This is a genomic window from Streptomyces sp. NPDC087420, from assembly GCF_044744165.1.
Lineage (GTDB): Bacteria > Actinomycetota > Actinomycetes > Streptomycetales > Streptomycetaceae > Streptomyces.
This window is the reverse complement of sequence record NZ_JBIUXU010000004.1, coordinates 354,785-411,812: the sequence shown is the minus strand read 5'-3', so window position 1 is coordinate 411,812 and position 57,028 is coordinate 354,785. Positions and strand designations below refer to the sequence as shown.

Genomic DNA, 57,028 nt, shown 5'->3' with positions numbered 1-57,028 from the left:
TGTACGGCGGTGGCGATGCCGGCCTGGTGCGTGCCGTGGAAGGGGACCGCCGCGCCGCTCTCCGCGGCGGGCTCGGTCGAGTCCCCGCCCCGCACCGCCGCGACGGTGCCGCCGGCCGCGACGGCACCGAGCGCGAGCCCGGCGCCGCCCCAGCCGAGGAGGGAACGGCGGGAGGGCGCGGCGCCCTTGCCGGCCTCGGGGGAGCTTTCGGTGGTCTGGTCGTCCACGGTGTACCCGTTCCCTACCTGACTGCTTGGCTACGTGACTACTTGACGACGGCGGCGGCGAGCCGGGAGAGCGGCTCGGCGAGCGCGTTCACCGCGTCCGAGAGCTCCTTGCGCTGCGGCTCACGCACCTTGTCGTACGAGACGAACTCGTACGAATCCGCCCCGCCCGTGCGGTACTTGTCGAGCAGCGTGTTCAGCGCGGTGAACTGCTTGCCCAACTCGGTGACCAGAGCCGCGTCGTTCTTCCCCGCGACCGGCTTGAGCAGCTCGTACGACTGCTGCGCGCCCTCGACGTTGGCCTTGAAGTCGACCAGGTCGGTGTGACTGTAGCGGTCCTCCTCGCCGGTGATCTTGCCGGAGGCGACCTCGTCGAGCAGCTCCTTGGCGCCGTTGGCCATGGAGGTCGGCGTGATGACGGCCTTGCCGACGCGCTTCTGCCAGTCGGCCAGGTCCTTGTCCAGCTCGTCGGCGAGGGCCGTGGCGTCCGGGCTCAGCTTCTTGTCCTGCCAGAGTTCCTTCTCCAGCCGGTGCCAGCCGGTCCACTTCTGGCCCTTCTCCAGGCCGTCCGCGCGCGTGTCGACCAACGGGTCGATGTCACCGAAGGATTCGGCGACGGGCTCGGTGCGCTCCCAGCCGATGCGGGAGGGCGCGTACGCCTTCTTCGCGCCCTCGATGTCACCGGCGCGCACGGCGTCGGTGAAGACCTTCACCTTCGGCAGGGTGGCATCGGCCTGCTCCTGGGCGTACTTGCGGTACGCGGCGACCGCGGCGTCCTTCTCCGGGCTGCGCGTGACGGCCGTACCGCCGGTGGCGGTGACCTTCTGGCGGATGCCGTCGCCCTTCATGCCGGGCTTGCAGGCGATTTCGTACGAACCGGACTTCACCTCGGCGGTCAGCGTGACCTTGGTGCCGGGGCCGATGTTCTCGCGCTCGGTCACGATGCGGTCGTCCGGGAAGAGGAGGTAGACCTCGGTGACCTTCGAGCCCTTGTTCTCCACGGCCAACTCGACGTGACCCGAGGGGAACTCCTTCTTCGACACGTCGCAGGAGGTGTCCTTCGCCGTGACCTGGACGGCGTCGCCGCCGGCCTTGGCGTCGCTCTTGTCGGCACATCCCGTGACGGCGGTCAGGGCGGCCACCGCGGCGATCGCGGAGACGACGGAGAGGCGGGCAGGGCGCATGCGGGACTCCACAAGGGCGGTGACAGGGAACGGGGACGTTGGTGAGGCAGGCCTAACTTAACGAAGGCTTACCTGACTTTGCCCCCTTCGTCCAGTGATTCGGATCTCACTCTTCGCGCCCGGACACGGCGGGATCACGGGTGCTCCATGGTCCGGCCATGGGTGGGTCAAGGGGCAGTCAAGGTGTCCGGTTCGCCGGTTTCGGGACGGCGTTCACCCGGGCCGGTCACGAGGGCCGATGTCCTGTTCGAAAGTGCGGCGCCCCGGGTGTTTGAATGCGCGGGTGAATGACATCGACGTACTCAGCGTCTTCTGCGGGGCCGACGGCCGGCACGGCAACACCCTCGGCGTCGTGCGCGAGGGCCGGGAGCACCCCGACCGCGCCGACCGGCAGGCGATCGCCGCCGAACTCGGCTACAGCGAGACCGTGTTCGTCGACGACCCCGAGCGCGGTGTGGTCGACATCTACACCCCGGGCCTGCGGCTGCCGTTCGCCGGCCATCCCCTCGTGGGGACGGCCTGGCTGCTCGACCTGGAATCCGTGAACCCGCCCGCGGGCGAGGTGTGGGTGCGCCAGGACGGCGAGTTCACCTGGATCACCGCCCGCCCCGAATGGGCGCCGCCCCGGCAGCTCCGGCAGTACGGCTCCGTGGCCGAGGTCGATGCCCTGCCCGCCCCGCCGCCCGGCGAAGGCTGGCTCTACGCCTGGGCGTGGCAGGACGAGGCGGCGGGGCGCGTCAGGGCCCGCGGCTTCCCCCGCCGCGACGACGGCATCGCGGAGGACGAGGCGACGGGCGCGGCGGCGCTGCTGCTCACCGAACAGCTGGGCCGCGCGCTGAACATCACGCAGGGCCGGGGCTCCCAGATCCTCACCGCGCCGGCGCCCCGGGGCGAGATCGAGATCGGTGGCAGGGTGCGCCTGCACCAGACGCACTGAGGGACGGGGTGCGCCCGCGTCAGACGCACTGAGGGGCGGCCGGGCGGGCGTCCTGCCCGCCCGGCGTCACCGGTGACGCGTCACGCGCTGCGCGGGAACTCTTGCCCCAGCTCGCGGAAGACCGCCCCGTTGAAGTCGAACGCCCGCTTGCACTCGTCGACGATCCGCTGCTTCTCCAGGTCGTCGACCGCCACCGCGTCCAGCAGCTCGCGGTAGTCGCGCTTGAACGCGGCCGGGTTCGGGATCCCCTCGAAGACGTAGAAGCGGACCCCGTCCCCCTTGCGCGCGAAGCCCCACGCCTTCTCCGCGCGGTCGCGGATGATCTGGCCGCCGGACAGGTCGCCGAGGTAGCGGGTGTAGTGGTGCGCCACGTATCCGCCGGGCCACACGCGGGCGCACTCCTCCACCCGCGCCGCGTACGCGGCGGTCGCGGGGAGCGGCTCCAGGCCCGTACGCCACTCCGTACCGCACAGGTGCGCCAGATCGCGCTCCAGCTCCGGCGTACGCGCCAGCTCACGCCGGATGAAGGGCCCGGCGACCGGATCGTCCGCCAGCGCCTCGGAGGCGCCTTCCAGTGCCCGGTACACGAACCACAGCTGTTGGGTGTAGCGGGTGTACGCGTCCACCCCGAGCCGCCCGCCCAGCAGGTCGCCCATGAAGGGTGAGGTCTCGGCCTGGGTGTGCTGCTCGTGCGACGCGACACGGATCAGGGTGGAGAACGGTGTGCCGACGGTGACGGTGCGTGCGTCCAAGGCGGGCCTCCGGGGACCGAGGGGGACGGGAGCACCGGAAGTGCCCACGGTGGCAGCGCGGGGGCTCGCCACCACGGATCCTCCTACTTAGGCTTACCTAAGTCAACTGGTTCCCGACGTCCTGTCGGTAAAACGCTACTCGCCCCTCACCTGGGGCGCGCGCTCGCGGAAGCCCGCGGGGACGCTCAGGGAAGCGTGAGGATCTCCGCTCCGGTGTCCGTCACCACCAGGGTGTGCTCGAACTGCGCCGTCCGCTTGCGGTCCTTGGTCACGATGGTCCAGCCGTCTTCCCACATGTCGTGCTCGTACGTACCGAGCGTGAGCATCGGCTCGATGGTGAAGGTCATGCCGGGCCTGATGACGGTCGTGGCGTGCGGGCTGTCGTAGTGCGGGACGATCAGCCCGGAGTGGAAGGACGTGTTGATCCCGTGGCCGGTGAAGTCCCTGACGACGCCGTAGCCGAAGCGCTTGGCGTACGACTCGATGACCCGCCCGATCACGTTGAGCTGCCGCCCCGGCCGTACGGCCTTGATCGCGCGGTTCAGCGCCTCGCGGGTCCGCTCGACGAGCAGTGTCGATTCTTCGTCGACGTCACCGCAGAAGTAGGTGGCGTTGTTGTCGCCGTGCACACCGCCGATGTACGCGGTGACGTCCAGGTTCACGATGTCGCCGTCGCGGAGCACCGTGGAGTCCGGGATCCCGTGGCAGATCACCTCGTTGACCGAGGTGCAGAGGGACTTGGGGAAGCCCCGGTAGCCGAGGGTCGAGGGGTAGGCGCCGTGGTCGCACATGTAGGCGTGGGCGACCCGGTCCAGCTCGTCGGTCGTCACCCCCGGCGCGATGTGCTTCGCGGCCTCCTCCATCGCCTGTGCGGCGATGCGCCCCGCGATCCGCATCAGCTCAATCGTTTCGGCGGATTGGATCTCCGGCCCGGTGTACGGGGTAGGAGCGGGTTTCCCGACGTATTCGGGGCGCCGGATGTTTCCGGGAACGGAACGTGCGGGAGAGAGCTCCCCTGGTACGAGCAGCGACTGGCCAGACATGCGAGCGAGTCTAACCAGCGTCGCGGCGGCGGCCGGGGGGCAGCATGGCGTCAGGGACGTCATGGACAACGTCATGTACGACGTCATGTACGACGGAGAAGAAAGGGAGCCGGGCATGGCCCTGTTCAAGAAGCGCACGGTGGGCAAGCCGGGCGAGTGGTACTACTGCCTGGAGCACGGCAAGGTCGAGGAGGGCCCCGAGTGCCCGGCCAAGGACCGCTTCGGCCCGTACGCGTCCCGCCAGGAGGCGGAGCACGCGATGGACACGGCGAAGGAGCGGAACACGGAGTGGGAGAACGACCCCAAGTGGCACGACAGGCCGGGTGGCGGCAGCTAGGGCCTGTCCCGCCTGTCCGGCCCCGGACCGGCGGCACGGTCTGAGGGGCGGACGAGGCGGGCGGGGTGGACGAGGCGGGCGGGGTGGCGGGCGCCGGGAGAGTGCGTACGGCCCTCCCGGCCCCTCACCCCGTAGGCAGCGACGTCGTCGGCGGTGTCGGCGTGATCGCCTCCTGGTGCGCGCGGCGGCGCAACGCGTCCTCGTCCGTGCTCGCGTCGTACGTCACCAGCCTCGGCAGGACCGCCGACAGCAGGCCCACCGACGCCAGGCAGGCCAGCCCGCCGCCCCAGACCGCCGGGCGGGTGCCGGTCCAGCCTGCCATGGCACCCGCCCTGACCTGCCCGAGCTGGGGTCCGACGCTGTACGACAGCACCTCGATGCCCGCCAGCCGGCCGCGCAGCTCCTCCGGGATCGTCTGGTTCCAGATCGTCGAGCGGCCCAGGCCGCTCAGCATGTCGCCCGCCCCCGCGAAGGCCAGGCAGACCAGCACCACCCACACGTTGGAGAACCACCCCGCCGCCGTGATCGCCAGCCCCCACCCCGCCGCGCCGAACACCACGAACAGCCCGTGGCGCCGCACCCGGGAGGTCCAGCCGCTGGTCAGGCTGAGGAGCACCGAGCCGACCGAGCCCGCCGCGTACATCAGCCCCAGCGACCACTCCGCGCCGAGGTCGTCCGCGAGGAACGGGAAGATCGAGTTCGGGAAGGCGAAGAGCATCGCCGCCAGATCGATCGCGTACGTCCCGAGCAGCACCGGTCTGCTCCACGCGTACCGCGCGCCCTCCGCGATGCCCCGCAGGGACGGCTTCTGCGCGTCGTGCGCGGCCGGCGCGGGCGACAGGCGCAGGCACATCAGTACGGAGACGGCGAAGCCCAGGATCGTGATGCCGTACGCCGGGGCGTGACCGGCGAACGCCACGACCACCCCCGCCAGCGAGGGCCCCGCGATCGCGCCCAACTGCCAGCGCACGGCGTTCAGCGCGGCGGCGGCCGTGAGCTGGTCGTGCGGGACGATCCTGGCCAGCAGCGAGTCCAGCGCGGGACGCTGGAGCCCGGCGAGCGCGGAGACCCCCGCCGCCACCACGTACAGCGGCCACAACAGCGGCTCCGGCAGCAGCGCGTTCACGAGCAGCACCCCGGCCAGCACGCCGAGCCCGGCCTCGGTGAGCAGGATGACCTTGCGCCGGTCGGCGGCGTCGGCGAGCGCCCCGCCGTACAGGCCGAAGACGACCAGCGGCACGAGCTCGACCGCGCCCATCGCGCCCACCGCGAGGGGTGAGTCGGTCAGATCCTTGATCTGGAGCGGCAGGGCGATCATCGCCATGAAGCTCGCGAAGTTCGTCACCAGCCCCTGGACCCAGAGGAGCCGGAAGTCCCGGGAGGAGCGGAGGGGGGAGAGATCCGGCAGGAGCGCGGCGAACATCTTGGTCACAGGAGGCCATGCTGCGGCCAGAAGCCTGTAAGGAGCAACCGGATTTCAGCGGGCCGCGCCATTTCCCCGCTCGGCCGCGCCATTTCCCTGCTTGACGGATCTCACCAACGGGAGGGCGGTGGCGCCGTCAGCTGGTCGGCCAGCCGGGACAGCCGGTCCCGGAACCGCCGTTTCCCCCGCTGGGCCGGCAGGCTGTTCTCCCCGGCCGCCGCGCTCACCAGATGCTGCACGGTGTCCAGGTCCACGCCGTGCGCCGCGTCCGCCGCGGCCACCGTCAGCGCCTCGTGCGCCAGGCCCCGCACCTCCACGTCACCGCCGTCGAGCGACAGCACGGTCGCCCCCGCCCGCCGCGCGTCGTGCACCCGTTCCAGCAGCGCGCCGTCCGGCCGCTCCGGCGCCACCACCAGCAGCGTCTCCCCGCGCCCCGCCGCCTCCAGCCGCCCCAGACCGACGGCCAGATGGGCCGGGTCGCCGTCCCGCACCCGGTGCCGTACGAGCGTCGGATTCAGCTCCGGCTGCCCGGACCACGCGGCCTCGTCCACGAGATGCGCGGCCAGGTGCCACGGCTCGTACTCCTCGGTCCCGACCAGCAGCAGCCCCCCGCCGTGCGGCACCACGGAGGCCCGCAGCGCCCCCGCGAACCGCCGGGTCGCCGACAACCACTCCGTACCGGCCAGGACTTCACGCAACAGCGCGACACGTACGGCATCCATGGGGCGCATCCTGCCCGACCCCCCGCCTCCGCCGCCCCCACTCCGCCGCACCTCACCCGAACGGGACGCGGACCCGCCGGAGCTGGCGTGGGGGGTGCGACAAGTAGGCTCCGCCGTATGACTTCTAGTGACAGTGGCAGCGCGCCCAAGCCCCCCGCCAAGGACCCCTGGGACCTTCCCGACGTGTCGGGTCTGGTGGTCGGTGTGCTCGGGGGTACGGGGGACCAGGGGCGCGGGCTCGCCTACCGGCTGGGGCGGGCCGGGCAGAAGGTGATCATCGGGTCCCGCGCGGCGGACCGGGCGGCGGCCTCGGCGGCGGAACTGGGTCACGGTGTCGAGGGCGCCGACAACGCGGAGTGCGCCCGGCGCAGTGACGTGGTGATCGTCGCCGTCCCGTGGGACGGGCACGCCACGATCCTCGCGTCCCTCCGCGAGGAACTGGCGGGCAAGCTTGTCATCGACTGCGTGAACCCGCTGGGCTTCGACAAGAAGGGCGCGTACGCCCTGACCCCGGAAGAGGGCAGCGCGGCCGAGCAGGCCGCGGCCCTGCTGCCGGACTCCCGGGTGACCGCCGCCTTCCACCACCTGTCCGCGCCGCTGCTCCGGGACCCGGCGGTCGAGGAGATCGAGACGGACGTGATGGTGCTGGGCGAGGTCCGCGCGGACACGGACATCGTGCAGGCGCTGGCGGCGCGTATCCCGGGGATGAGGGGGGTCTTCGCGGGGCGGCTGCGCAACGCGCACCAGGTGGAGTCGCTGGTGGCGAACCTGATCTCGGTCAACCGCCGGTACAAGGCGCACGCGGGCCTGCGGGTGACGGACGTCTGACGGTCCCCGGAGCCGGGTACGGGCCCGGGGTGGGGGAGACTGGGCCTGTACGACCTGTGCGACCCGTACGACCGCAGTGCCGCTGAGCAAAGCAAGCGGTACCGCCCGAGAGCGGCACCGCCGGAAAGCGGTATCGCCCAGAAAGCCCCCGACAGGAGCCGCCCGCCATGCCCCGCCTCGCTCTGTACGCCCTCGCCGTCTGCGCCCTCGCCGTGATCGCGGCCGTGGTCTCCTTCGTCCAGGGCAGCTTTCTCGGCGTCGTGTGGCTCCTGCTGGCCGGGCTCTCGTCCAATATGGCCTGGTACTACCTGCGCCGGGCGAAGGCGCGGCGCGCGGCGGAGGGGATGTCGGCCGCGGGCTGACTGAGCGCGGAGGCGCCTCGCCGTCCCTCCTTGCTGATGCCCCTCCTCGCCGCTGTCCCCTCCTCGCCCGCTGTCCCTACTGCGGCTGGCAGTAGGGGCTCTGGTCGGTCCAGAAGCGGTAGAGGTTCTGGCCGCAGGCGGTGATGTTCGTGTCCGACGGGATCCCGAGACCGCTCAGGACCGTGTCGACCAGGTCGAAGAAGCCCGCGTTCACCGACGGGATGAAGAGGATGCCGAAGACGGCGAGCAGGCCGAACTGCGCGTACGGCTCCACCTGCCTGCGGATCTTGTACGACAGCCAGGGCTCGATGACGCCGTAGCCGTCGAGGCCCGGGACCGGCAGGAAGTTCAGGATCGCCGCGGTGATCTGGAGCATCGCCAGGAAGCCGAGCGCGTAGACGAAGGTGGCCGGCACGCCGTCCAGCGCGTGCAGCCAGAACGGCGCGGTGCACACGAGCGCGAACAGGACGTTCGTCAGGGGGCCCGCCGCCGAGATCAGGCTGTGCTTCCAGCGGCCCTGGATGCGGTTGCGCTCGATGAAGACGGCGCCGCCGGGCAGGCCGATCCCGCCCATGATCACGAAGAGCACCGGCAGCACGATGCTGAGCAGGGCGTGGGTGTATTTGAGCGGGTTGAGGGTGAGGTACCCCTTGCCGCCGATGGAGATGTCACCGCTGTGCAGGGCGGTGCGGGCGTGCGCGTACTCGTGCAGACAGAGGGAGACGACCCAGGCGGCGGTGACGAAGAGAAAGACGGCGACCCCGGCGTTCGCGGAGAAGTCCGTCCACACGGCCCATCCCGATACCGCCATGACGGCGGCGATCCCGAGGAAGACCGGGGAGATCCGCCGATCGCTGCTGCGGGTGGCTGCGGTGGTCATGGGTGGGTCTCCTGGGAAGTGGGAGCCGGCGCTTGCCGGTGCGGAACGACCGTACTCGTGACGGCCGGGAAACGTCCCGCCGGGCGTGCCGGTTCCCGCCGGGGGCGGGGGATGCGCGGTGAGGTGGGCGGGGTGCGCGGGCGATGCGCGCCGAGGGGGGCCGCGGGTCGCCCGCGTGCGGGCGGCGGGCTGGTCGGCGCCAGGGTGTCTGGGGACACCAGGGATGCGGTGACAAGGGCCCGGCGGGGCGAGCCGCAGGCCGACTGACTTGGTCGGGCGTCGCCTCGCGGGGCCGAGGTGCTTCGGAGGCGGGCCACGGATCGGCCGGCCGGGCGCCCGCCCCGCCCTGCCCGGGCCCGCCCCGCCCTGCCCGGGCCGCGCAGGTGCCGGGGCTGGGGTCTATCGGGCGGATCCACGTGGATCGGCCTGCGGCGTCCGGTGCCGTGCCTCGCACGGCGGAGGTGGACGTACGTGGTCGGTCCGACGACGAGGCGAGGTGCGGCACCGGACATCGCAGGCCCACGAAGGTCCGGCGGGCAGGGCCTGAGGCTTGGGCGTGTCCGCGACGTGGAGTCGTTCGCGCGCGGGGGCGGGCGCGTGCGATCGCAAGGCGGGCGGGGGGCCGGACTCGTACTGCATGTATGGGGCAGGCCCGACAATGCGGCGCATGCGAACGACTCCTCGTTGCCGACCCGCCCGAGGGCCTATGGCCAAGCTGCCGTCGTGGCCCGGAGAGCCGCCGCACGGCGATCGGTGCCTGCGATCGCGAGGCGCCGGGAGGTCCTCGCAGCGGAGCTAGTGGGGCATGTCGGCAAGCGACGCCGCGAGCGTGCCTGCCGCCGTGCGGCAGACAGCAGTGCGACCACAGGCCCTCGGCCCCGGGCGGGCCATGGGCCGCCCGGGGCTTAGCCCTGGGGCGTGTCCGCAAGGTGGAGTCGTTCGCCCGCAGGGCGGGGCTTGCGGCGGCTGGTGCGCGCGCGATCGCGAGGCGGAGAAGTTGCCCCCGTACTGGATGTACCAGGGCGGTTCGACGGCGCGGCGCCTGCGCGTGCCAGGCATCGCGGGGTCGGAAGCCACTTTGCTGGTGCGCCCCAGGGCCTGTCGTCAGACTGGCATGGGGCAGACGGCAGTCTGAGACAGCCCCTGGGGATCCGGGTCGGGCCGGCTCTTCCCGGGCGGGTGGGGCAGGGGCCGACCGGGCGGGCCTTCGCTTTTGTACGGGGCCGGAGGCGCCGCGCGACAGCGGTTGCCGGGCCTACTGCCCGGCCCCGCCGACTTCGTGGATTCCGTGGGGCGGGGACAATGGGCGGATGCGCTACCGACTCCTCGGCACCGCCCAGGCTTTTCACGACGACGGGACCCCCGTCGCGCTCGGTGGTGCCCGGTTGCGTGCGTTGCTGACCGTGCTCGCGCTCCGGGCCGGGCGCAGCGTTCCCGTCGGGGTGCTGGTCGGCGAGGTGTGGGACGGGGATCCGCCCGCGGATGCCGTCGCGGCGCTCCAGGCGCTGGTCGGGCGCCTGCGGCGGGCGCTCGGGCACGACGCGGTGATGTCCTCGGAGGGCGGATACCGGCTGTCCGCCGACGAGGACGACGTGGACCTCCACCGCTTCGGCCGCCTCGCGGCGGAGGGCGCGCGGGCGCTGGAGGACGGCGACGCGGCCAAGGCCGCCGTACTCCTCGACGAAGCGCTCGCCCTTTGGCACGGGCCCGCGCTCGCCGATCTGCCCGACCGCGCTTCGGAGGCCTTGCGCTGGGACACCCGTCGGCTGGAGGCCCGCCGGGCCCGGCTCACCGCCGCCCTCGCGCTGGGCCGCGCGGAGGACGCCCTGCCCGAACTGGCCGCGCTCTGCGAGGAGTTCCCCCTCGACGAACCGCTCCAGGCGCTCCGTATCCGCGCCTTGCGCGACTCGTCCCGTACGGCGGAGGCGCTGGCCGTGTACGACGAGGTCCGCCGCGACCTGGCGGACCGCCTGGGCGCCGACCCGGGCCCGGAACTGCGCGCGCTGCACGAGGAGTTGCTGCACGAGAGCCGCGCGCCGGGCCCGGCGCCAGGCCGGCGCGGCACGGCCGGGGACACGCGCCGGGGGACGCCCCGCGAGGGGAGCCCGCCGGCCCCGCCTGGTACGGCGCCGGCTCCGGAGCCCGGCCCGGACACGACCCCAGAGGCCCGCACGGCGCGGGCGCGGCAAACGAACGAGGGCCGAAGGCAGCCGCAAGGGTTGCCGCCGTCGGAACCCAGCCTCCCTCAGGACCGTCCGACCGAGCGACGGCCGGACGGAGCCCGGTCGGACGACGCTCGGTGGGGCGGAGCCCCCTCGGACGGGACTCCGCCGGACCGGCGGCGACCCGACAGGAACCGGTCGGACGAGGCGGCGTGGGGCGGATACGAGTCGGACGGATCGGGGTCGAGCGAAGCCCGGCCGGACGGAGCCCGGCCGGACGGAGCCCGGTGGGACGGAGTTTCGTCGGACGGGGTCCGGCCGGATGGGGCCGGGTCGGATGGTTCCTGGTCGGGCGAAGACCCGTCGGGCGAAGCCCTGTCGGACCAGGGCCGGTGGGACGAGGGTCGGTCGTCAGGGGACCCGCTGGTCGGGGACAGCCCGTACGAGAGCAGGCGGCGTGGCGCCCCGGACGGCGGACAGGTCGCCGATCACGGGCAGTTGCGGGGCCACCAGGCCCCCGCCTGGCAGCGCGAGGGCCTGGGCGGCCACCCGGGCCACGGGCAGGAGCCCGGCCGGGGGCAGCGGCACGGCGGCCCGCGCGGCGGCCCCGACGGCGGACACGCCGATGGCTCGGACCACGGGCACGCGCCCCGCCAGGGCCAGTCGCGGGGCGGATCGTCGCGCGCCCCGAGAGCCCCAGCGCCGGGCGGCACCGCGCCGGGCGCCAGCGCCCCAGGCGCCAGCGCGTCGAGTGGCACCGCCCCGAGCGCCACCGCCCCCAGCGCCGCCCCCGGCAACCTCCGTGCCCGGCTCACCAGCTTCGTCGGGCGGGAGGGTGACATCGACGCCATCCGGGCCGACCTCTCCGGCGCCCGGCTCGTCACGCTCCTCGGGCCCGGTGGGGCCGGGAAGACGCGGCTGTCGCAGGAGGCCGCCGAACGGGCCTCCGAGGCCTGGCCCGACGGGGTCTGGCTGGCCGAACTCGCCCCCGTGGACGACCCGGAGACCGTCGCCGAAGCCGTCCTGACCTCGCTCGGGGCGCGGGAGACCGTGCTGCGCGGGGCGGGCGCCGAGGAGTTCAGGGCCGTCGACCGGCAGGCCGGTGAGCCGCTCGTACGGTTGGCCGAGCACTGCGCCCGCCGCCGCATGCTGCTCCTCCTCGACAACTGCGAGCACGTGATCGGCGCCGCCGCCACCCTCGCCGAGGAACTGCTCGCCCGCTGCCCGAACCTGACCGTCCTGGCCACGAGCCGGGAGCCGCTCGGGGTGCCGGGTGAAGTCGTACGCCCCGTCGAGCCGTTGCCGCCCCGGTCCGCGCACCGGCTGTTCGCCGAGCGGGCCCGGGCCGTGCGGCCCGACTTCGACCCCGAGGCCGACCCGGCGGCCGTCGCCGAGATCTGTCGTCGCCTCGACGGGCTGCCGCTGGCCATCGAACTGGCCGCCGCCCGGCTCCGGTTGCTGTCCCCGCGGCAGATCGCCGACCGCCTGGACGACCGCTTCAGACTGCTGACGAGCGGCAGTAGGACGGTACTGCCCCGCCAGCAGACCCTCCGCGCGGTCGTCGACTGGTCCTGGGACCTGCTGGACGAGGCCGAACGCGCCGTCCTGCGCCGCCTCTCCGTCTTCGCGGGCGGCTGCGGCCTGGCGGCGGTGGAGGAGGTCTGCGCCGGTACGACGCCGGGCGACCCCGTACGCTCCCTCGACGTCCCCGCCCTCCTCGGCTCCCTCATCGACAAGTCCCTCGTCGTCGCCGCCCCCTCGCCGGACGGCGACATGCGCTACCGGCTCCTGGAGACCGTCGCCGAGTACGCCGCCGAGCGGCTCGACCAGGCGGGTGAGGAGGTAGGTGACCAGGGCGGTGACCAGAGCGGTGGCCAGGGCGGTGACCAGGCCGGCGGCCATGCCGGTGACCGGGCCGCCACCGAGCGGCGCCACCTCGTGCACTACCGCGAGCTGGCCCGTACCACCGACCCTCTCCTGCGCGGCTCCGGCCAGCTCGCCGCGATCGCCCTGCTCCAGCTGGAGCACGAGAACCTCCGCACCGCCCTGCGCCGCGCCGTCGCCGCCCGCGACGAGCACGAGGTGCTCTGCATGGTCCTGTCGCTGGCCTGGTTCTGGTCGATGCGTGACATGCGCGCCGAGGGCCGCCAGTGGGCCGCCGCCGCCGCGTCCCTCGGCCCCGACCCCTTCGCACCGCCCGCCGAACCCGCCCCGCCCCTGCACCTCAGATGCACGGACCTCCCGCCGCCCATGGCGGACGACCAGCTGATCGAGGCCCGGCGCCAGGTGCGGGTGGTCGAGATGATCACACTGGAGCATGCCGAGGACGAGTGGGAAACCCCCGAGCGGCAGGAGTGGCTGCGGAGCGTCGCCACCGTCTACCGGGCCGGGCTGCCCCAGACCTGCCGGTTCCCCGCCTCGCTCTGGTTCTTCGCGACCCTGATGAACGGGGGCGACGAACGGCTCAGGGATGTGCTGGACGAGACCGTGGAGGCCTGCGAACGGTTCGGCTACGACTGGGAGTTGGCCGGCGCGCTCCAGATGCGGGCCAACATCCTCGCCAACCGCGGCGCGTGGGCCGACGACGCGGACAGGGACGCCGACCGCGCCCTGGAGATCTACGACACCCTCGGCGACGCCTGGGGCAGGGCAGAGGCGCTGTCCGCGCGCGGCGAGGCGCGGGAGAGGCGCGGGGAGTACGAACTCGCCGTCGCCGATTTCGCCGCCGCGATCGGGCACGTCGAAAGCCTGGGCGCGCGGAGCCAGATCGCCGTGCTGCGCGCCCGGATGGCGAGCAGCATGTTCGAGACCGACCGCGCGGCGGAGGGCGAGGCCGTGCTGCGCGCGGTGCTGGACGACAGCCACGACGTCTCGCACGAGTCGTTGATCGCGGCCCGGCTCTTCCTCGCGCTGCGGCTGGGCCGCACGGGGCGCCGGGAGGAGGCCAGGCGGCATCTGGGCGTGATCTCGGAGGCCTTCCGGCACGAGACACTCGCCGTGTTCCAGGGTTTCATCCAGGGGGCGTACGCCTGGCTGGACTGCGAGGACGGCCGGTACGCGGAGGCGCTCGAAGAGATACGGAGCGCGCTGCGGCAGTCCCACTCGGTCCTGTCCCAGATGGTCGCCCCGCACATGGCGGCGGGCTATCTGGCGACGGCCGCGTGGGCGCTGGCGGGCCTGGCGGGGGACAACGCGGGGGACAACAAGGAGCGGGCCCGCGAGGCGGCCCGGCTGCTCGGCGCGTCCGAGGCGCTGACCCCCGCCGGTCACTTCCGGCCCCCGACGGAACGGGAGCTGCTCGCCGCCTCCCGACGGGCCGTGCTGGCCGCGATGGCCGCGCTCGGCGACGAGGACGCGTTCGGGACGGCGTACGCGGAAGGCGGCCACCTCTCGCTGGAGGAGGCCGTCGCCCGCGTGTGAGCCGTGAGGCGTGGGACGTGGTGCGTGAGGCGTGGGACGTGGTGCGTGGGACGTAAGACATGAGAGGGACCGGCCCGGTCCGTACGACGGGTCCGCCTCACCCCGTACGACCTGGCCGCGCCTCCCTCAGGACTTCTTGCGGAACTTGGCCACCGCCAGCGGCATCGAGACCAGCGTGATCCCCGCCGACCACGCCAGCGTCATCCACACCGAGTGTCCGACCGGCTGGTCGTTGATCAGGCTCCGGGCCGCGTCGGCCAGGTTGGACAGCGGGTTGTAGTCCGTGAAGGCCTGGAGCCAGCCGGGCATCGTGGACGGCGGGGCGAAGATCGAGGAGCCGAACTGCAACGGCATCAGGACGAGCATCGCCGTCCCCTGGACCGCCTGCGCCGTCTTCATCGTCAGCCCCAGCAGGATGAAGATCCACATCAGCGAGGCACCGAACACCGTCGACAGCCCGATCGCCGCGAAGAGGTCGAGCACCGAGGACTTGATCTCAAGACCGAGCAGGAAGCCCATGCCGAGCAGGATGGCCGTGGCGACCAGCATCCGGCCCATCTCCACGACGATCTTCGCGATGAGGACCGACGAGCGCGCTATCGGCATCGTACGGAACCGGTCCATGACCCCCTTGCGGAAGTCGTCGTTCACACCGGTGCCGACGGCCATGGCGATGTTCATGCCCATCATCGCCATCAGGCCGGGGATCACGTAGTTGACGTACTCGCCACGACTTCCGCCGAGGCTCGCGCCCACGGAGCCGCCGAAGACGTACACGAACAGCAGCGTGAAGATGATCGGCATCAGCAGGACGTCGAACATCGACTCCGGGTCCTGCTTGATCTGGAGCGCGTTACGGCGCACGAGCGCGCCGATGTGCCGCAGATTCGCGCGCAGTCCGATCCGTCCGTCGTCCACGGCACCGGCCGAGGCGGCGCGCGGCAACCGGTCGCCCGGCCCGGCGGCCGGCGTCTCGGGGGTGGATGTGGGCAGCGTGGTGGTGCTCATGCGGCGACCTCCTCGGGTGTGGTGTCGGTGTCGGTGTCAGTGGTGATGTTGTCGGAGGGGGAGGTCTTTTGGCCGGTGATGGCCAGGAACACCTCGTCCAGGCTGGGCAGATGGGTCCCGATGTTGGCGATGCCGAAACCGCGCTCGCCCAGCAGGCCTATGACCGCGGTCAGTTGCTCGTCGCTGAGGATGGCCACGTGCACCAGGCCCTCGGCCGGGTCGGTCTGGGCGCCGGCCAGGCCGACCAGTCCGCTGTCGGTGAGCGCCTGTGCCATGGGGGCGAGTTGGGCCGGATCGGCCGGGCGGATCTGGAGCGTACGGCCCCCGACCCGCGCCTTCAGCTCGTCGACACCGCCGCTGGCGATGATGCGGCCCCGGTCGATGACGGTCAGCTCGTTCGCCAGCTGCTCGGCCTCTTCCATGTACTGGGTGGTGAGCAGGACCGTGGCCCCCTCGGCGACCATCCGCCGCACCTCCTCCCAGACCTCGTTACGGGTCCTGGGGTCGAGCCCCGTCGTCGGCTCGTCCAGATACAGCACGGCCGGGCGGCCGATCATCGAGGCGGCCAGGTCGAGCCGGCGGCGCATGCCGCCGCTGTACTGCATCGCCGGCTTTTTCGCGGCCTCGGTGAGCGAGAAGCGCTCCAGCAGCTCGTCGGAGCGGCGGCGGGCGTCCGCGCGGGACAGGTCGAGGAGCCGGCCGATCATGTACAGGTTCTCCCAGCCGGAGAGCTTCTCGTCGACCGAGGCGTACTGACCGGTGAGCCCGATGGTGCGGCGCAGCTGGCGCGGCTGACGGAGTACGTCGTACCCCGCGACCATGGCGGTGCCCGCGTCCGGCTGGACGAGGGTGGAGAGGATGCGGACGAGCGTCGTCTTGCCGGCGCCGTTGGGCCCGAGCACACCGAGGACGGTGCCCTCGCGGACATCGAGGTCGATGCCGTCCAGAGCCTTGGTGTCGCCGTAGTGCTTGACCAGCCCCCGCACCTCGACGGCGTTGCCGGTGCGGCCGCCGTTGGGGTTCTTGTCGATTCGCGTCATGCCCCTATGGGACCAGGTGCCACCGACAACGCGCCGACAGATGTCCGACAGGCGCCCGGCGCGCGGCCGACATTTCACCGACAAGCCTCTTCGGTGTACGGCGGAGGCGGGCGCGTCCGGGCATGCAACAGCCCGCCGACGGGGGAAGATCGGCGGGCCGTCGCTCGTGCGGCAGTGGCTAGTGGAAGGTGTGCTCCTCCTGCGGGAACGTCCCCCCGACGACCTCGTCGGCGAACGCCTTCGCCGCGTCCCCGAGGGTCTGGCGGAGGTTCACGTACTGCTTGGTGAAGCGCGGCACCTTGCCGCCGGTCAGTCCCACCATGTCGGTGTAGACGAGGACCTGCGCGTCCGTCTCGATCCCCGCGCCTATCCCGATCGTCGGGATGTGCAGGATGCGGGTGACCTCGGCGGCCAGCTCCGCGGGCACCAGCTCCAGCACCACGGCGAAGGCGCCCGCGTCCTGTACGGCCTTGGCGTCGCGCAGCATCTGCTGCGCGGCCTCCTCGCCGCGGCCCTGCACCCGGTAGCCCAGGGTGTTGACGGACTGCGGGGTGAGCCCGATGTGGCCCATGACCGGAATGCCGGCCTGCACCAGCAGCTCGATCTGGCTGTGCGAGCGCTCGCCGCCCTCCAGCTTGACCGCGCCGACCCCCGCGTCCTTCAGCAGGCGCGTGGCGCTGCGCAGGGCCTGGACGGGTCCTTCCTGGTACGAGCCGAAGGGCAGGTCCGCGACGATCAGGGCGCGCTTCGTGCCCCGTACGACGGCGGCGGACAACATCGTCATCTCGTCGAGCGTGACCGGCACGGTCGTCTCGTACCCGAGGTGGACGTTGCCCATGGAGTCGCCGACCAGCATGACGGGGATGCCCGCCTCGTCGAAGACGGAGGCCGTCATCGCGTCGTAGGCGGTGAGCATCGGCCACTTCTCGCCGCGCTCCTTGGCGGCGGAGAGGTCGTGCACGGTGACGCGGCGGGAGCTCGTACCGCCGTAGAGCGCTTTGGTGCCGTCTCCGGGGCGTCCCGCGGGAGAGGTCTGATTCTTCTGGTGATTCTGCTGTTCCTGCTGGTTGTGCGCAGCCTGAGCAGTCATGGCCAATGGCCCTTTCGTCATCTCGAGGCACCCTGACGGTGTCCCCGGACCACACCCATGGTGGCATCCCGGAGCGGTCCACGGGAAGTGGGGCAGGTGCAACCGGCACGAATCCGGGCCGGAGGACCGTGGGTAAAGACTTTCCAATACGAGACGGTCTCGTATCGAAATGACGTTACGCTGCTGGTCATGTCCACACCATCCGGCGCGCCACCCGCCGCCGCATCCCGTGTCCCCGAAGCCGTCCACCGCCGCCGCTGGGCGATCCTGGGCGTCCTCATGTTCAGCCTGCTCATCGTCGTGCTGGACAACTCGATCCTGAACGTCGCGGTCAAGACCATCGCCGCCCCCGCGCCCGAGGGCATCGGCGCCACCCAGAGCGAGCTTGAATGGGCGATCAACAGCTACACGCTGGTCTTCGCCGGACTGCTCTTCACCGCGGGCCTCCTCGGCGACCGCATCGGCCGCAAGAAGGTGCTGCTCTTCGGCATCGCCGTCTTCGGCGTCGGCTCGGCGCTCGCCGCGATGTCCGGGTCACCGGCCGAACTGATCGGCTACCGGGCCCTGATGGGCTTCGGCGCGGCGTTTGTGATGCCCGCCACCCTCGCCGTCCTGATGAACGTCTTCGAGCGTGACGAGCAGCCCAAGGCCATCGGCATCTGGGCGGGCAGCGTCGGGCTCGGCATAGCCATCGGCCCGATCACCGGCGGCCTGCTGCTGGAGCACTTCTGGTGGGGCTCGATCTTCCTGGTCAACGTGCCCGTGGCCGTCGTGGCGCTGATCGCGATGGTGCTGCTGGTCCCGGACTCCAGGGATCCCCGGCCGGGGAAGCTCGACCCGCTGGGCGTGGTGCTCTCCATCATCGGACTGGTCCTGCTGGTGTACGGCATCATCCGCGGCGGCGAGCTGGCCGACTTCACCGAGGTCTCGGTGCTGGCGCCGCTGCTGGGCGGGGTGGCCGTCCTGGCCGGCTTCGTGTGGCACGAGAAGCGCAGCAGCCACCCGGCGATCGACGTCACGTACTTCAAGAAGCCGGCCTTCGCCGCCGCCGTCGCCGCGATCGCGCTGGTGTTCTTCGCGCTGATGGGCGTCACGTTCTTCTCGGCGTTCTACCTCCAGAGCGTGCGCGGCTACAGCGCGCTCCAGTCCGGCCTGCTGATCGTGCCGCTCGCCGCCGCCCAGATGATCTTCGCGCCCCGCGCGCGGCTGGTCGTCGACCGGTTCGGCGCCCGGGTCGTCTGCACGGTGGGCATGGTGCTGGTGGCCGGGGGCCTGGCGGCGTTCGCCCTGTTCACGGCGGGCACGCCGGTGTGGGTGCTGTGTGTCGACTACTTCGTGCTCGGTACGGGCATGGCCCACATCATGCCGCCGGTGACCGTGGCGATCATGCAGGCGCTGCCCCGCGAGAAGGCCGGCTCGGGCTCGGCGATCAACAACACCTTCCGCCAGGTGGGCGGCGCGCTGGGCGTCGCGGTCCTGGGCTCGGTGCTGTCCGCCACGTACCGCAGCGACATCGAGAGCCACCTCGGCGCGCTCCCGGCGGGTGCGCGGGACGCGGCGGGGGAGTCGATCGAGGCGACGCTCACGGTCGCGGGCAAGCTGGGCCCGGCGGGCGGCCCGCTGGTCGAGTCGGCGCACGACGCGTTCCTCCACGCGATGCACCTGACCGCGCTCGGTTCGGCGGTGGTGGCGCTGATCGGCGTGGCGGTGGTCGCGCTCTTCCTCCCGGGCCGCGCCCCCGCGGAGAAGCTCCCGCAGGGGGACCGTCCCCCTGCCCGGGAGCCGGCGAACCGCAACTGACCGGCGGCTGATGACTGACCGCCGGCTCACGACGGACCGGCGGCTCACGACGGACCGGCGGCGATCCGCGACCGACCGACCGCGGCGCGCGGTACGGCGATCGGCGTCCACGTCCGCGCCGGTGGGCGAGAATCGGGGGCCGGACGGGTTGGGCCGGGCCGGGACGGGCTGGGCGGCGAGAGGTGGCGTACGTGCGGGACCAGGAGTACGAACAGGGCGGCGAGCACCGGCGCGGACGCCCTCGGAGCGAGGCGGCCGAACGGGCCATCCTGGACGCCGTCGTGGCCCTCCTGGAGGAAGGCGTGCCGCTCGGCACGCTCTCCATCGAACGCATCGCGCGTACGGCGGGCGTCGGCAAGGCCACCATCTACCGGCGCTGGCAGGGCAAGGAGGCGCTCTTCGTGGACGTCGTGCGGGACATCGAGCCCCCCGAGCCCACCCTCCCCGGCACGTCCGCCCTCGCCGATCTCGCCGTCCTGCTGGAGTCCCTGCGCACCCGCGGTCTCGCCCAGCGTTCCTCGGCGCTCCTCCACAACGTCTTCGCGGAGATGAAGAGCCGGCCCACCCTGTGGGCCGAGTACCGGAGGATCGTCATCGAACCCCGCCACGAGGCGACCCTCGAGGTGCTCCGCCGCGCCGTCGCCGAGGGGGAGTTGCGCGACGACGTTCCGGTGGACCTGATGAACGACCTGCTGGTCGGCGCCATGCTCGTACGGACCCTGCACCGCCCGGACGCGCCGCTGCCGGAGGATCTGGCCGAGCAGATCATCGGAGCGGCGATGGGGGGCATCGGCCCGCAGAAGGCGTGACGTCGGTACGGTGCGCGGCGCCGCGACCGTCGCCCGCCCACGTGACGTTCGCAACACCACAATCGTGCGGGTTCTGTCACAACCGGTCGTGATCTGCCCGTGATCGGAACCCCTCCGCGCGCCGGTTTCGTCCTCGTGGCAGTACGGCCGTCCCGGACGGCAGAGAAAGCGGCCGCGTATCCCCTAGGGTCGGGGGCGGGCGTGCACGGCAAGGCAGTGAGGGCAGCGGACATGACGCAGGAGTACACGGCGGAGTCGTTGGAGACCGGCGCGGACGCGGAACACCAGCGGGCGGGTGCGGGAGCCCGGGTCCGGAACGTGCTGTCCCGATGGCGTGGCGGCCGGAACGTCTGGCGGCGCGGCATCGTCCTCGCCGTTCTCGCCGTCCTGGCCGCGCTGTTGATGATCCTGCACGCCCAGATCCCCAACCGGATCGGCAACCTGGGCAGCCTCACCGAAACCTTCCTGCCCTGGCTGGGCCTGGTCATTCCGGTGATCCTCGTCCTCGCTCTCCTGCGCAGGTCCGCGACCGCGCTGATCGCGCTCCTCCTGCCCGCCGTCGTCTGGGTCAACCTCTTCGGCGGCCTCCTCGCCGACAAGTCGGGCGGGGGCGGCGACTTCACCGTCGCCACGCACAACGTCAACGCGGAGAACCCCGATCCGGCGGGCACCGCGCGCGAGGTCGCGGAGGCCGGGGCGGACGTCCTCGCGCTGGAGGAGCTGACCGAGAGGGACGTACCGACGTACGAGAAGGCGCTGGCGGGGACGTACAAGTACCACTCCGTGCAGGGCACGGTCGGGCTGTGGAGCAAGTACCCGATGTCCGGCACCCGCCCCGTCGACATCCGGCTGGGCTGGGTCCGCGCGATGCGGTCCACGATCACCACGCCCGAGGGGCAGGTCGGCGTGATCGTGGCGCACCTGCCGTCCGTACGGGTCAAACTGCACGCCGGCTTCACCGCCAACCAGCGCGACAACAGCGCGGACGCGCTCGGAGTGGCCATCAGCCGCGAGCCGGTCGGCCGGGTCATCCTGCTCGGCGACCTGAACGGCACGATGAACGACCGCTCCCTGAACGCCGTCACGTCCCAGATGCGCTCCACGCAGGGGGCGGCGGGGGACGGGTACGGGTTCAGCTGGCCGGCCTCGTTCCCGATGGCGCGCATCGACCAGATCATGGTGAAGGGCATCGAGCCGACGGCCTCCTGGACCCTGCCGAGGACGGACAGCGACCATCTGCCGGTGGCGGCGCGGGTGGAGCTGAGGGCGGGCTGAGACGGCGACCGGTCGGAACCCGGCGTTCATCCGCTGGTTCATCGGCTGGTTCATCCGCGGGAAGAAAACGTCTGAGAGACTTTGTTCAGTCGAGGTACTTACTGGACGCGTCCTCAGACACTTCCTTCTCTCCCGGAAAGGCTCCCCACCCATGCCCTTGGCGCTGCTGGCCCTCGCTGTAAGTGCCTTCGGTATCGGCACGACCGAGTTCGTGATGATGGGCCTGCTGCCCAATGTCGCGGACGACCTCGGTACCTCCGTACCCACCGCCGGCTACCTCGTGTCCGCCTACGCGATCGGGGTGGTCCTCGGCGCCCCGCTCCTCACCGCTGTCGGGTCCCGGATCCCGCGCAAGCGGATGCTGCTGCTCCTGATGGGGTTCTTCGTCATCGGCAACCTCGCCTCCGCGCTCGCCCCGAGCTTCGGCTGGCTGCTGGCGGGCCGGCTGCTGGCCGGGCTGCCGCACGGCGCGTTCTTCGGCGTCGGCGCGGTGGTCGCCTCGCGGCTGGTGGAGGAGGGGAGGCAGGCGCGGGCGGTGGCGACGATGTTCCTCGGCCTGACCGTCGCCAACATCGTCGGGGTCCCGGCGGCGACGCTGCTGGGCCAACACCTGGGCTGGCGCGCCACGTTCCTGGTCGTGACCGTGATCGGCCTGGTGGCGCTGGGAGCGCTGGCACGGCTGGTCCCGTACGTACCCGTCGACGCGCACCAGAGCCTCGGGCGCGAGTTGCGCGCCCTGGGGAACCGTCAGGTGCTGCTCGGGCTCGCCACGGCGGTGTTCGGCTTCGCCGGGGTCTTCGCGGTGTACTCGTACCTCGCCTCGATGACCACCGAGGTCATGGGCTTCGGGGAGTCGTCCGTGACGGTGGTCCTGGCGCTGTTCGGCATCGGCATGACGCTGGGCGCGCTGGCGGCGGGCCCGCTGACGGACCGGGCGCTGCGGCCCACGCTGTACATCTCGCTCGCCACGCTCGCGGTGGTACTGGTCGCGTTCCGCTTCACGGCGCACGTGCAGTGGGCGGCGCTGGTGACGGTGGTGGTGCTGGGGGCGGTGGGCTTCCTGACGACCACGCCGCTCCAGATGCTGGTCATGCAGAAGGCGAAGGACGCGCCGACGCTCGCCTCCGCCTCCAACCACTCGGCCTTCAACCTCGCGAACGCGGGCGGCGCGTGGCTCGGCGGCGCGGCGATCGCGGCGGGCTGGGGCTGGATGTCCCCGACGCTGGTGGGGGCGGTGCTGGCGGTGGTGGGCCTGACGATCGCGCTGGTGGCGGGCCGTCTGGACGGGCCCGGGGGCGGCACGTCCGCGTCACGGGTGGTGGCGGAAGGCACCCCCCAGACCCGCGAACCGGCCACGACGCACTGACGCCCCCCCCGTCCTCGCTGTCCTCAATCGCCGGACGGGCTTGAGGGCGCGTCCGGCCCCGTCCAGGCGCCCCGGTCGCACCGGACGCTTCCGTCCTCAATCGCCGGACGGGCTCCAAGGGCGCCCAGGTCGTCCTGGCTGCGCGGTAGTGCCCCGCGCTCCGTCCTCAATCGCCGGACGGGCTGAAAACGCGCCCAAGCCCGTCCGGCACGTGAGGGAACTGGGGCGGCCACTACCAGCCCGTCCGGCGTTTGAGGACGGCCCGGCATCCGGACGGCGCCGGGCTTCCGCTCCCGCCCGAGCCAACGTCCCACCCGGACGCCCCACCGCAGGCCGCGCGGCCACACCAGGCCGCGTGGCCACACCCAGCCCGTCCGGCGCTTGAGGACAAAGCCGCCACCCGGGCGGACCCGGGCCCCACCCCCGGCCGCCACCCCGGCCGCCCCCACCTCACCCCGAAGGGGACTCCCGCCACCGATTTGTGATCGGCAGCCGCCGATCCTTGCCGAAACCCTTCGCCGAGATCTTCGTCCCCGGCGGATACTGCCGCCGCTTGTACTCCGCCACGTCCACCATCCGCAGCGTCCGCGTCACCAGCTCCTCCTCGAAGCCCGCCGCGACAATCGCGTCCTTGCCCGTGTCCCGGTCCACGTACAGCTCCAGGATCCGGTCCAGCACGTCGTAGTCCGGCAGCGAGTCCGTGTCGACCTGGCCCGGCCGCAGCTCCGCGCTCGGCGGCTTGCTGATCGAGTTCTCCGGGATCGGGGGCACCTGCCCCCGCTCCTCCGCCGCGCGGTTGCGCCACCGCGCCAGCCGGAACACGGTCGTCTTGTAGACGTCCTTGATCGGCCCGTACGCGCCGACCGAGTCCCCGTACAGCGTCGAATACCCCACCGCCAGCTCGGACTTGTTGCCCGGCGCGAGCACGATCTGGCCCTCCTGGTTGGAGACCGCCATCAGCGTCGTACCGCGCAGCCGCGACTGGAGGTTCTCCTCCGCCAGACCCGTCAGGCCCAGCGCGCCCATGTACGCGTCGAACATCGGCTCGATGACCACCGTGCGCAGGTTGAGGCCGGTACGGCGGGCCAGTTCGGCCGCGTCGTCCTTCGAGTGGTCCGAGGAGTACTTGGACGGCATGGAGATGCCGTACACGTTCTCCGCCCCCACCGCGTCGCACGCGATCGCCGCGACCAGCGCCGAGTCGATGCCCCCGGAGAGCCCGATCAGGACGGACCGGAAGCCGTTCTTGGCCGCGTACGCGCGCAACCCCACCACCAGCGCCGAGTAGATCTCCTCGTCGTCCTCCAGCCGCTCCGCGTACCCGCCGGACAGCTCACGCTCGTACGCCGGCAGCGGTTCCTCGGACAGGACGACGTGGTCGATCACCAGCCCGTCGTCCACCACACCCGACGGCGGCACCGAGGGCGCGGCCGGCAGATCGAGGTCGAGCACCACACAGCCCTCCGCGAACTGCGGCGCACGCGCGACCACTTCGCCGTCCTTGTCCACGACGATCGAGTCCCCGTCGAAGACCAGCTCGTCCTGGCCGCCGATCATCGCGACGTACGCGGTGGTGCAGCCGGCCTCCTGGGCGCGCTTGCGCACCAGGTCCAGGCGGGTGTCGTCCTTCTCCTTCTCGTACGGAGAGGCGTTGATGGAGATCAGCAGTCCGGCACCGGCCGAGCAGGTCGCCGGGACCCGCCCGCCGTCCTGCCAGAGGTCCTCGCAGATCGCCAGCGCGATGTCGATGCCGTGGACCCGTACGACGGGCAGGGTGTTGCCCGGCACGAAGTACCGGAACTCGTCGAACACCCCGTAGTTCGGCAGGTGGTGCTTGGCGAAGGCCAGCACCACCTCCCCGCGGAACAGCACCGCGCCGGCGTTCTGCGGCGCGCCCGCGGGCTGGCCGAACCGGGGCTGGGCCTTCTCGGAACGGTCGAGGTAGCCGACGATCACCGGCCGCTCCCCGAAGCCCTCCGCGTCGAGGCGGCCCGCGAGGGCGCGCAGCGCGTCCCGGGACGCCTCGACGAAGGACGACCGCAGGGCGAGGTCCTCGACGGGGTAGCCGGTCAGCACCATCTCGGGGAACGCGATGACGTGCGCTCCCTGCTCGACGGCGTGCCGGGTCCAGTGCACGATCGCCTCGGCATTCGCGGCGAGATCGCCGACGGTCGAGTCGATCTGATTCAGAGCGAGGCGTAGTTGAGGCACGGGTCCAGTGTAATCGTCTTTCTGACGCGATGTCGTGCGGTGGGGCGCGGGTGTGGCCGGTCCCACTCCGGCGGGGGCGGGCGTTCCGCTTCGGCAAGGGCGGGCGTTCCGCTCCCGCGAGGGCGTCCCGGCCCCCGCGCGGGAGCGGGACGGCCACGTACCGTACGGAAATCCCAGCCGCGTACAGGCACCTCAGGCGCGTACGTACGGGGACCTCAGCCGCGCGCGTAACGGGCACCTCGCTCGCTCACGCCGGGCGAAAGCATCGACCGAACCTCAGCCGCGCGCGTACGGCGACCTCAGCCGCGCGCGTACACCTGCTCCACCCACGCGCCCATCTGCGACTCGGTGAGGTGTCGGGCCAGGTCGGCCTCACTGATCATCCCGACCAGCCGCTTGTCCTGGATGACCGGGAGCCGACGGATCTGGTGGCTCTGCATCTCCTGGAGCACCTCGCCCACGTCCGCGTCCGAGTCGATCCAGCGCGGAGTGCCCTGGGCGAGATCGCCCGCGGTGATCTTCGACGGGTCGTGGCCCATCGCCACACAGCCGACGACGATGTCGCGGTCCGTGAGAATGCCCGCGAGCCGCTCCTGCTCGTCGGCGATGAGCAGCGACCCGACCTCCATCTCGCGCATCAGCTGCGCGGCGCGGTCGAGGGTCTCGTGGGCGGGGATCCACTGGGCCCCCGGGTGCATGATGTCCTTGGCGGTGGTCATGGGGTCGTACCTCCTGCGTGCCCTAGCCGTACTCCCCGAGCCACACCCCATTGTCCGGGGGCCGTAAGGATGACGCGACTGGGCGGACGGGCAGCCGGGCGCACGGGCAGCCGGGCGGGCGGCTGGGCGGCCGGGCGATTGGGCGGACGGGCGGACCACGACCCCCGCGCCCGCCCGCCCCGCGACACCGCCGCCCCTCACGCCCGGGGCTTCGCCCCCCGCTCCTTCAGCAGGTCCGCCATCAGCCGCATCTCCGACTCCTGCGCCGTGACCATGCCCTGCGCGAGGTCACGCTCCGTACCGGCCGCGCACAGATCGACACACCCTTGCGCCATCATCACGCCACCCTTGTGGTGGTCGGTCATGAGCTGGAGGAACAGCACCTCGGCCTGCTTGCCGCGCGCCTCGCGCAACCGCTCCAGCTCCGCCGTGGTCGCCATGCCCTCCATCAGCGCGCCGTCGTGCGGCTTGAACATGGCGTGCCCGGCCCCCATCCGCATGTCCATCGGCATCCACGCCATCGGCTCCAGGCCCGACTCGACCTTCGGCAGCTTCCACATGTCCATCCAGCCCAGCAGCATCCCGCGCTGGTTCGCCTGGGTGTTGGCGATGTCGTACGCCAGCCGGCGCACGTCCTCGTCGTCCGTGCTGTCCCGGACGATGAAGGACATCTCCACCGCCTGCTGGTGGTGGAGCGCCATGTCACGGGCGAAGCCCGCGTCCGGCGAGGCCGCCGAGGGGGTACGGGGGGCTCCCGCGCCGTCGTCCCGCCCGGCGGAGGCCACCGTCGCCGCGCCGGCGAAGAGCAGCGCCAGCACGACGGCCGCGATCGCCGCCCACTGCGTACGGTTCACCGAGGCCACGACCCCGAGCCTCACTGCTCGCCCATTCCACCCGTGCAGGCGGCGCCCGGCTCGGGGGTCTGCGGGCCCTGCACGTACTTCGTCAGGAACTGGTTCACCCGCGGGTCCGACGCCTTGTCGACCGAGAGCTGCTTGCCCCACGCGCTCAGCATGACCGTGCCGGCCTGGTCCTTGTACGGGCTCAGCAGCGTGTACGAGGTCTTCTCGACCTTGTCGGTCAGCGTCTTGACGTCGTCGTCCGAGGCCTTGTCGTTGTACGTCACCCAAACCGCGCCGTGCTCCAGCGAGTGCACCGCGTTCATGTCCGGTATCGCGTCCTTGTAGACGTTCCGGTCGCAGTTCATCCAGACCTGGTTATGGTCACCGCCGACCGGCGGCTTCATCGGGTACTTGACCGCTTCGGTGACGTGGTTACGCGTGAGCTTCTTGGCGTCCCAGGACTTCTCGCCCTTCACGGGCTCCTTGGCGGCGGCCTGTTCCTGTTCCTTCTGGTCGGACTCTTTGTTCAGGATCACGGCGCCGAAGGCGACGAGACCCGCCACGACCACGGCGCTCACCGTGATCGTGATGATGCGACTGCGCCGCTCACGGGCCTGCTCGGCGCGGCGCATCTGCTCTATTCGGGCCTTGCGCTCGGCGGACTGGGACTTGGAAGCCATGGTGTCTGTCCTTCTGGGGGTGACTGCGTACGTACGTGACGGGTGGCGGTGATCTCGGGAAATCCCGCGCGCACGGGGGCGCCGGGCTCCCGGCTGGGCTACGTCTTGGACTACGTCCGCAGTACTTGAAGGACGTGGAGGTCCGGCGCGCGGGCCCGCGCGCCGGGGCGGGGGAGCCGGCCGTCGGGGGCCGCCGGTTCGACCTGTGCGTGCGGGACTCCGGCGGCGGGCGGGGCGGCCGGCGGCGGTACGGTGAGCACGGCCGGGCTCAGGTGCGGGAAGTATCCGCAGTCGTTGCCGTCGTACGGGCAGCTGTACCGCGCCACGGGCTCGTTCACGGCGGTGAAGGGGGCGGCGGCGCGGTGGTGGCTGTCCCTGCCGGGGCCCCAGGCGGAATCACCGGCGGGCCCCTTGTCGGCGCCCAGACAGACGAAGAGCGCGGCGAACAGCGTCGCCACGGCACTCAGCAGTGCCATGGGACGCGTGATGCGCGTGCGGCGGGCTCCCCCCATGAGCGCAGATCGTAGTGCGTACTGCCCCGGAAGCAGCAGTGAGGAGGCGCTTCCGGCCGGGGATCGGGCCGACGGGCCCACCCGATGCGGTACGAACCGGGCGCGGCGCGGTACAAAGAGGCATGGCCGACCCCGCGGAGCCACGACGTCGAGCCGAACCGAGCGCGGATCCGACGGCGGATCCGACGGCGGATCGGGGCGCCGGCCCGAGCGGCACCAACGCCCCAGCCCCAGCCCCAGCCCCAGCCCCAGCCACCGCCCCCGCCCCCGCCACCGACTCAGCCCCCGACCCCGCCCCCGGTGACGTCGACGCGGTGACGCACGCCGTGCTCGCCGCCTCGCGGCTGCTCGTCGCCATCTCCGTACGCGCGCTGGCGGCGGTCCCGGACCGGGTGACCCTCCCGCAGTACCGCTTGCTGGTGGTCCTGGACACCCACGGCGACGCCAAGCTCGTGGAGGTGGCCGAGCGGCTCGGCGTGAACCCCTCGACCGCCATGCGCATGCTGGACCGGCTGATCGCGGCGGGCCTCGCCGCCCGGCGGAGCAACCCGGCCAGCCGCCGCGAGACCCTGCTGCGGCTCACGCCGGACGGCCGGCGTTTGGTCGACGAGGTCTCGGCCGCCCGCCGCCGCGAGATCACGACGATCGTCGAACGGCTGCCACCCGAGCAGCGCGCCGATCTGGTCACGGCGCTGACGGCGTTCACCGAGGCGGGCGGGGAACCTGCGGCTCCGGTCGGGGACTCGGAGCCGTACCCCCTGGGCTGGTCGGACACCCACACCAGGCAGACCGACGACTGAACCGACGACCGGATCGACGACCGGACCGACTGCCGAACCGAAGGACCGACCGGCCGCCGGAGGTACCGGCGTACCCGCCGAGCAGGCACTATGGGCAGAGACCCGTACATCCGCGCGACGGAAGGCGTTGGACCGGGGTTCGCAACGCGCCGGAAATCGTGTGGTGGGATGCTCGTGTGCCCCAACGTGCCCCTCGGCATGGGAGCAGGTGGCCTGACCAGCAAGGATGGGTAGGACAGCTAATATGGACAAGCAGCAGGAATTCGTGCTCCGCACACTGGAGGAGCGCGACATCCGCTTCGTACGCCTTTGGTTCACCGACGTGCTCGGCTTCCTGAAGTCGGTCGCCGTGGCGCCCGCCGAGTTGGAGCAGGCCTTCGACGAGGGCATGGGTTTCGACGGCTCGGCGATCGAGGGCTTCGCCCGCGTGTACGAGTCGGACATGATCGCCAAGCCCGACCCGGGCACGTTCCAGATCCTGCCCTGGCGCGCGGAGGCCCCCGGCACGGCGCGGATGTTCTGCGACATCCTGATGCCCGACGGCTCGCCGTCCTTCGCCGACCCGCGGTACGTCCTCAAGCGGATGCTCGCCAAGACCTCGGATCTGGGTTTCACCTTCTACACCCACCCCGAGATCGAGTTCTTCCTGCTGAAGGACAAGCCGCTGGACGGCTCGCGGCCCACCCCCGCCGACAACTCCGGCTACTTCGACCACACACCCCAGAACGTGGGCATGGACTTCCGCCGCCAGGCGATCACCATGCTCGAATCCATGGGGATCTCGGTGGAGTTCAGCCACCACGAGGGGGCGCCCGGCCAGCAGGAGATCGACCTCCGTTACGCGGACGCGCTCTCCACGGCCGACAACATCATGACGTTCCGTCTGGTGATGAAGCAGGTCGCGCTGGAGCAGGGCATCAACGCCACCTTCATGCCCAAGCCGTTCTCGGAGTACCCGGGTTCGGGCATGCACACCCACCTCTCCCTCTTCGAGGGCGACCGCAACGCGTTCTACGAGTCGGGCTCGGAGTACCAACTCTCCAAGGTCGGCCGCTCCTTCATCGCCGGCCTGCTCAAGCACGCCGCCGAGATCTCGGCCGTCACCAACCAGTGGGTCAACTCCTACAAGCGCATCTGGGGCGGCTCCACCCGCACCGCGGGCTCGGGCGGCGAGGCCCCCTCGTACATCTGCTGGGGCCACAACAACCGCTCCGCACTGATCCGGGTCCCGATGTACAAGCCCGGCAAGACCGGCTCGGCCCGCGTCGAGGTCCGCTCGATCGACTCCGGCGCCAACCCCTACCTGACCTACGCGGTCCTCCTCGCGGCAGGCCTCAAGGGCGTGGAAGAGGGCTACGAACTCCCGGCCGGCGCCGACGACGACGTCTGGGCCCTCTCCGACGCCGAACGCCGCGCGATGGGCATCGAACCCCTCCCCCAGAACCTCGGCGAAGCGATCTCCCTGATGGAACGCAGCGAACTGGTCGCGGAAACCCTCGGCGAACACGTCTTCGACTTCTTCCTCCGCAACAAGAAGCAGGAGTGGGAGGAATACCGCAGCGAGGTAACGGCCTTCGAACTCCGTAAAAACCTCCCGGTCCTGTAGTCACAGGTCAGCGGTTTATGTAGTACTACGTGGGCGGGTTGCCGGTTCGACAGAGGCGACCCGCCCACAGCCATGATCAACCTCGGGCCGTCTGTGGGCCGTCAGACAGGGAGGGACGTCCCAGCTAGACCTTGTCCATGGCGACGCGAGCCCGCCCCTCACTGCTCGGCAGCAGGTGTGTCTGAGTCCGCAGAGTGAACCCATGGCCGGTGTGCCGAGGTAAGTGCTGAGCGCTTTGATGTTCTCCCCGGCGTCCAGCAGCACGGATGCGTAGAAGTGACTTCCACAGCCGAGTATCACGGCACCCGGCTGGGCTCCGCTCCGACGGCGCGCTTCCCGGCGGCGGCTGCGCCCGCGCTCCTGCCCTCGGCCCGCTTGTCGCTGCCGCCGCGCGCCCGCGACTGGATGGGCTCGGAGAGAATGAGACAAGATCCAAGCCCTCGGCTCGGACCGATGCCTGCGGCGGAGGCGCTCAGACTCTGGGATGGGAGTCGGGGTAAGTGGTGTGTCGAAACGGTCTGTTGACTACGCTCGCGACATGCCGTGGCACGAGAAGCACTCATTTCGCGATTGCCCTTGGTGCGGGCTCACCAATACCCGCCTGAACGTTAGGGCCCAAAACGTCGCGTTCCAGACCCGAGATGGCGACTTTAGGCACTGGGCGATGCTCGGGTGCCCAAGCTGCGGAGGAGCCACGCTCATTGAACACAGCAGTCCCGGCGTGACAGAGACTCTGGCCTTCGAAGTGGTGCCGAAGGCGCAAGATGGTGCGGCCACGATCGATCACCTACCTGAGGACGTCGAGCGTTACTACTCGGATGCGATTCGAGTGCTTGGAGTTGGCGTACCAGACGCGGCTGCAGTGCAGCTCCGGAGGACGTTGGAGGCAGCGGCCGCCCATTTCTCCATCAAGGAAAAAGTGCTCATGAGAAGCATCGAGAAGCTTATTTCCGATGGACACGTGACGCAGATTTTCGGCCCAGTGCTGCACCACATCAGAGCTATTGGAAACGTTGGCGCACACGCAAGTGACGAGCGGGTCGACCACGCGGCAGCCCAGCGAGCGTTGCGCTTCACAACTCAGCTACTGCGCAATCTTTTCGAAGTCCCAGGCGAGCTGAAGGCCCTGAACACCAAGCCGAACGAGTCGCTGCCTCCCGCCCCGGGCAGTGGCCCAGCCTAGGTGCGCCGTCTTTCTTGGACCGTCCAGGGGCCGCGGAAGGGTACTTGATGGCGAACGATCGACAACCGCTGACAGTTCGGAAGAGGTCACAGCGGTGATCGCTACATGACCGCAGGTCCGAAATGGCCTCAGGTCACTTCCTCCGCAACAAGGAGCACGAATGGGAGGAATGCCGCGGCGGGGTGACGGCCTTCGAACTCCTGGAAGAAGAACTCGCCGTGCAACCCGTGCACAAGACGGTTCCGGTTCGCCGGTATCGACCCGCCGGCCGGAGCCGTCCCATTCGCTCCGGCTCCGGACGCTTGGTGGCCCAGGCGTGACGTGCCACAGAATGGTTCGGTTTCAGAAGTCATGGCGTGGGCTCGGACGTGCTGGGCAGTCACGGGGTTTGCATGGTGGTGTCCCTGGCGCACAGCGCGCGTTGGTAGCGAAGGTGATCTTCGTCGATCCGGTGGGCCGGTAGTCGGCGGAGCTCGCCGATGACTGTGCCGTCCGCGGTCGCGCGAACGAAGCCGTCCGTGTCGACATATATCGCCAGGGTGTCGAACTGGACATGGTGGTTGGGGCACAGCACCAGCAGGTTGGCCAGTTCGTCGGGACCGTTGTGGGGGCGACCCAGGCCGCGGATGTGGGCGGCCTCGCTGTAGGTCCCGAATTGCGTCGGGAGTTGCAGGCCGCAGACCTGACAGTGATCGCTGTGCAGCGCCTTTGCCGCGTTCGCCAGCCTGACATTTCGCACGACCTGGGAGGCCGTGGTCGTGCGACGTGCAGCCTGGCCGCGCTGTGTTCTTTGATCTTCCGGGCCGTCCCCGACGCCGCTCGCGCTCTCGTAGCCGGCCAGTCCAAGCCGCTCCATCAGAGCGTGCTGGTCCATGTCGGCAAGGTAGGTCTCCCGCAGGACGGCGATTGCCTGGGACCGCACGACGGGCTGGCCCAGCAGATGCGAGGCTTCTTCGGTCATTCCCCCCTCGAGGTTGACACTGTCGAACACTGCGGCCTGGGGCATCGCCCTTTCCGGTGGGATACCGCGTACGTCCCACAGGTGGCTGGTCCGGAGATGCCAGAACGGATACTCGGGTGTCACGGAGGACTCGGGCAGGCCGAACTCGGCCATCAGGCCCCCCACTTCGTCGCGGAACTCGTGCCACGGGGCAAGGCGGGATTTCCCTGTGGCGATCCTGGAGATGCCCCACAAGAGAGCCAGTGGCTTGTGCCTGCTGCGCTGGCCGTTTCTCTGGTGGACCCTGAGACTCCGCAGCCGGTCCATGAGCTCGCTCGGCGTCAGCTCCTCGGACGACGCGGCCCGTGCAGCAGCGGCCGGGGCGGAGCCCTGCGGCGAGCGAGGCGTGGGAAGCCGTGCCTCGGATTCCGGGTCGCCTCCGGCAGAGTGCCGTTCGGAGGCCACCCTGTTCTCCGCGCGGACGGTCCGGCGTCGCAGGTCGGGCAATACCGCCTGCCCGTGTTCCACCCACTGACGCCAGGATCGGGGCGCGAGCTCGAGCGCTTCCGCGGCTGAGAGCGTGGCGGTGCCTCGCGCCTCGATCCATGCCCAGTCGACGCGGTCGTCCTCCGGGCTCAGGTCCAGAACCGTCAGGTCGTAGCGATAGTTGGGGAAGGGCAGGCCCTTCGTCTCCTGCTCGATCTGCTCGACGCGCTCGACAACTGCCACGCCACAGAACTCGACGTACCCCTTGGGAGTCTTGTTGCGCGAGACTGCCGCGAACAGGAGCAGTGGCGCGGCCAGTGCACGCTGCTCCGCCGTCGAGGCCTGGTGCTCTTCCAGAGTCTCCAACAGCGCGGCATTGCCCGGTGTGGTTCCCACGGGGACCGTGTGGTCGACCCGGTGGTCTCCGTAGTAGGTCACGCGGCCGTTGTCCAGGTCGAACACGTCGTGCCAGGGCGTCTCGGCCGTTCCGGCCTTCCATGGGCTGGAACGGATCAGAATTGCCGGACGGCGGTGCCGACGCTCGCCCGATGTCGGCCTCACCTTGGCGATCGGGTTGATGCCCTTGCTCAGCTGCATCTGAGCGAGAACCTCAGATGCAGTGACGTGATGGAGGTTGGGGTAACCGTCGATGAGCGCTGTCGAGGAGTCTCTGTTCCGACCGGACCGCAATACTGCACCGACACGCAACTGGCTTCCCACTGAGCCTCCCCCTCGTCACCGATCTGTATCACGCTCTACGATCTTGCCAGGTTGCAGGGACCGTCAGGTTTCCAGGGCTGTCCCCGTGGGGCGGAAGCCCAGGCGGGTGTAGATGCGGGCCACTTGGGGGTCTGTGGCGCTGAGGAAGGTGGTGTGGGCGCCTCGGGTGCGGGACTGGTGGATCAGGGCTGCGGTGACTGCCAGGGCCAGGCCTCGGCGGCGGGCTGCGGGGAGGGTGCCCACGGCGCAGATCTCGGTGATTCCGTCCACCACTCCCGGGAGCAGGCCCGAGCTGAGGGCGACGCCGTCCTCCATCGCCGCGACCAGGGTGGTGCTGCCCGCCTGGATACGGAGGGCCATGAGGGTGATCGCGGCGGCGAGTTGCCGCTGTGCTTCGGGCAGTTCCGTCGGGCCCACCTCGCCTCTGTGTGTGCCCAGGTTCGCGAAAGCCAGGTGTGCGGTGGCCACCGCGCTCGGTAGCCATGGGTCGTCCGGTGCGACTGTGACGACCTGGACCCCTCTCGGGGTGAGGTCGGCCAGGGGTGGGGTGGGGGCATCCTCGGGGAGTATCAGCAGGGGGCGGGGCGTGATCGGCAGGCCCGTTTCCTCCACCGCCGGACGCAGGGCCGGGGCCGACTCGTCGACCCATTCGAAGCTCTCCGGGACGCCCAGTTCACGCTGACGCGCCCGCACGGCCGCGACATCCGCCGCCGTCACGGGCCGGCCCCGCCAGCCGCGGGTCGGGCGGGCCTGGAGCGCGCTGCCCCCGTCCTCCCGTACGAACAGGGTCAGCGGGCCGAAATCCTCCGCCCGGCCCACCCGGCGGGGCAGGGTGTCCTGGTAGTGGTCGATCCGGTCGAGTGGGCTGGGTTGGTTGATCGGGTTGATCGGGTTGATCGGGTTGAGCGGGGCGAGTGGGTCGCGTTGCGGTGTTGGGTGGTTTGTCACCTTGGCAGCACATCATCGGGTCAGCTGTTCTGAACAGTGGTTTATGACGTACGGCGCGTCAGAAGCGCCAGCGCGTCTGGCTGTACGGGGCCTTGCCGAAGCCGAAGGCCGTCCGGGGCGCCACCTCGTAGACCACGGCCACGTTCCCGCGGTCGCCCGCGAACCCGCCGTCCCGTACGTCGAAGTGCCACTCGGCGCCGTACTTCGCCTCCCACGCCCGCGCCAGCGCCGTCAGGCGCGCCTCGTCCGTCACGCGGACCGCCGTGCCCTCGACCACCAGGTCACAGCCCTCGGCGAGGGCATTCGTGCCGGTCGTCAGGATCACCTCCGGGTTCTGGGCGAGGTTCCGGCTCTTGCGCTCCCCGGCGCCCGTGCAGAAGTACAGCGCGCCGTCCGACCACACCGCCAGCAGCGGGGTGACGTGCGGGCGGCCCTCGGGCCGTACCGTCGTCAGCCAGAACAGCTCCGCCGACGTCAGCAGGGCCACCGCCTCCTGCCACGCGGTCGCCGTCGCCCGCGGCTCGCCGTAACGAGTGTCCAGTTCTGTACGGGGTTCGGGGTCCTTCGGTGCCATCGTCTGCTCCTGGTGTGTTTCGGTCCGGGGGCCGGGATCTCGTAGGGGTGGACCGGCCCGCCGGCCCGAAGTCATCGGTCCTCTTCCCGACCGTGCCGCACGCGGCCGGTCCCGCCTCCCCGCCCTGCGGTTACGCTCGATCCCCTCAGCTTGATCGGGAACGCTGGCGGGAACGCGGACGGGAGACGGCGACATGACGATGCCGGGGCGCAGGAGCAGTATTTTCACCCGTCTGCTCCGCCACGGCTTCACCGATCCGTCCGGCGCCGAGCGGCTGCTCGACGTCCCGGAGATGGCGACCGTACGGTCCGACCCCCTGTTCCTCGACGCGCTCGGCGCCACCGCCGACCCCGATCTGGCCCTGCGCGGTCTCGTACGGCTCATCGAGGCGGCCAATCCGGGGGAGCGGCGGGTCCTGCTGGACACCCTGCTCACCGCCAAGCCCCTCCGGGACCGGCTGCTCGGGGTGCTCGGCGCGTCCGAGGCGCTCGGCGACCACCTGGCCAGGCACCCGCACGACTGGCACGTCCTGGTGACGTACGAGTCGTCCGACCTGCACCCGGGGGTCGCGGAGTTCGAACGCGGGCTCGCCGACGCCACCGACCCCGTCTCCCTGCGCATCGCCTACCGGCGCTGCCTGCTGGCCATCGCGGCCAGGGACGTCTGCGGCACGATCGACATCGCCCAGACCGCCGCCGAACTCGCCGACCTGGCCACCGCGACCCTCCGCGCCGCCCTCGCGATCGCCCGCGCCGCCGCGCCCGAGGACGCCGCCGCCTGCCGGCTCGCGGTCATCGCGATGGGCAAGTGCGGCGGCCACGAGCTGAACTACATCTCCGACGTGGACGTGATCTTCGTCGGCGGCCTCCCGGAGCCCCCCGCCGGGGCCATGGAGGGCGACGACAACGGAGGCGCCGGCCTCAACACCGACGAAGGCAAGGCCGTCCAGGCCGCCACCCGCCTCGCCTCCCACCTCATGCGCATCTGCTCCGAGACCACCGTCGAGGGCGCCATCTGGCCCGTCGACGCCAACCTCCGCCCCGAAGGCCGCAACGGCCCCCTCGTCCGCACCCTGAGCAGCCACCTCGCCTACTACCAGCGCTGGGCCAAGACCTGGGAGTTCCAGGCGCTCCTCAAGGCCCGCGCCGTCGCCGGGGACGTACCGCTCGGCGCCGAGTACATCGACGCCGTCTCGCCCCTCGTCTGGCAGGCCGCCGACCGCGAGCACTTCGTCCCCGACGTGCAGAAGATGCGCCGCCGCGTCGTGGACAACATCCCCGCCGCCCAGCTGGACCGTGAACTCAAGCTCGGCCCCGGCGGCCTGCGCGACGTCGAATTCGCCGTCCAGCTCCTCCAGTTGGTCCACGGCCGCAGCGACACCTCACTCCGCAGCGGCTCCACGCTCGACGCGCTCGGCGCGCTGGCCGCCGGCGGTTACGTGGGACGGGCCGACGCGGCCCAACTGGATGACGCCTACCGCTTCCTGCGCTCCATGGAGCACCGCATCCAGCTCCACCGGCTGCGTCGCACCCACCTGGTGCCCGAGGACGAGGCCGACCTGCGCCGCCTCGGCCGCTCGCTCGGCCTGCGCGGCGACCCCGTCGTCGAGCTGAACAAGGCCTGGAAACGGCACGCTTCGGTCGTACGGCGGCTGCACGAGAAGATCTTCTACCGCCCCCTGCTCGACGCGGTCGCCCAACTCGCCCCCGGCGAGACCCGGTTGAGTACGAAGGCGGCCCGCCAGCGCCTCGAAGCGCTCGGGTACGCCGACCCGGCCGCGGCCCTGCGCCACCTGGAGGCACTGTCGTCCGGCGTGAGCCGCAAGGCCGCGATCCAGCGGACGCTGCTGCCGGTGCTGCTCGGCTGGTTCGCCGACTCCGCCGACCCCGACGCCGGTCTGCTCGGCTTCCGCAAGGTGTCCGACGCGCTCGGCAAGACCCCCTGGTACCTGCGGCTGCTGCGCGACGAGGGCGCGGCGGCCGAGAACCTGGCGCGGGTGCTGTCCGCCGGACGCCTCGCCCCCGACCTGCTGCTGCGCGCCCCCGAGTCGGTCGCGATCCTCGGCGACGCCAACGGGCTCGTGCCGCACGACCGCGCCCACCTCGAACAGGAGGTCATCGCGGCGGTCGGCCGCGCGGACACCGCCGAGGGCGCCGTCGCCACGGCACGCGGGATGCGCCGCCGTGAGCTGTTCCGTACGACGGCCGCCGACATCATCGGCTCGTACGGCACCGAGGAGAGCCCCGCCGAGGAGGACCCGGGCGCGCTGGTCGACCGGGTCGGCAACGCCCTCACCGACCTCAACGCCGCCACCCTCGCCGGCGCCCTGCGCGCCGCCGTCCGCGGCCGGTGGGGTGACACACTCCCGACCAGGTTCGCCGTCATCGGCATGGGCCGGTTCGGCGGCCACGAGATGGGTTACGGCTCCGACGCGGACGTCCTCTTCGTCCACGAACCCCGCGAGGGCGTCGGCGACCAGGAAGCGGCGCAGGCGGCGAACGCCGTGGTCGCCGAGATGCGCCGGCTCCTCGAAGTCCCCAGCCCGGAACCGCCGTTGCTGATCGATGCCGATCTGCGCCCCGAGGGCAAGAGCGGCCCCATGGTCCGTACGCTCGCCTCCTACGCCGCGTACTACCGGCGCTGGTCGCTGGTCTGGGAGAGCCAGGCCCTGCTGCGCGCCGAACCGATGGCGGGCGACGCGGACGTCGGCCGCCGCTTCGTCGAGCTGATCGACCCGCTGCGCTACCCGGCCGAGGGCCTGGCCGACGATGCCGCCCGTGAGATCCGCCGCCTGAAGGCGCGGATGGAGACGGAACGGATGCCGAGGGGCGCCGACCCGACCCTGCACACCAAACTGGGCCGTGGCGGGCTCTCGGACGTCGAGTGGACGATCCAGCTGCTCCAGATGCGGCACGCCTGGGCGGAGCCGGGCCTGCGGACCACCAGGACCCGCCGGGCGCTGGCGGCGGCGCGGGCCGCGGGGCTGCTGTCGGAGGAGGACACGCAGACCCTGGACGACGCGTGGGTGCTGGCGACCCGGGTCAGGAACGGGGTGATGCTCGTACGGGGCAGGCCGGGCGACACCTTCCCGTCGGACGGCCGCGAGCTGGGCGCGATGGGGCGTTACCTGGGGTACGGCCCGGGGCCCACGCGGGGCCAGACGCAGGAGGTGCACAGCGGGGACATGCTGGACGACTACCGCAGGACGACGCGCAGGGCGCGCGGGGTGATGGAGAGGCTGTTCTACGGGGCGGAGTGAGGCGACCGCACCGGGTGACCGTCACGAGGTCCGGGCGAACGCTCCCACCTCACACCTCGGCCGTACTCGGCTTCTTCGGCCGTTTCCCGTCCACATGGCGAGGCAGGCTGTACGGCAGTGAGCCGTACCAGAGGTACGAGACGGTGAAGCCGAAGGCCAGGCACACCAGGCCCCCCGCCGCGTCCAGCCAGAAGTGGTTCGCGGTGGCGACGATCACCAGCAGCGTCACCACGGGGTACAGCAGCCCGAGGATCCGCACCCACGGGATCCGGCACAGCGCGAAGATCGTCAGCCCCGACCAGGTCGACCACCCGATGTGCATGGACGGCATGGCCGCGTACTGGTTCGACACGGTCTTGAGGTTGTCCGAGGACAGCGAGCCCCACGTGTGGTGCAGGGAGACGGTGTCGATGAAGTGGCCGTTGGTCATCAGCCGCGGCGGCGCGAGCGGGAACAGGTAGTAGCCGAGCAGGGCCACGACGGTGGTCGCCAACAGGACCAGGCGGGCCGCCGAATAGCGCCCCGGATGGCTGCGGAACAGCCAGATCAGCACCCCGAGGGTGATGATGAAGTGCAGTGTGGCGTAGTAGTAGTTCATCCCTACGATGAGCCACGTCACCGAATTGACGCCGTGGTTGACGGCCCGCTCGAAGCCGAGTCCCAGCAGGCGTTCCGCGTGCCAGATCCGGTCGGCGTTCTCCAGGGCCTTCGTCCGCTGTTCGGGTACGGCGTTGCGGATCAGTGAGTAGACCCAGTAACTCGCCGCGATCAGCAGGATTTCGAACCAGAGGCGGGGCTTGCGGGGTGTCCGGAGGCGCCGGATGAACGTGTGCTTCTCCACCGGTTCGGTTTCCGTGTCCCTCGCTGTGTCTGTCGTGTCAGCCACCTCGTCGGTGAAGGACGACGAGCCGGCCCTTCGGGCCGCCTGCGCCTTCACGGTCGATTCACCCATAGCCAGGAGTCTGCCAGATCTGGACTCCCCGACCGATCATCCCCCGGTCGGGTCGGTCCCGCATTCGCTACGCCCTACGGACGACGTCCGGACCCCGAGGAGCCCTGGTTTCCGGGTCCGGGCGACCCCGAGGAGCCCTGGTTCCCGGGCCCGAGCGACCTCGGGGAGCCGAGGGGCCCGGGGCCGGGACCCGAGGCGGTCGACCCGCGGACCACCAGTTCGGGCATGAAGACGAACTCGCTGTGGGGGGCGGGGGTGCCCCCGATCTCCTCCAGGAGCGTACGGACCGCGGCCTGGCCCATCGACGGCACCGGCTTGCGGACCGTGGTGAGCGGCGGGTCCGTGAAGGCTATGAGGGGGGAGTCGTCGAAACCGACGACCGAGAGGTCCCGCGGCACGTCCAGGCCCATCCGCCGCCCGGCCCTGATCGCGCCGAGCGCCATCATGTCGCTCGCGCAGACCACCGCCGTACAGCCCCGCTCGATGAGGGCGGTGGCCGCCGCCTGACCACCCTCCAGGGTGAACAGCGACTGCTGGATCAGCTCGTCCGTCTCCGCGGGCGACAGTCCGAGCAGCTCGTGGACCGTGGCCCGGAAGCCCTCGATCTTGCGCAGCACGGGCACGAACCGCTCGGGCCCCACGGCCAGGCCGATCCGGTGGTGCCCCAGCGAGACGAGGTGCGTCACGGCGAGCCGTACGGCGGCCCGGTCGTCGGGCGAGATGAAGGGGGCCTGCACCTTCGGCGAGAAGCCGTCCACCAGGACGAACGGCACTCCCTGGGCGCGGAGCTTCTCGTACCGCCGCATGTCCGCCGACGTGTCGGCGTGCAGCCCGGAGACGAAGATGATGCCGGAGACGTCCCGCTCGACGAGCATCTCGGTCAGCTCGTCCTCGGTGGAGCCGCCGGGGGTCTGGGTCGCCAGCACCGGGGTGTAACCCTGACGGGTGAGTGCCTGGCCTATCACCTGGGCGAGCGCCGGGAAGATCGGGTTCTCCAGCTCCGGGGTGATCAGGCCGACCAGCCCCGCGCTGCGGCGGCGGAGGCGTACGGGGCGTTCGTACCCGAGGACGTCGAGTGCGGCGAGTACGGATTCGCGGGTGGCCGCGGCAACCCCGGGCTTGCCGTTCAGAACGCGGCTGACCGTCGCTTCGCTGACCCCCGCCTGGGTTGCGATGTCGGCAAGCCGTGCGGTCATGGGAGTGGACTGTACCGGTGGTTCACCCGATTGCCCACCGGACGGCCGAGGGACGGACGCGCCCCCGTCTGCAAGATCTTGCGAAACCTTTCTGCCCTGTCCGTGCCGGGTTTCCCCACCCCGTCAGGTCGTACGGGCCTGCCACGCCTGGGTACTTGTAACAATCGCCGGGCCTTGCGGAAATCTTCCGCAAGGTCTTTCGGGCTTCTTGCAACGCTGTTACCTTCACGTCCGACCCGGAGCCGCAACGGAGCGGTACGGCAGTTGAAGGAGTTCGGATGCGACGTGGCATAACGGCCACAGCCCTGGCCGTGACCCTGGCCCTCGCCGTGACCGCGTGCGGTGGTGACGGCACGTCGGACGGCGGCAAGAGCGCCGGGGGTGAACTGTCGGGGAAGGTCACCTGGTGGGACACGTCGACCGTCGGCAGCGAGGACAAGGTTTTCAAGCAGCTCGCCGAGGGCTTCGAGAAACTGCACCCGAAGGTCGACGTCGTGTACGTCAACGTGCCCTTCGGTGACGCCCAGAACAAGTTCAAGAACGCCGCGCAGGCGGACTCCGGGGCCCCCGACGTCATCCGCTCCGAGGTCGCCTGGACGCCCGAGTTCGCCGATCTGGGCTATCTCGCGCCGCTGGACGGCACCCCGGCGCTCAAGGACGAGAAGGACTTCCTGCCGCAGGCCGCCGCCTCCACCCGCTACGCCGGCAAGACCTACGCCGTGCCGCAGGTCATCGACTCCATGGGTGTCTTCTACAACAAGAAGATCTTCAAGGAGGCGGGGGTGGAAGTCCCCGCGACGGTCGACGCGTTGAAGGCCACCGCCAAGACGATCAAGGACAAGACCGGGAAGACCGGGCTCTACCTGCGCGGCGACGACGCGTACTGGTTCCTGTCCTTCCTGTACGGCGAGGGCGGCAACCTCGTGGACGCCGACAGCAAGACCGTCACGGTCGACAACGCCGCCGGCGTCAAGGCCATGACCGTCGTCAAGGACCTGGTCGACTCGGGCGCCGCCAAGACCGACGCCACGGACGGCTGGGAGAACATGCAGGCCGCGTTCAAGGACGGCAAGGTCGCCATGATGATCAATGGTCCGTGGGCGGTCACCGACACGTACGGCGGCGCGCAGTTCAAGGACAAGGCCAACCTCGGCATCGCGCCGGTCCCCGCCGGCTCCGCCGGGCAGGGCGCTCCGCAGGGCGGCCACAACCTCGCCGTCTACGCGGGCTCCAAGAACCTGGACGCCTCGTACGCCTTCACCGAGTACATGACGTCCGTACGGAGCCAGACGGAGATCGCGGAGAAACTGAGCCTGCTGCCCACCCGTACCTCGGTCTACGCCCAGCCCGGTGTCGCGGACAACGAGATCGTCGGCTTCTTCAAGCCCGTCGTGGACAAGGCCGTCGAGCGCCCCTGGATCCCGGAGACCGGCAGCCTCTTCGCGCCGCTCGTCACCGAGTACACCAAGGTCCTCACCGGCCAGACCACCCCGGAGAAGGGCGCCTCCGCCACCGGGGACGCGTACCGCAAGCTGCTCAAGGGCTGGAAGTAACAGGAAGGCGGGCCGGCTGATGGCCGTCCAGACCGGCCGGTCGGTGGCGAGGACCCCGGGCGAGAACGTCGCCCGCGGGCCCCGCCGCGGCTCCGGCACCCCCTCCGGCGGGCTGCGCCGCGCCGCGTCGACGCACTGGTACGCGTGGGCCATGGTCGCCCCGGTCGTCGCCGTGATCGGCGTGATCATCGGGTATCCGCTGGTCCGTGGCGTCTACTTGTCGCTCACCGACGCCAACGAACGCAACGTCGCACGCCACATCGGCGTCAACAACCTGCCCGCCACCTACGAGTTCGTCGGACTCGACAACTACCGGGCGGCCCTGACGGGGGATCAGTTCCTCTCCACCCTCGGCTGGACCCTGGTGTGGACGGTCTCCTGCGTCGCCGTCACCTTCGCGCTGGGCCTCGCCCTCGCCACGCTCCTCAACCGCCGCATCGCCGGGCGCTCGCTCTACCGGATGCTGCTGATCCTGCCCTGGGCCGTGCCGGGCTTCGTGTCCGTCTTCGCCTGGCGCTTCCTCTACAACGAGGACCGCGGGCTCCTCAACAAACTGCTCGCCGGCGGCGGCATCGACGCCGTGCCCTGGCTCAACGACCCGACCTGGGCCAAGTTCTCGGTCATCGCCGTCAACATCTGGCTCGGGGTGCCGTTCATGATGGTCGCCCTGCTCGGCGGCCTCCAGTCCATCTCGGGCGAGATGTACGAGGCCGCCGAGATGGACGGCGCCAACGCCTGGCAGCGCTTCGCGCACATCACCCTGCCGGGGCTGCGCCCCGTCAGCACGACCGTGATCCTGCTCTCCACCATCTGGACGTTCAACATGTTCCCGGTGATCTTCCTGCTGACGCGCGGCGGACCCGGCGAGGCCACCCAGATCCTGGTCACGCAGGCGTACAAGTTCTCCTTCGAGATCAGCCCCCGCGACTACGCGCAGTCCTCCACCTGGGGCGTGCTGATCCTCGTCCTGCTGATGCTCTTCGCCGCGCTCTACCGGCGCGTGCTCCGCAACCAGGGAGACAGCTGGTGACCCTCGCCGCCCCCGACACCGCGACCGACACCCCGTCCGCCACCGCGCGGGTCACCGCCCTGACCAACGCCGGGCACCGGCACCGCCGTTCGCCCCTGGCCTCCGCCGCGCTCCACACCACGCTGGTCGTGGCGTCGGTGATCGCGGTCTTCCCCGTGCTCTGGGTGCTGCTGACCTCGCTCAAGCCCGCGGCCTACGCGACCACCACGGACTTCTTCAAGGACCCGACCCTCGAGAACTACACCGGGCTGCTGCGCGACACCCCGTTCCTGACCTGGTTCGGCAACTCGCTGGTCATCGCGGGACTCACCACCGTGCTCGGCGTCTTCGTCGCCGCCACCACCGGCTACGCCGTCAGCCGCTTCCGCTTCCCCGGCAAACGCGGGCTGATGTGGACGCTGCTGGTCACCCAGATGTTCCCGGTCGCCGTCCTCATCGTGCCGATCTACAACATCATGGCCGGGCTCGGCCTGCTCAACGACCCGGCGGGCCTGGTGATCACGTACCTCACCATCGCCGTGCCGTTCTGCGCCTGGATGATGAAGGGCTTCTTCGACACCATCCCCCGCGAGATAGACGAGTCCGGCATGGTCGACGGGCTCACGCCCTTCGGCACCTTCTGGCGGCTCATCCTGCCGCTTGCCAGGCCGGGGCTCGCGGTGACCGCCTTCTACTCCTTCATCACCGCGTGGGGCGAGGTCGCCTACGCCTCCGCGTTCATGGTCGGCGACGAGAACCTCACCCTCGCCGGCGGCCTCCAGAAGTTCGTCAACCAGTACGGCGCCCAGTGGGGCCCGATGTCCGCCGCGTCCGTACTGATCGCCGTCCCCGCCGCGCTGGTCTTCCTCTTCGCCCAGCGCCATCTCGTCACCGGCATGTCCGCCGGTGCGGTGAAGGGCTGACCCCGCGCGGGTCCGCCCCCTCGCCGCACCCCTCAGACACTCCAGGAACCACATGACCCAGCACCTCACCGCCCCTTCCGCCCCCTCCGCCCGCCCGGCCGCCAGGACGTCCGACGACGCCCCGGAGCACCGCCCGGGCTGGTGGCGGGACGCGGTGATCTACCAGGTCTACCCGCGCAGCTTCGCCGACGGGAACGGCGACGCGATGGGCGACCTCGACGGGGTACGCCGCCGGCTCCCGTACCTCAGGGACCTCGGCGTCGACGCCGTCTGGCTCAGCCCGTTCTACGCCTCCCCGCAGGCCGACGCGGGCTACGACGTCGCCGACTACCGCGCCATCGACCCGATGTTCGGCACCCTGCGCGACGCCGACGCGCTGATCCGGGACGCGCACGGCCTGGGCCTGCGGATCATCGTCGACGTCGTGCCCAACCACTCGTCCGTGGCGCACGACTGGTTCAGGCGGGCCCTGCGAGAGGGCCCGGGATCCGCGCTGCGGGCCCGCTACCACTTCCGCCCCGGCAAGGGCGCCAACGGTGAACTCCCGCCCAACGACTGGCAGTCCGTCTTCGGCGGACCCGCCTGGACCCGGACGACCGACCCCGACGGCACCCCCGGCGACTGGTACCTGCACCTCTTCGCCCCCGAACAGCCCGACTTCGACTGGACCCACCCGGCCGTCGCCGACGAGTTCCGCTCGATCCTGCGCTTCTGGCTGGACATGGGCGTGGACGGCTTCCGCATCGACGTCGCCCACGGACTGGTCAAGGCCGACGGACTCCCCGACATCGGCGGGGACGCCCAACTCAGGCTGCTCGCCAACGAGATCACGCCGTTCTTCGACCAGGACGGCGTCCACGAGATCTACCGGCAGTGGCGCACGATCCTCGACGAGTACCCGGACGAGCGCATCGCCGTCGCCGAGGCCTGGACGCGGACCGTCGAGCGCACCGCGCGTTACGTACGCCCCGACGAACTGCACCAGGCCTTCAACTTCCAGTACCTGGCCACCTCCTGGGACGGTGACGCGCTGCGCGAGGTCATCGACGTCTCGCTCGCCGCGATGCGGCCCGTCGGCGCCCCCGCGACCTGGGTGCTCTCCAACCACGACGTCACCCGCCACGCCACCCGCTTCGCCGGGCCGCCCCTCGCGGGCACCCAGACGCGTGAGCCCGGCGACCGCGAACTGGGCCTGCGGCGGGCCCGCGCCGCGACGATGCTCATGCTGGCGCTGCCCGGATCCGCGTACGTCTACCAGGGCGAGGAACTGGGCCTGCCCGACGTCACCGACCTGCCCGACGAGGCCAGGCAGGACCCGTCGTACTTCCGCGCGGACGGCCAGAACGGCTTCCGCGACGGCTGCCGGGTCCCCATCCCCTGGACGTGCGAAGGCAGTTCGTACGGGTTCGGCGGCGCGGGCAGCTGGCTGCCGCAGCCCGTGGGCTGGGGTGAGCTGAGCGTCGAGGCGCAGACCGGCGACCCGTCCTCGACCCTGGAGCTGTACCGCGCCGCGCTGGCCGTGCGGCGCGAGCACCCGGGGCTCGGCGCGGGGGACTCGGTCGAGTGGCTGGACGCGCCCCCGGGCGTCCTGGCCTTCACCCGGGCCGGCTTCGCCTGCACGGTCAACACGACCTCGGAGCCGGTACGAATCCCCGTACGCGGCCGGCTCCTGCTGTCGAGCGGCCCGGTGACGCCCGACGGCACACACGCCGACCTGCCGCCGGACACCACGGCGTGGTGGACGCTCTGACCACGCCCGTACCCGTACCCCTTCCCCTACCCAAGGACCGCACCACACCGTAAGGAGCCTTGAGGGCAGAGCGCGTCGCCACGCGAGGCCGCACCACCGTCACCCGCACACCCCCACCAGTGCTGGAGGAACCATGGTCCGCAGATCCCTCGCCGCCGCGCTCGCCCTCGGGGCGGCCGTCACCGCCCTCGCGGTCCCCACCGGGACCGCGCAGGCCGTCCCGCCGGGCACCAAGGACGTCACCGCCGTCCTCTTCGAGTGGACGTTCGCGTCCGTCGCCAAGGCGTGCACGGACACCCTCGGCCCGGCCGGGTACGGGTACGTCCAGGTCTCGCCGCCCCAGGAGCACATCCAGGGCGGCCAGTGGTGGACCTCGTACCAGCCCGTGAGCTACCGGATCGCCGGCCGTCTCGGCGACCGCGCCGCCTTCTCGGCCATGGTCGGCACCTGCCACGCGGCCGGGGTCAAGGTCGTCGCCGACAGCGTCATCAACCACATGGCCGCCGGTGACGGCACCGGCACCGGCGGCTCCCCGTACACCAAGTACACGTATCCCGGCATCTATTCGGGCGCCGACCTGGACGACTGCCGCGCCCAGATCAGCAACTACCAGGACCGGGCGAACGTGCAGAACTGCGAACTGGTCGGTCTCGCGGACCTGGACACCGGTGAGCCGTACGTACGCGGCCGGATCGCCGCGTACCTCAACGACCTGCTCTCGCTGGGCGTCGACGGCTTCCGTATCGACGCCGCCAAGCACATGCCGGCCGCGGACCTCGCCGACATCAAGAGCCGCCTGACCAACCCCGGCGCCTACTGGAAGCAGGAGGTCATCTACGGGGCGGGCGAGGCGATATCGCCCGACGAGTACCTCAACACCGGTGACGTACAGGAGTTCCGGTACGGCCGCAGCCTCAAGCAGGTCTTCCTCAACGAGAACCTCGCCTACCTCAAGAACTACGGCGAGGGCTGGGCCTTCATGCGGGGCGACAAAGCGGCGGTCTTCGTCGACAACCACGACACCGAGCGCGGCGGCGACACCCTCAGCTACAAGGACGGCGCCAACTACACCCTCGCCAACGTCTTCATGCTGGCCTGGCCCTACGGCTCACCCGACATCAACTCCGGTTACGAGTTCACCGACCGGGACGCGGGACCGCCCAATGGCGGCACGGTCAGGGCCTGTTACAGCGACGGCTGGAAGTGCCAGCACGCCTGGCGGGAGATCGCCTCCATGGTCGGCTTCCGCAACACCACGCGCGGCGAGGCCGTCACCCGGTGGTGGGACAACGGCGGCGACCAGATCGCCTTCGGCCGGGGGACGAAGGGGTACGTGGCCCTCAACCACGAAGGTTCCGCGCTCACCCGTACGTTCGAGACCTCCCTGCCCGCGGGGAACTACTGCGACGTCCAGAGCGGCCGGCGGGTGACCGTCGACAGCGCCGGGAAGTTCACGGCAACGCTCGGCTCCAACACGGCGGTTGCCCTCCACACGGGCGCCAGGAACTGCTGACACCCGGCGCCGGAACGGGCGCGGCGGGTCCGCTTGATACGGATCTTGTAACGGACACCGCCGCGCCCGTGTGAACCGCGCGGGGCGGGAAATCAGAGGGGTATGACGTCCACCGACGTGCAACCGGACCAGAGCCAGCACAAGCCCCGCCCGGCGGGGCTGTCCTGGTGGAGCAAGCTGCTCATCACCCTCGTCGCCGTCGCCGCGCTGCTCTTCGCCGGCAGCAAGCTGGACCTGATCCCCGGGTTCGGCGACGTCTTCGGCAGCGAGACGAAGGACAGGACAGGGCCGACCCTGCTCCAGTCCATGCAGGACCTCGACCGCTACGAAGCCGCCTCGGGCAACTTCCAGGTGGTCGTGGACCTGGAGAAGGACGCCAAGTACCTGCCCGACGCGATCCGCGGCACCCGCACCCTCTACGTCGGCGCCGGTACCGTCAGCGCCTCCGTGGACTTCGGCGGCATCGGCGAGAACAGCGTCACGACGGACAAGGAACGCACCATGGCGACGATCCGGCTGCCGCACGCGCAGCTGGGCAAGCCCGCGCTCGACCCCGACCGTTCGTACGCCGTCTCCAAGCAGCGGGGACTGCTGGACCGGCTCGGTGACCTGTTCTCGGACAACGCGGCGAGCGAGCGCGCCGTGAACCAGCTGGCCGCCAAGCACATCGGGGAGGCGGCCAAGGACAGTGAACTGGCCGACCGCGCCGAGAAGAACACCACCAGCATGCTGGAGGGACTGCTGCGGTCCCTCGGCTTCACCCAGGTCACCGTGGTCTACGGCACCAGCTGATGCCTTTGTGGCACGCATTCCTCTGTGGCACGCGCTGACCCCGTCTACGGCACACGCTGACCCGGCAGTTGTGTGCCCAGCCCCATGAGCCGACCGAGCAGGTCGCCGAACGGCCCTTCGGCCGGCTCGTCCGCGACGATCCGCAACAGGATCGCCGCCATCTCCGCGTCGTACGCGGCGCTCACCGCGGCGAGCGCCGCGAAGTCGTGCACGAGCTGCAACTCCAGCTCGGCGCGCGGGATGTGCCGCCCGTCCAGCCAGATCAGCGCGGTCGACTCGGCGAGCGACACCCAGGACCGGACGACCAGGTGCAGCCGCGCGGGCGGGGTGGTCACGTCCAGGTGGGACAGGATCTGTACGTACGCGGCCTGCCGCACCTCGTCGATCATCGCGTTCGCCGTCGAGGAACCCACCGCCGGGCCGCCGCGCATCAGCGCGGAGAAGCCAGGGCCGTGCTCGTCCACGAAGTCGAAGAACCGCCCCATGACCCGCAGCAGCCGGGCCCCGAGCGGCCCTTCCCTCGGCTCCACGAACCGCTCGGCCAACTCGTCGGCCGCCCGGCGCAGCGCCGCCTCGTACAGGCTCTGCTTGCCGGGGAAGTAGTGGTAGACGAGGGGGCGGGAGATTCCGGCCGCGGCGGCGATCTCGTCGATCGAGACGTCCTCGGGGGAGCGGTGGCTGAACAGGTCCAGCGCGACACCGATCAGCTGTTGCTTCCGCTCTTCGACGCCCATCCTGCGGCGCACCCCGGTCGTCATACGAACAGCCTAACGGGCACGCTCCCCGGGGTGTCGATTACGCTGCCGGTCCATGACCTCATCTGACCCGGACCAGCCGACAGAGACACCCGCCGAAGGTCTGGCGCCTGGTCCGGCGTCCGGTCCGGCGTCCGGTCCGGCGTCCGGTCTGACGCCCCGTCAGGCGCGGGCTCTGCGGGTCACGCTCGCGTCGGTACTGCTGGTGGCGATGGCCGCGCTGCTGGCCGTACGGCTGGCGGAGCGCACGTCGGTCCTCGTGGTGGGGGTGTACGGGCTGGCGATGATCCTGTGCGGCGTGGTGATCGAGCTGAGCCGCAACGGCCGTACGCGTCTGGGTACATGGCTGTTGGCGTTGTGCCTGCTGTCGGCGCTGGGGGCGGACTGGCTGCTGCCGTAGGACCGCGCACCGGCCGCTGTCGCCGGGCGGGGGGCCGCGCCCGGGTGACGCCGTACGGCCCCGGCCCGCAGCGCGCACCCCCCGTCACCGCACCCCCCGTCACCGCAGCGCCCCCACCGAACCGCCGCCCTCGACGGCCCCCTTCAACTCCGCCCGCGCCCCCGCCGAGGCCCGTACCGCCAGCATCCGTCCCTTCGCGGTGCCCTTCACCCCGCCCGACACCTCCAGCGACCTGAACTCCTCGCTGCCCGCCGCCAGGACGTACCACTGGCCGCCGCGCGACTTCCAGAGCACCCCGGCCAGCACCTCGCGCGGCCCCCGCGCCCCGCACGCGAGCGAGTCCTCCGCGCGGGCCGCGATCGCCCCCGCCGACGCGGGCTTCGCGGACGACGGGGGCTGGAACTGCGCGAGCACCCGGCTCCCCGGACCCCGCCAGGTCTCCGCACGGGTGCACAGCCACTCCGCCGTGCCGTTCGACTCCGGCAGCGTCTGGCGGGCGAACGCCCAGGAGTTCACCGACCGCACCCCGTGCGAGCGGACGGTCGGCAGCAGACACGCGGTCCTGGCCCACGCCACCCGGTCCTGCGCGCTCGACACGTCCGAGGGGGACGACGGCGGCCCGGACGTCAGCCGCGCCGGGGTCAGCTCACCGAGGTCCGTGAGCAGCCGGTCGTGGGAGCCGTCCCGGATGTCGAGGGTGTCCCAGGAGCCGCAGTCGCGGGCCGTCGCCGGGCTGTCCATCGGGTCCGTCACCCCGTCCGCGTCCCGCGCCAGCGGCCGGGCTTCCGCACCCGGGTCGCGCAGGTCCCGTACGGAGGTACGGGTCACCCAAGGCGCCGTCAGATAGCGGACGTTGCTGTCGGAACGCGCCACCACCAGCGCCCCGGCGGCGGACCCGTCCGCGCCGTCGACCCGGGCGAAGTCCAGGCCCGCCGCGTCGCCGCCGTCCGTCGCCTCGGCGTACCGCACGACCCGCAGGCCGTCGTACAGCAGCACGACGCGCGCGGCGTCGACCCTGCCCGCGTACAGCAACTGCGGTGATCCCATGGGCGGTCCCGACGGGGTCCCGGGGGTGGCGGAGACCTGGACGGTACGGCCCGGCCGCGCCCAGACCGCCAGCGCCCGCCGCAGCAGCCCCGTATCACCGGCCAGCGCGCCACGGGTGGGCCACGCGGAGAAGTCGGTACGGGCGGAGGTCTCCCAGAAGGTGGGCGCGACCCGGCGCACCTTCGCCGGGTCGAGGGCCGACTGGGCCATGGGGTTGCGGGCGTACGTGGGGGCCGCCGCGCTCTCGGGGCCCCAGCCGTCCCCCGGCAGCCCGAGCAGCGTCCCGCAGACGAGCAGGGCGGCGGTCGCGGCGAGCGCGGCCTTCGCGTGCTGGCGCCGGCGCATCAGGTCGGTGGGCCTGGCCTGGAGCGAGCAGGGGTCGAACTCGGCCGACCGCAGTAGCGCGTCGCTCTCCGGCGTCTCGGCGGCGACCGCCTGGGCGAGCGCCCCCGCCGGGTCCTCGGCCCCGGCCGCGCCGAGCGTGCGCCGAACGTCGGCGTCCGCCAGCCCCTCCAGGCCGCGCAGGACAAACGCGGCCCTGGCCGCCCCGGAGAGGGCGGTCAGCCGCTGGTCGAGGGCGAGTTCGTCGGCCCCGCCCGAGCGCGGGAAGAGCCGCAGGCCCCATACGTGCGGGAGCACCGGCGGCAGTTGGGCGCGGTGGGGCCGGGCGAGGCGCATCAGCGGGCGGCCGGCGTCGAGGGCCTGGCGCAGCACGCGGGCGCGTACGTACGTGTAACCGGGGTTCCGTGCCCCGTCGGAGCCGCCGCCTCCGCCGGCCCGGCGCGGCCCCGGGAGCACGCCGTCGATGGTGGCGGTACGGCCGCGGGGCAGCGAGCGCTGGACGAGCGCGTGCGCGGTCAGGACGCGCCGGTTGCGGCCGAGCGCCGGGGGGAGGACGAGATAGGCGATCCGTACGAGACGGGGGTAGTGCTCGACGAGCGCCGCCTCGGCCTGGTCGACGTCGACGGGACCGGCGGTGGGGGCGGTTCCGCCGGCACCGGGGTTCGCGCCGGACTCGGCGGTGGCGGTGGCGGCGGGGGCGGGGGCGGTGACGGAGTCGTGTGGGCGCACGTGCAGCAGAACGAGCGATTGGTCCGATGGTCACCCCGGAACCCGATGGTCACCCCGGAATGAGTCATTCCGCTCATTCCGTCTTCCGCAGCGCGAAGACGCGTTCGACAGGGCACGATGGGCCGCATGCGTACGGAACGAGCAGGCGTGGCGATAGCGGTCCTGGCCCTGGCCCTGACGGCGGGCTGCGGCGCGGACGACAACAAGGCCCCCCAGGTGCCGAAGACGGCGACGGGGAGCCTCGAACAGCTCGCCTCGAAGGCGAAGTGCGAGCCCAACATCTCGACGGACGCCGCCGAGCTGCGGCAGGCCAACTGCGCGACCGGGGACGGGAAGTACGTCCTGGCGACCTTCGCCACCGACCGCGGCCAGCGCGAGTGGATCAACGAGGCCAAGGACTACGGCGGTTCGTACCTCGTCGGCCGGAAGTGGGTCGTGGTCGGCGAGGCGGGCGTGGTCGCGACGGTGCGTGGCCGGCTGGGCGGGGAGGTGGAAACGGGCTCGTCCCACCACGCGCAGAACGGTGGTGGGACGAGTGCCGATCCGTCCGGTCACGACATGAGTGACATGCCCGGCATGGACGGTATGGAGGACATGCCGTCCATGCGCTGACCGGCGAGGTGGTGCCGACGACGTCGGGCCGGGTGCCTCAGCGGCACGTGGTCCCGGCGTTGAGGCAGCTCACCATCTTGTTCATGATCCGCGTGTCGAACACGTTGATGAAGTCACCGTGGTCGGTGACCGGCTTGTGCAGCTGCTCCGGGAAGGAGTCGACCGCGAAGCCGGGGCCCGGCGGGACGCGGTAGACGATCCGCTGCTGGAGCTGCGGAATCGCCTTGAACCCGTTCTGGCAGCGGCCGTTGGCGTCGGCGAAGGCCACGTGGGTGCGGTGGTTCGCGCTGTCGGTGTTCTGGCCGTCCCAGCAGCTCTGGAAATTGAAGGTACGGACCACCTTGCTGCCGCGCGGGCAGATCGGGTATTTGTCCTTGAGCTGGCGGTTCTCGAATCCGGTGCAACTCCACGACGCGTTCGCGTTGGCGTTTCCGTTGACGAAGGCCTTGGCGTCACCCGTGATGATCCGCAGGAAGCGGGGCATCGCGACGACCTTGGAGGTCGGGTTGCCGGCAAATTTCAGAGTCACCTCGTTGGGCGTCTGAATCTTTCCGGCATTTCCTTCCTTGCCGCCGCCGTCCGCGTTGACGTCGAACTCTGCCTGGCCGTTCTGGAGACGGAGCACCGGCCAGTAGTAAGTCGACTTGTCGCCCTGATTGCGGCAGCTGGTGGCGGCCGCGGCGAGCGCGTCGTCACTGGCGAAGGCGTTGTTGCCCTGATTGCCGACGTAATCGTGCATGTGGTGCGCGCCGTTGCTCACGCCGGGCGCGACAATGACGTTGTCTGAATTATACTTCTTGTTCTTGTTCACCCCGCATGAGGTGATGAACGAACCCCGGGACGCCTGGCGCAGCTTGCGCGGCTTCACCACGTTCGGCCGGACCGATTTGATGCTGACGAAGTCCGAGGCGTCCGGGCCGTTGCCGCCCTGGCCGGCCGCCGGGGGCGCACTGGCGCTGGGGCTGGCCTGGCCGTTGTTCTGCGCGCCGGCGTCCTGGCCCTCGGCCGGGGCGCTCTCGGCGGAGGACGGGGCCGGGGAGGCGGCCGGGTCCTGGGCCTGCGCCCGCAGGGTGCACGGCGCGAGGGCGTCGAGGCCCTGCGGCTGCTGCCCGCCGGCGCCGGTGATCGCCGCGGAGATCTTGCCGAAGCTCTCCAGGCGCTTGTCCTTCAACGGATTGAGAATCGCATTGTCGGCAACGGCGGGATCCTGCTCGATCTGTGCCTTCTGATCGGCGAACTGCTGGTAAGCCTCGGTGATCTGGCTGTCGATACCGGCCAGCTCCTGGTCAACCGCCGCACGGGCCGCTTCCGGCACGTCCGTGATGCTGTTGGCCACTTCCGGGCAGTCGATGGTCGACATCTGCTGAGCGGCGTTCTCGGCCTGGGCCGGCGGCTGCTTGTCCTTCGACCAGCCCTCACCCGCGGATGCGTAGAAATTGGCTGCTATCAGCCCACCCCCGCCCAGGAGCAAGGCAGCCGTGGCGGCAATCGCCCGGTTTGCCACGGTGGAACGTTTTCTTCTCGCTGTGCGTGCCATGGAACTCCTCAAGCTTCGTTGCCGGTTACAGGGAAATCGCGGCAGGGGAAGCGAAGCGCTCCGTTCCATACGGACGGCATTCGGGGAGTGTTCAGAGGTTCTGAGAATTCATTGAAATCTCCGGCGGCAAAACGGGCGGATACCCCCATTGCGGCACGACTCAACCCCGTACGACTCGTCTCCGCGTGCCCGCCCGGCCGGACGTCGCGGCGCGTCCCCGCCGGCTCACGTCCGGCCGCGGTCCAGATAGGCGAGGACGGCCAGTACCCGCCGGTTGTCGTCGTCCGACACCGGCAGGCCCAGCTTCGCGAAGATGTTGGAGGTGTGCTTGGCCACCGCACGCTCCGTGACCACCAGTTGACCGGCGATCGCCCCGTTCGACCTGCCCTGCGCCATCAACTCCATGACCTCCCGCTCGCGCGGCGTCAGCGCGGCGATCGGCTTGTCCTGCCCACGGCGGGACAGCAGTTGCTGGATCACCTGCGGATCCATCGCCGTACCCCCGCCGGCCACCCGGCGCACCGCGTCGATGAACTGCTCCGCGTCGAACACCCGGTCCTTGAGCAGATAGCCGACCCCGCCGGTGCCGTCCGCCAGCAGCTCACGCGCGTACAACTGCTCGACGTGCTGGGACAGGACGAGGACCGGCAGGCCGGGACGGGCCCGGCGGGCGGCGAGCGCGCACTGGAGGCCCTCGTCCGTGTGGGACGGCGGGAGCCGGACGTCGACGATCGCGACGTCCGGCTCCAATTCCGCCAGGGCCCTGGTCAGTTCGGGCCCCGTCTCCACCGCCGCGAGGATCTCGAAGTCGAACGCCTCCAGCATCCGCACCAGACCGTCGCGCAGCAGGAAGAGATCTTCGGCTAGGACAACTCGCAAGGAATCTCCATGGTCACCATGGTGGGACCGCCCACAGGGCTGTTGACGGCCAGGACTCCGTCGAATGTACCGAGCCGCCGCTCCAGGCCGCTCAGCCCCGACCCCTTCCCGATGACGGCTCCGCCACCGCCGTTGTCGGTGACCGCGACCCGCAGCATCCCCTCACTGTGGGAGACGTCCACCCAAATCCGCTCGGCGCCCGCGTGTTTCACCACGTTCGCCAGCGCCTCGCTCACCGCGAAGTACGCCGCGGACTCGACGGGCGCGCCGGCCCGCCCCGACAGCTCCACGTTGACCTCGCTCTCCAGCGGCAGCCGCAGCGCCAGGGCCCGTACGGCGTCCCCCAGACCACGCTCCGCCAGCACCGGCGGGTGGATCCCCCGGACCAGGTCACGCAGTTCGGTCAGGGCCTCGGCGGACGACAGCCGCGCCTGGCCGAGCAACTCCTTGGCCTTGGCCGGGTTCTTCTCGATCAGCGCCTCGACCGTGCCCAGGTCCATGCCCACCGCGACCAGCCTGGCCTGCGCCCCGTCGTGCAGATCCCGCTCGATGCGGCGCAGTTCGGCGGCGGACGTGTCCACGGCGTCGTGCCGGGACTCGGTGAGCCGCTCGATCCGCCGCGCCAGCTCCTCCTCCTGGGTGGGGGCGATCAGCGCCCTGGTCAGGGTGAAGTGGGCCCGTACGAGGGCGGGGGCGTACCGCAGCCCCGCGGCGAGGATCACCAGGCCGAGCGCGAACGCGAGCAGTCCGCTCAGCTGGCTGTCGACGGGGACGAACGCGTACCAGTACGCATTGTCCCTGAACACCCGCCACAGCCCGGCGGCCAGGACGAGCCCCTCCACCGGGAAGAGCATCAGCCAGGTGGCCGCGATCGCGACGGTGAAGCCCGCCGTCATGTCGACCAGCAGCCACCGGAGATCACGCCAGGTGGCGGGCTCCTTGAGGAGGAACACGGTGCGCTCGACCCGGCCGGTGAGTCCGCCGCGTACGTCGTCCGGGAGGGGCTGGTAGGGCGCCGGGATCCGTACCCCCGACCACTTCGCGGCCAGCAGGCGGCGGTGGTTGGCGTGCGCCCTGACCGCCGCCAGTGCCGAGGGGGTGGTGAGGAAGCCGATGCCCAGCGGGGTGAGCGCGAGCGAGACCACGGTCAGGACGAAGAGGATGACGGATCCCACGATCGCGGTGAGCCCGAGCGCCAGCCCCCGGCCGGCGGCCTGTACCGCGCCTCGTATGTCGATGGTGTTCATGACGGTCCCTCTCCTTCGCGGCCGGACGGCCCCGGCCCGACCCCCGGGCAGGCCACCAGTCTGGCCGCGGGGTGGTGCGGGAGGGCAGCCGGTTCGCCCCCCGGCCCGGGGTGTTGCCAGCACCACCCCCGGGTCGTTCCTGGTCAGAGCGGATTGTCAGTGGTGGGTGGCACGATCGGACACCTCGACGGATCGGGCGAACAGGGGCGGACGATGGGCACGTGGGACACCGGACACTTCGACAGCGACACCGCGGCGGACTTCGCCGCCGATCTCGACGCCGCCGCCGTGGACGGGCGGACGGAGCTGGTACGGGGGGCGCTGGTCCGGGCGATCGGTACGGACGGGGTCGGCGGCCTGGACGAGAGCGAGGCGGTGGTGGCCGTCGCGGCGGCGGCGCTGGTGGCCGCGCAGTGCCCGGGGGGCCCGCCGGTGGAGACGGTGTACGGCCCCGACGAGCCTTTGCCGCGCTTCCCGGAGGAGCTGAGGAGCGTGGCGGTCCTGGCCCTGGACCGGGTCCTCGCGGAGGACTCCGAGCTGCGCGAACTGTGGGCGGACGCGGAGGGGGAGGCGGGGCCGTGGTGGCGCGGGGTCGTCGCGCTGAGGACGGCGCTGGCGGCGACGGTGGCGATACCGGGCCAGGTCCCGGAACTGTCCGGTGCGGTCCGGCCTCCGGTCTGACCCACGCCCGCCCGGGTCGTCCCCGGCCGCATCCGGCCCCCGTGGGCTGACCGGGACGGCTCCTGGGCCTCGTCCCGTCACGCCTCCGCGTTCAGGAGCTTCGCCTCCACCTCCGGGGACAGGCCCGGCGCGGGGCGGTCCGGGCGCTGGGGGGCCCGGCCGTTGAGGGAGCGGAGCCAGGTCCAGGTGTCCGTCACCGTCTCCTCCGCCGGGCGGCAGCGGAGGCCCGTGGCCAGGGCCTTGGTGACGTCGCCCCGGTGCAGGGCGTCGTGCGGCTCACCCGGCGGGAGCCAGACGGGCAGGTCCGTCCACGGCTCGACACCCGCGGCGAGGATCGGCTCGGGGTCGGTCCAGCGCAGCTCGGCGTCGGAGCCCGTGGCCCGGACGCAGGCGTCGAGCAGTTCGCCCATGGTGGTGTGCCCGGGCGGACTGACGAGGTTGTACGGGCCGCCGAGACCCTGCTCCACGGCGCCCAGGGTCCAGGCGGCGAGGTCGCGCACGTCGATGTACTGGAGGGGGTTGTCACGCGGTCCCGGAGCGAGCACGGGACCACCCCGGGCGATCCGCCCCAGCCACCACGGCAGCCGGCCGATGTTCTCCCACGGACCGAGGATCAGTCCGGCACGGACCAGCAGCGCGCGGTCGCCGAAGGCGGCCTCCGCGGCCAGTTCGCCGCCGAGCTTGTCCTGGGGGTAGGCGGTCTCCCCGGCGTCCGCCGACGCGCCCTCGACCAGCGGGCCGTCCTCCGTGAGCCCCGCCGCGGCGGGATAGGCGTACACCGACCGGCTGGAGACATACGCGTACCGCTCCACACGCCCCTTGAGCGACGTGGCCGCCTCACCCACCACGGAAGGCGCCGCCGCCCAGGTGTCGACCACCGCGTCCCAGGCTCCTCCGGCGAGCGCCGCGAGCCCGTCCGGGGCCGTCCGGTCGCCCAGCACGGACGTCACGCCGGCCGGCGCCTCACGC

General features: G+C 71.3%; 47 protein-coding genes and 1 pseudogene (2 of these 48 cut by a window edge). 22 read left to right on the top strand and 26 right to left on the bottom strand.

The features are described 5' to 3' along the window. Together efeB and efeO are read right to left on the bottom strand one after the other, a co-directional pair. On the bottom strand, positions 1-227 hold the 5' portion of the coding sequence (gene efeB / locus ACIO1C_RS10410; RefSeq protein ID WP_401860711.1) for an iron uptake transporter deferrochelatase/peroxidase subunit. Its footprint begins 1,045 nt before the window's first position; the window shows 227 of its 1,272 coding nt (coding positions 1-227); it begins with the start codon at positions 225-227; its stop codon lies beyond the left edge, outside the window. A gap of 38 nt (positions 228-265) precedes the next feature. Then, on the bottom strand, positions 266-1,408 hold the full coding sequence (gene efeO / locus ACIO1C_RS10405; protein ID WP_401860709.1) for an iron uptake system protein EfeO: 1,143 nt from the start codon (positions 1,406-1,408) through the stop codon (positions 266-268). 283 nt (positions 1,409-1,691) lie between these two features. Between efeO and ACIO1C_RS10400 the strand changes: the two genes are divergently transcribed. Beyond that, on the top strand, positions 1,692-2,345 hold the full coding sequence (locus tag ACIO1C_RS10400; RefSeq protein ID WP_401860707.1) for a PhzF family phenazine biosynthesis protein: 654 nt from the start codon (positions 1,692-1,694) through the stop codon (positions 2,343-2,345). Positions 2,346-2,425: 80 nt separating this feature from the next. On the opposite strand, the gene ACIO1C_RS10395 is transcribed toward ACIO1C_RS10400, so the two are convergent. Continuing rightward, positions 2,426-3,097 (bottom strand): heme oxygenase (biliverdin-producing), encoded by a 672-nt coding sequence (locus tag ACIO1C_RS10395; protein WP_401860705.1) that lies wholly within the window; start codon positions 3,095-3,097, stop codon positions 2,426-2,428. Between the two features lie 185 nt (positions 3,098-3,282). Beyond that, positions 3,283-4,140 carry a type I methionyl aminopeptidase gene (gene map / locus ACIO1C_RS10390; protein WP_401860702.1) on the bottom strand — a complete coding sequence of 286 codons (858 nt, stop codon included), beginning with the start codon at positions 4,138-4,140 and terminating at the stop codon, positions 3,283-3,285. 115 nt (positions 4,141-4,255) lie between these two features. Here map and ACIO1C_RS10385 point away from each other — a divergent pair, with 115 nt between their 5' ends. Continuing rightward, on the top strand, positions 4,256-4,477 hold the full coding sequence (locus ACIO1C_RS10385; protein WP_161308583.1) for a hypothetical protein: 222 nt from the start codon (positions 4,256-4,258) through the stop codon (positions 4,475-4,477). A gap of 124 nt (positions 4,478-4,601) precedes the next feature. Here the strand turns inward: ACIO1C_RS10385 and ACIO1C_RS10380 are convergent, their stop codons facing one another. Next, positions 4,602-5,900: an MFS transporter gene (locus ACIO1C_RS10380; protein ID WP_401861034.1), complete on the bottom strand. Its 1,299-nt coding sequence runs from the start codon at positions 5,898-5,900 to the stop codon at positions 4,602-4,604. Between the two features lie 110 nt (positions 5,901-6,010). Further along, entirely contained in the window at positions 6,011-6,622 is a 612-nt protein-coding gene (locus tag ACIO1C_RS10375) for a hypothetical protein (protein ID WP_401860700.1), read from the bottom strand. 117 nt (positions 6,623-6,739) lie between these two features. Between ACIO1C_RS10375 and npdG the strand changes: the two genes are divergently transcribed. Both npdG and ACIO1C_RS10365 read left to right on the top strand, forming a co-directional pair. Further along, on the top strand, positions 6,740-7,450 hold the full coding sequence (gene npdG / locus ACIO1C_RS10370; RefSeq protein WP_401860697.1) for an NADPH-dependent F420 reductase: 711 nt from the start codon (positions 6,740-6,742) through the stop codon (positions 7,448-7,450). 167 nt (positions 7,451-7,617) lie between these two features. Beyond that, entirely contained in the window at positions 7,618-7,812 is a 195-nt protein-coding gene (locus ACIO1C_RS10365; RefSeq protein WP_401860695.1) for a hypothetical protein, read from the top strand. A 76-nt stretch (positions 7,813-7,888) separates the two neighbouring features. Here the strand turns inward: ACIO1C_RS10365 and ACIO1C_RS10360 are convergent, their stop codons facing one another. Beyond that, the gene (locus ACIO1C_RS10360; protein ID WP_401860693.1) at positions 7,889-8,692 is read right to left on the bottom strand and encodes a site-2 protease family protein; all 804 of its coding nucleotides are present in this window, start codon (positions 8,690-8,692) and stop codon (positions 7,889-7,891) included. A gap of 1,310 nt (positions 8,693-10,002) precedes the next feature. Between ACIO1C_RS10360 and ACIO1C_RS10355 the strand changes: the two genes are divergently transcribed. Next, the gene (locus ACIO1C_RS10355) at positions 10,003-14,274 is read left to right on the top strand and encodes a BTAD domain-containing putative transcriptional regulator (RefSeq protein ID WP_401860690.1); all 4,272 of its coding nucleotides are present in this window, start codon (positions 10,003-10,005) and stop codon (positions 14,272-14,274) included. Positions 14,275-14,400: 126 nt separating this feature from the next. Here the strand turns inward: ACIO1C_RS10355 and ACIO1C_RS10350 are convergent, their stop codons facing one another. The 3 genes from ACIO1C_RS10350 to panB all read right to left on the bottom strand — a co-directional run bounded on the left by ACIO1C_RS10350 (position 14,401) and on the right by panB (position 17,412). Continuing rightward, a complete protein-coding gene (locus ACIO1C_RS10350; RefSeq protein ID WP_401860687.1) occupies positions 14,401-15,282 on the bottom strand; it encodes an ABC transporter permease in 882 nt (293 codons plus the stop codon). After that, the gene (locus ACIO1C_RS10345) at positions 15,279-16,322 is read right to left on the bottom strand and encodes an ATP-binding cassette domain-containing protein (protein WP_401860685.1); all 1,044 of its coding nucleotides are present in this window, start codon (positions 16,320-16,322) and stop codon (positions 15,279-15,281) included. The genes ACIO1C_RS10350 and ACIO1C_RS10345 overlap by 4 nt, the downstream gene beginning before the upstream one ends. A 178-nt stretch (positions 16,323-16,500) precedes the next feature. Then, entirely contained in the window at positions 16,501-17,412 is a 912-nt protein-coding gene (gene panB, locus ACIO1C_RS10340; protein WP_401860682.1) for a 3-methyl-2-oxobutanoate hydroxymethyltransferase, read from the bottom strand. A 189-nt stretch (positions 17,413-17,601) separates the two neighbouring features. On the opposite strand from panB, the gene ACIO1C_RS10335 reads away from it, so the two are divergent. From ACIO1C_RS10335 to ACIO1C_RS10320, 4 genes are all read left to right on the top strand, one after another. Next, positions 17,602-19,212, top strand: a complete 1,611-nt coding sequence (locus tag ACIO1C_RS10335) for an MFS transporter (protein ID WP_401860679.1) — start codon at positions 17,602-17,604, stop codon at positions 19,210-19,212. 191 nt (positions 19,213-19,403) lie between these two features. After that, complete coding sequence (locus tag ACIO1C_RS10330) at positions 19,404-20,021, top strand: TetR/AcrR family transcriptional regulator (RefSeq protein WP_401860678.1); 618 nt, start codon at positions 19,404-19,406, stop codon at positions 20,019-20,021. 231 nt (positions 20,022-20,252) lie between these two features. Further along, positions 20,253-21,296: an endonuclease/exonuclease/phosphatase family protein gene (locus ACIO1C_RS10325; protein ID WP_401860676.1), complete on the top strand. Its 1,044-nt coding sequence runs from the start codon at positions 20,253-20,255 to the stop codon at positions 21,294-21,296. 151 nt (positions 21,297-21,447) lie between these two features. Continuing rightward, positions 21,448-22,662 (top strand): MFS transporter, encoded by a 1,215-nt coding sequence (locus tag ACIO1C_RS10320; RefSeq protein WP_401860674.1) that lies wholly within the window; start codon positions 21,448-21,450, stop codon positions 22,660-22,662. A 450-nt stretch (positions 22,663-23,112) separates the two neighbouring features. Here the strand turns inward: ACIO1C_RS10320 and ACIO1C_RS10315 are convergent, their stop codons facing one another. The 5 genes from ACIO1C_RS10315 to ACIO1C_RS10295 all read right to left on the bottom strand — a co-directional run bounded on the left by ACIO1C_RS10315 (position 23,113) and on the right by ACIO1C_RS10295 (position 27,590). Next, positions 23,113-24,873, bottom strand: a complete 1,761-nt coding sequence (locus ACIO1C_RS10315) for an NAD+ synthase (RefSeq protein ID WP_401860672.1) — start codon at positions 24,871-24,873, stop codon at positions 23,113-23,115. Between the two features lie 299 nt (positions 24,874-25,172). After that, on the bottom strand, positions 25,173-25,592 hold the full coding sequence (locus ACIO1C_RS10310) for a CBS domain-containing protein (protein WP_401860669.1): 420 nt from the start codon (positions 25,590-25,592) through the stop codon (positions 25,173-25,175). A gap of 197 nt (positions 25,593-25,789) precedes the next feature. Then, positions 25,790-26,446: a DUF305 domain-containing protein gene (locus ACIO1C_RS10305; protein WP_401861031.1), complete on the bottom strand. Its 657-nt coding sequence runs from the start codon at positions 26,444-26,446 to the stop codon at positions 25,790-25,792. A 20-nt stretch (positions 26,447-26,466) separates the two neighbouring features. Continuing rightward, a complete protein-coding gene (locus ACIO1C_RS10300; protein WP_401860667.1) occupies positions 26,467-27,114 on the bottom strand; it encodes a DUF3105 domain-containing protein in 648 nt (215 codons plus the stop codon). A 110-nt stretch (positions 27,115-27,224) separates the two neighbouring features. Continuing rightward, positions 27,225-27,590 (bottom strand): hypothetical protein, encoded by a 366-nt coding sequence (locus tag ACIO1C_RS10295; protein WP_401860665.1) that lies wholly within the window; start codon positions 27,588-27,590, stop codon positions 27,225-27,227. Positions 27,591-27,940: 350 nt separating this feature from the next. Between ACIO1C_RS10295 and ACIO1C_RS10290 the strand changes: the two genes are divergently transcribed. From ACIO1C_RS10290 to ACIO1C_RS10280, 3 genes are all read left to right on the top strand, one after another. Further along, a complete protein-coding gene (locus tag ACIO1C_RS10290; protein ID WP_401860662.1) occupies positions 27,941-28,426 on the top strand; it encodes a MarR family winged helix-turn-helix transcriptional regulator in 486 nt (161 codons plus the stop codon). Between the two features lie 244 nt (positions 28,427-28,670). Next, positions 28,671-30,032, top strand: a complete 1,362-nt coding sequence (locus ACIO1C_RS10285; RefSeq protein WP_161310949.1) for a glutamine synthetase family protein — start codon at positions 28,671-28,673, stop codon at positions 30,030-30,032. Between the two features lie 538 nt (positions 30,033-30,570). Next, a complete protein-coding gene (locus ACIO1C_RS10280; protein ID WP_401860660.1) occupies positions 30,571-31,215 on the top strand; it encodes a DUF4145 domain-containing protein in 645 nt (214 codons plus the stop codon). A 379-nt stretch (positions 31,216-31,594) separates the two neighbouring features. On the opposite strand, the gene ACIO1C_RS10275 is transcribed toward ACIO1C_RS10280, so the two are convergent. The 3 genes from ACIO1C_RS10275 to ACIO1C_RS10265 form a co-directional block, all read right to left on the bottom strand. Next, a complete protein-coding gene (locus ACIO1C_RS10275) occupies positions 31,595-33,238 on the bottom strand; it encodes an HNH endonuclease (protein WP_401860657.1) in 1,644 nt (547 codons plus the stop codon). A gap of 186 nt (positions 33,239-33,424) precedes the next feature. Continuing rightward, positions 33,425-34,309 (bottom strand): GNAT family N-acetyltransferase, encoded by an 885-nt coding sequence (locus tag ACIO1C_RS10270; RefSeq protein ID WP_401860654.1) that lies wholly within the window; start codon positions 34,307-34,309, stop codon positions 33,425-33,427. Positions 34,310-34,367: 58 nt separating this feature from the next. Next, the gene (locus tag ACIO1C_RS10265) at positions 34,368-34,883 is read right to left on the bottom strand and encodes a pyridoxamine 5'-phosphate oxidase family protein (RefSeq protein WP_401860652.1); all 516 of its coding nucleotides are present in this window, start codon (positions 34,881-34,883) and stop codon (positions 34,368-34,370) included. 193 nt (positions 34,884-35,076) lie between these two features. Here ACIO1C_RS10265 and ACIO1C_RS10260 point away from each other — a divergent pair, with 193 nt between their 5' ends. Continuing rightward, positions 35,077-38,142, top strand: coding sequence for a bifunctional [glutamine synthetase] adenylyltransferase/[glutamine synthetase]-adenylyl-L-tyrosine phosphorylase (locus ACIO1C_RS10260; RefSeq protein ID WP_401860649.1), 3,066 nt, complete (start codon positions 35,077-35,079; stop codon positions 38,140-38,142). A 49-nt stretch (positions 38,143-38,191) separates the two neighbouring features. Here the strand turns inward: ACIO1C_RS10260 and ACIO1C_RS10255 are convergent, their stop codons facing one another. Beyond that, a complete protein-coding gene (locus ACIO1C_RS10255) occupies positions 38,192-39,094 on the bottom strand; it encodes a phosphatase PAP2 family protein (protein WP_401860648.1) in 903 nt (300 codons plus the stop codon). 74 nt (positions 39,095-39,168) lie between these two features. Further along, entirely contained in the window at positions 39,169-40,290 is a 1,122-nt protein-coding gene (locus ACIO1C_RS10250) for a LacI family DNA-binding transcriptional regulator (RefSeq protein WP_401860646.1), read from the bottom strand. Positions 40,291-40,568: 278 nt separating this feature from the next. Here ACIO1C_RS10250 and ACIO1C_RS10245 point away from each other — a divergent pair, with 278 nt between their 5' ends. From ACIO1C_RS10245 to ACIO1C_RS10220, 6 genes and pseudogenes are all read left to right on the top strand, one after another. Beyond that, entirely contained in the window at positions 40,569-41,843 is a 1,275-nt protein-coding gene (locus ACIO1C_RS10245; protein ID WP_401860645.1) for an extracellular solute-binding protein, read from the top strand. Positions 41,844-41,862: 19 nt separating this feature from the next. Next, positions 41,863-42,873 carry a carbohydrate ABC transporter permease gene (locus tag ACIO1C_RS10240; protein ID WP_401860643.1) on the top strand — a complete coding sequence of 337 codons (1,011 nt, stop codon included), beginning with the start codon at positions 41,863-41,865 and terminating at the stop codon, positions 42,871-42,873. Then, complete coding sequence (locus ACIO1C_RS10235; RefSeq protein WP_401861028.1) at positions 42,789-43,775, top strand: sugar ABC transporter permease; 987 nt, start codon at positions 42,789-42,791, stop codon at positions 43,773-43,775. Before ACIO1C_RS10240 ends, ACIO1C_RS10235 begins: the two co-directional genes overlap by 85 nt. Positions 43,776-43,827: 52 nt before the next feature. Beyond that, positions 43,828-45,525, top strand: a complete 1,698-nt coding sequence (locus ACIO1C_RS10230; RefSeq protein ID WP_401860641.1) for a glycoside hydrolase family 13 protein — start codon at positions 43,828-43,830, stop codon at positions 45,523-45,525. A 133-nt stretch (positions 45,526-45,658) separates the two neighbouring features. Then, positions 45,659-47,035: pseudogene (locus ACIO1C_RS10225) on the top strand (alpha-amylase family protein); the annotation flags it as partial. A 105-nt stretch (positions 47,036-47,140) separates the two neighbouring features. Continuing rightward, positions 47,141-47,830 carry a DUF4230 domain-containing protein gene (locus ACIO1C_RS10220; protein ID WP_401860639.1) on the top strand — a complete coding sequence of 230 codons (690 nt, stop codon included), beginning with the start codon at positions 47,141-47,143 and terminating at the stop codon, positions 47,828-47,830. 44 nt (positions 47,831-47,874) lie between these two features. Here ACIO1C_RS10220 and ACIO1C_RS10215 read toward each other — a convergent pair whose 3' ends face one another. After that, positions 47,875-48,588 carry a TetR/AcrR family transcriptional regulator gene (locus ACIO1C_RS10215; protein WP_401860638.1) on the bottom strand — a complete coding sequence of 238 codons (714 nt, stop codon included), beginning with the start codon at positions 48,586-48,588 and terminating at the stop codon, positions 47,875-47,877. A gap of 52 nt (positions 48,589-48,640) precedes the next feature. Between ACIO1C_RS10215 and ACIO1C_RS10210 the strand changes: the two genes are divergently transcribed. Beyond that, complete coding sequence (locus ACIO1C_RS10210) at positions 48,641-48,985, top strand: hypothetical protein (RefSeq protein ID WP_401860636.1); 345 nt, start codon at positions 48,641-48,643, stop codon at positions 48,983-48,985. 99 nt (positions 48,986-49,084) lie between these two features. Here the strand turns inward: ACIO1C_RS10210 and ACIO1C_RS10205 are convergent, their stop codons facing one another. Beyond that, on the bottom strand, positions 49,085-51,103 hold the full coding sequence (locus ACIO1C_RS10205; RefSeq protein ID WP_401860633.1) for a hypothetical protein: 2,019 nt from the start codon (positions 51,101-51,103) through the stop codon (positions 49,085-49,087). 126 nt (positions 51,104-51,229) lie between these two features. Between ACIO1C_RS10205 and ACIO1C_RS10200 the strand changes: the two genes are divergently transcribed. Beyond that, complete coding sequence (locus ACIO1C_RS10200) at positions 51,230-51,715, top strand: hypothetical protein (RefSeq protein WP_401860630.1); 486 nt, start codon at positions 51,230-51,232, stop codon at positions 51,713-51,715. A gap of 37 nt (positions 51,716-51,752) precedes the next feature. Here ACIO1C_RS10200 and ACIO1C_RS10195 read toward each other — a convergent pair whose 3' ends face one another. From ACIO1C_RS10195 to ACIO1C_RS10185, 3 genes are all read right to left on the bottom strand, one after another. Beyond that, complete coding sequence (locus tag ACIO1C_RS10195) at positions 51,753-53,252, bottom strand: DUF1996 domain-containing protein (RefSeq protein ID WP_401860627.1); 1,500 nt, start codon at positions 53,250-53,252, stop codon at positions 51,753-51,755. Between the two features lie 225 nt (positions 53,253-53,477). Continuing rightward, the gene (locus ACIO1C_RS10190) at positions 53,478-54,131 is read right to left on the bottom strand and encodes a LuxR C-terminal-related transcriptional regulator (protein ID WP_401860625.1); all 654 of its coding nucleotides are present in this window, start codon (positions 54,129-54,131) and stop codon (positions 53,478-53,480) included. After that, complete coding sequence (locus tag ACIO1C_RS10185) at positions 54,116-55,378, bottom strand: sensor histidine kinase (protein WP_401860623.1); 1,263 nt, start codon at positions 55,376-55,378, stop codon at positions 54,116-54,118. The genes ACIO1C_RS10190 and ACIO1C_RS10185 overlap by 16 nt, the downstream gene beginning before the upstream one ends. Before the next feature lie 213 nt (positions 55,379-55,591). Between ACIO1C_RS10185 and ACIO1C_RS10180 the strand changes: the two genes are divergently transcribed. Continuing rightward, the gene (locus tag ACIO1C_RS10180; protein WP_401861025.1) at positions 55,592-56,059 is read left to right on the top strand and encodes a DUF4259 domain-containing protein; all 468 of its coding nucleotides are present in this window, start codon (positions 55,592-55,594) and stop codon (positions 56,057-56,059) included. Between the two features lie 77 nt (positions 56,060-56,136). Here ACIO1C_RS10180 and ACIO1C_RS10175 read toward each other — a convergent pair whose 3' ends face one another. Continuing rightward, positions 56,137-57,028: the 3' portion of an NAD-dependent epimerase/dehydratase family protein gene (locus ACIO1C_RS10175; RefSeq protein WP_401860620.1), read on the bottom strand. 101 nt of this gene lie beyond the right edge of the window; only the last 892 of its 993 coding nucleotides appear in the window; its start codon lies beyond the right edge, outside the window; the stop codon is at positions 56,137-56,139.

Coding starts and splice junctions, on each gene's coding strand:
- ACIO1C_RS10335 (WP_401860679.1), top strand. CDS start 17,602: ATGTCCACACCATCCGGCGCGCCACCCGCCGCCGCATCCCGTGTCCCC.
- ACIO1C_RS10265 (WP_401860652.1), bottom strand. CDS start 34,883: ATGGCACCGAAGGACCCCGAACCCCGTACAGAACTGGACACTCGTTAC.
- ACIO1C_RS10280 (WP_401860660.1), top strand. CDS start 30,571: ATGCCGTGGCACGAGAAGCACTCATTTCGCGATTGCCCTTGGTGCGGG.
- ACIO1C_RS10245 (WP_401860645.1), top strand. CDS start 40,569: ATGCGACGTGGCATAACGGCCACAGCCCTGGCCGTGACCCTGGCCCTC.
- ACIO1C_RS10180 (WP_401861025.1), top strand. CDS start 55,592: ATGGGCACGTGGGACACCGGACACTTCGACAGCGACACCGCGGCGGAC.
- ACIO1C_RS10240 (WP_401860643.1), top strand. CDS start 41,863: ATGGCCGTCCAGACCGGCCGGTCGGTGGCGAGGACCCCGGGCGAGAAC.
- ACIO1C_RS10345 (WP_401860685.1), bottom strand. CDS start 16,322: ATGACGCGAATCGACAAGAACCCCAACGGCGGCCGCACCGGCAACGCC.
- ACIO1C_RS10320 (WP_401860674.1), top strand. CDS start 21,448: ATGCCCTTGGCGCTGCTGGCCCTCGCTGTAAGTGCCTTCGGTATCGGC.
- ACIO1C_RS10375 (WP_401860700.1), bottom strand. CDS start 6,622: ATGGATGCCGTACGTGTCGCGCTGTTGCGTGAAGTCCTGGCCGGTACG.
- ACIO1C_RS10275 (WP_401860657.1), bottom strand. CDS start 33,238: ATGCAGCTGAGCAAGGGCATCAACCCGATCGCCAAGGTGAGGCCGACA.
- ACIO1C_RS10380 (WP_401861034.1), bottom strand. CDS start 5,900: ATGTTCGCCGCGCTCCTGCCGGATCTCTCCCCCCTCCGCTCCTCCCGG.
- panB (WP_401860682.1), bottom strand. CDS start 17,412: ATGACTGCTCAGGCTGCGCACAACCAGCAGGAACAGCAGAATCACCAG.
- ACIO1C_RS10355 (WP_401860690.1), top strand. CDS start 10,003: ATGCGCTACCGACTCCTCGGCACCGCCCAGGCTTTTCACGACGACGGG.
- ACIO1C_RS10295 (WP_401860665.1), bottom strand. CDS start 27,590: ATGGCACTGCTGAGTGCCGTGGCGACGCTGTTCGCCGCGCTCTTCGTC.
- map (WP_401860702.1), bottom strand. CDS start 4,140: ATGTCTGGCCAGTCGCTGCTCGTACCAGGGGAGCTCTCTCCCGCACGT.
- ACIO1C_RS10310 (WP_401860669.1), bottom strand. CDS start 25,592: ATGACCACCGCCAAGGACATCATGCACCCGGGGGCCCAGTGGATCCCC.
- ACIO1C_RS10350 (WP_401860687.1), bottom strand. CDS start 15,282: ATGAGCACCACCACGCTGCCCACATCCACCCCCGAGACGCCGGCCGCC.
- ACIO1C_RS10210 (WP_401860636.1), top strand. CDS start 48,641: ATGACCTCATCTGACCCGGACCAGCCGACAGAGACACCCGCCGAAGGT.
- ACIO1C_RS10260 (WP_401860649.1), top strand. CDS start 35,077: ATGACGATGCCGGGGCGCAGGAGCAGTATTTTCACCCGTCTGCTCCGC.
- ACIO1C_RS10200 (WP_401860630.1), top strand. CDS start 51,230: ATGCGTACGGAACGAGCAGGCGTGGCGATAGCGGTCCTGGCCCTGGCC.
- ACIO1C_RS10250 (WP_401860646.1), bottom strand. CDS start 40,290: ATGACCGCACGGCTTGCCGACATCGCAACCCAGGCGGGGGTCAGCGAA.
- ACIO1C_RS10300 (WP_401860667.1), bottom strand. CDS start 27,114: ATGGCTTCCAAGTCCCAGTCCGCCGAGCGCAAGGCCCGAATAGAGCAG.
- ACIO1C_RS10230 (WP_401860641.1), top strand. CDS start 43,828: ATGACCCAGCACCTCACCGCCCCTTCCGCCCCCTCCGCCCGCCCGGCC.
- ACIO1C_RS10365 (WP_401860695.1), top strand. CDS start 7,618: ATGCCCCGCCTCGCTCTGTACGCCCTCGCCGTCTGCGCCCTCGCCGTG.
- npdG (WP_401860697.1), top strand. CDS start 6,740: ATGACTTCTAGTGACAGTGGCAGCGCGCCCAAGCCCCCCGCCAAGGAC.
- ACIO1C_RS10195 (WP_401860627.1), bottom strand. CDS start 53,252: ATGGCACGCACAGCGAGAAGAAAACGTTCCACCGTGGCAAACCGGGCG.
- ACIO1C_RS10220 (WP_401860639.1), top strand. CDS start 47,141: ATGACGTCCACCGACGTGCAACCGGACCAGAGCCAGCACAAGCCCCGC.
- ACIO1C_RS10385 (WP_161308583.1), top strand. CDS start 4,256: ATGGCCCTGTTCAAGAAGCGCACGGTGGGCAAGCCGGGCGAGTGGTAC.
- ACIO1C_RS10285 (WP_161310949.1), top strand. CDS start 28,671: ATGGACAAGCAGCAGGAATTCGTGCTCCGCACACTGGAGGAGCGCGAC.
- ACIO1C_RS10360 (WP_401860693.1), bottom strand. CDS start 8,692: ATGACCACCGCAGCCACCCGCAGCAGCGATCGGCGGATCTCCCCGGTC.
- ACIO1C_RS10215 (WP_401860638.1), bottom strand. CDS start 48,588: ATGACGACCGGGGTGCGCCGCAGGATGGGCGTCGAAGAGCGGAAGCAA.
- ACIO1C_RS10185 (WP_401860623.1), bottom strand. CDS start 55,378: ATGAACACCATCGACATACGAGGCGCGGTACAGGCCGCCGGCCGGGGG.
- ACIO1C_RS10255 (WP_401860648.1), bottom strand. CDS start 39,094: ATGGGTGAATCGACCGTGAAGGCGCAGGCGGCCCGAAGGGCCGGCTCG.
- ACIO1C_RS10325 (WP_401860676.1), top strand. CDS start 20,253: ATGACGCAGGAGTACACGGCGGAGTCGTTGGAGACCGGCGCGGACGCG.
- efeO (WP_401860709.1), bottom strand. CDS start 1,408: ATGCGCCCTGCCCGCCTCTCCGTCGTCTCCGCGATCGCCGCGGTGGCC.